Annotated in this window: 60 protein-coding genes (1 of these 60 running past the window's edge); 28 read left to right on the forward strand and 32 right to left on the reverse strand. The window is 70.7% G+C overall.

Annotated features, from left to right (window positions below; genetic code table 11):
- Window positions 1-338 carry the 3' portion of a mismatch-specific DNA-glycosylase gene (locus tag ABLE68_RS03515; protein ID WP_348869818.1) on the forward strand. It extends 232 nt beyond the left edge of the window, so 338 of the gene's 570 nt are visible here — the last part of the coding sequence; its start codon lies beyond the left edge, outside the window; its stop codon occupies window positions 336-338.
- Here ABLE68_RS03515 and glgC read toward each other — a convergent pair.
- The gene (gene glgC / locus ABLE68_RS03520) at window positions 335-1,576 is read right to left on the reverse strand and encodes a glucose-1-phosphate adenylyltransferase (RefSeq protein ID WP_348869819.1); all 1,242 of its coding nucleotides are present in this window, start codon (window positions 1,574-1,576) and stop codon (window positions 335-337) included. The genes ABLE68_RS03515 and glgC overlap by 4 nt on opposite strands.
- Window positions 1,577-1,613: 37 nt before the next feature.
- Here glgC and glgA point away from each other — a divergent pair, with 37 nt between their 5' ends.
- On the forward strand, window positions 1,614-2,801 hold the full coding sequence (gene glgA, locus ABLE68_RS03525) for a glycogen synthase (RefSeq protein WP_348869820.1): 1,188 nt from the start codon (window positions 1,614-1,616) through the stop codon (window positions 2,799-2,801).
- Between the two features lie 19 nt (window positions 2,802-2,820).
- Entirely contained in the window at window positions 2,821-3,486 is a 666-nt protein-coding gene (locus ABLE68_RS03530) for a hypothetical protein (RefSeq protein ID WP_348869821.1), read from the forward strand.
- On the opposite strand, the gene ABLE68_RS03535 is transcribed toward ABLE68_RS03530, so the two are convergent.
- The 7 genes from ABLE68_RS03535 to ABLE68_RS03565 are packed head-to-tail and all read right to left on the reverse strand — an operon-like array spanning window position 3,474 to window position 9,318.
- A complete protein-coding gene (locus tag ABLE68_RS03535) occupies window positions 3,474-3,851 on the reverse strand; it encodes a DUF427 domain-containing protein (RefSeq protein WP_348869822.1) in 378 nt (125 codons plus the stop codon). The two genes, ABLE68_RS03530 and ABLE68_RS03535, sit on opposite strands and share 13 nt — an antisense overlap.
- 25 nt (window positions 3,852-3,876) lie before the next feature.
- Window positions 3,877-4,746 carry a DUF1707 SHOCT-like domain-containing protein gene (locus tag ABLE68_RS03540; RefSeq protein ID WP_348869824.1) on the reverse strand — a complete coding sequence of 290 codons (870 nt, stop codon included), beginning with the start codon at window positions 4,744-4,746 and terminating at the stop codon, window positions 3,877-3,879.
- A gap of 19 nt (window positions 4,747-4,765) precedes the next feature.
- The gene (locus ABLE68_RS03545; protein ID WP_348869825.1) at window positions 4,766-6,148 is read right to left on the reverse strand and encodes a GntT/GntP/DsdX family permease; all 1,383 of its coding nucleotides are present in this window, start codon (window positions 6,146-6,148) and stop codon (window positions 4,766-4,768) included.
- Complete coding sequence (locus ABLE68_RS03550; protein WP_348869826.1) at window positions 6,148-6,654, reverse strand: gluconokinase; 507 nt, start codon at window positions 6,652-6,654, stop codon at window positions 6,148-6,150. Before ABLE68_RS03550 ends, ABLE68_RS03545 begins: the two co-directional genes overlap by 1 nt.
- A 9-nt stretch (window positions 6,655-6,663) precedes the next feature.
- Complete coding sequence (locus tag ABLE68_RS03555) at window positions 6,664-7,725, reverse strand: NADH:flavin oxidoreductase/NADH oxidase (RefSeq protein WP_348869827.1); 1,062 nt, start codon at window positions 7,723-7,725, stop codon at window positions 6,664-6,666.
- On the reverse strand, window positions 7,722-8,246 hold the full coding sequence (locus tag ABLE68_RS03560) for an alpha/beta hydrolase (protein ID WP_348869828.1): 525 nt from the start codon (window positions 8,244-8,246) through the stop codon (window positions 7,722-7,724). The genes ABLE68_RS03555 and ABLE68_RS03560 overlap by 4 nt, the downstream gene beginning before the upstream one ends.
- Window positions 8,182-9,318 carry a hypothetical protein gene (locus ABLE68_RS03565; RefSeq protein WP_348869829.1) on the reverse strand — a complete coding sequence of 379 codons (1,137 nt, stop codon included), beginning with the start codon at window positions 9,316-9,318 and terminating at the stop codon, window positions 8,182-8,184. The genes ABLE68_RS03560 and ABLE68_RS03565 overlap by 65 nt, the downstream gene beginning before the upstream one ends.
- A gap of 95 nt (window positions 9,319-9,413) precedes the next feature.
- Here ABLE68_RS03565 and ABLE68_RS03570 point away from each other — a divergent pair, with 95 nt between their 5' ends.
- The 6 genes from ABLE68_RS03570 (at window position 9,414) to ABLE68_RS03595 (ending at window position 14,089) form a co-directional block, all read left to right on the forward strand.
- On the forward strand, window positions 9,414-10,583 hold the full coding sequence (locus ABLE68_RS03570; protein ID WP_348869830.1) for an acyl-CoA dehydrogenase family protein: 1,170 nt from the start codon (window positions 9,414-9,416) through the stop codon (window positions 10,581-10,583).
- Between the two features lie 9 nt (window positions 10,584-10,592).
- Window positions 10,593-11,747 (forward strand): acyl-CoA dehydrogenase family protein, encoded by a 1,155-nt coding sequence (locus ABLE68_RS03575; protein ID WP_348869832.1) that lies wholly within the window; start codon window positions 10,593-10,595, stop codon window positions 11,745-11,747.
- Between the two features lie 65 nt (window positions 11,748-11,812).
- Window positions 11,813-12,118, forward strand: a complete 306-nt coding sequence (locus ABLE68_RS03580; protein WP_348869833.1) for a WXG100 family type VII secretion target — start codon at window positions 11,813-11,815, stop codon at window positions 12,116-12,118.
- Window positions 12,118-12,408, forward strand: a complete 291-nt coding sequence (locus tag ABLE68_RS03585; RefSeq protein WP_348869834.1) for a WXG100 family type VII secretion target — start codon at window positions 12,118-12,120, stop codon at window positions 12,406-12,408. Before ABLE68_RS03580 ends, ABLE68_RS03585 begins: the two co-directional genes overlap by 1 nt.
- Entirely contained in the window at window positions 12,405-13,778 is a 1,374-nt protein-coding gene (locus ABLE68_RS03590; RefSeq protein WP_348869835.1) for an RNase A-like domain-containing protein, read from the forward strand. Before ABLE68_RS03585 ends, ABLE68_RS03590 begins: the two co-directional genes overlap by 4 nt.
- 11 nt (window positions 13,779-13,789) lie before the next feature.
- Window positions 13,790-14,089 carry a contact-dependent growth inhibition system immunity protein gene (locus ABLE68_RS03595; RefSeq protein WP_348869836.1) on the forward strand — a complete coding sequence of 100 codons (300 nt, stop codon included), beginning with the start codon at window positions 13,790-13,792 and terminating at the stop codon, window positions 14,087-14,089.
- 34 nt (window positions 14,090-14,123) lie between these two features.
- On the opposite strand, the gene ABLE68_RS03600 is transcribed toward ABLE68_RS03595, so the two are convergent.
- From ABLE68_RS03600 to ABLE68_RS03610, 3 genes are all read right to left on the reverse strand, one after another.
- On the reverse strand, window positions 14,124-15,530 hold the full coding sequence (locus ABLE68_RS03600) for a glycoside hydrolase family 30 protein (protein ID WP_348869838.1): 1,407 nt from the start codon (window positions 15,528-15,530) through the stop codon (window positions 14,124-14,126).
- Between the two features lie 120 nt (window positions 15,531-15,650).
- The gene (locus ABLE68_RS03605) at window positions 15,651-15,791 is read right to left on the reverse strand and encodes a hypothetical protein (protein ID WP_348869839.1); all 141 of its coding nucleotides are present in this window, start codon (window positions 15,789-15,791) and stop codon (window positions 15,651-15,653) included.
- Window positions 15,792-15,885: 94 nt separating this feature from the next.
- A complete protein-coding gene (locus ABLE68_RS03610) occupies window positions 15,886-16,050 on the reverse strand; it encodes a hypothetical protein (protein ID WP_348869840.1) in 165 nt (54 codons plus the stop codon).
- On the opposite strand from ABLE68_RS03610, the gene ABLE68_RS03615 reads away from it, so the two are divergent.
- Window positions 16,049-16,681, forward strand: coding sequence for a hypothetical protein (locus ABLE68_RS03615; protein WP_348869841.1), 633 nt, complete (start codon window positions 16,049-16,051; stop codon window positions 16,679-16,681). The genes ABLE68_RS03610 and ABLE68_RS03615 overlap by 2 nt on opposite strands.
- Here the strand turns inward: ABLE68_RS03615 and ABLE68_RS03620 are convergent.
- Window positions 16,644-17,159, reverse strand: a complete 516-nt coding sequence (locus ABLE68_RS03620) for a DUF4234 domain-containing protein (protein ID WP_348869843.1) — start codon at window positions 17,157-17,159, stop codon at window positions 16,644-16,646. The genes ABLE68_RS03615 and ABLE68_RS03620 overlap by 38 nt on opposite strands.
- Before the next feature lie 104 nt (window positions 17,160-17,263).
- Window positions 17,264-17,695, reverse strand: a complete 432-nt coding sequence (locus tag ABLE68_RS03625) for a hypothetical protein (protein WP_348869844.1) — start codon at window positions 17,693-17,695, stop codon at window positions 17,264-17,266.
- Window positions 17,696-17,726: 31 nt separating this feature from the next.
- Between ABLE68_RS03625 and ABLE68_RS03630 the strand changes: the two genes are divergently transcribed.
- A complete protein-coding gene (locus ABLE68_RS03630) occupies window positions 17,727-18,164 on the forward strand; it encodes an SHOCT domain-containing protein (protein WP_348869845.1) in 438 nt (145 codons plus the stop codon).
- A gap of 93 nt (window positions 18,165-18,257) precedes the next feature.
- On the forward strand, window positions 18,258-18,416 hold the full coding sequence (locus ABLE68_RS03635) for a hypothetical protein (RefSeq protein ID WP_348869846.1): 159 nt from the start codon (window positions 18,258-18,260) through the stop codon (window positions 18,414-18,416).
- Window position 18,417: 1 nt separating this feature from the next.
- Here the strand turns inward: ABLE68_RS03635 and ABLE68_RS03640 are convergent, their stop codons facing one another.
- The gene (locus ABLE68_RS03640) at window positions 18,418-19,407 is read right to left on the reverse strand and encodes an aldo/keto reductase (RefSeq protein WP_348869847.1); all 990 of its coding nucleotides are present in this window, start codon (window positions 19,405-19,407) and stop codon (window positions 18,418-18,420) included.
- A 35-nt stretch (window positions 19,408-19,442) separates the two neighbouring features.
- Here ABLE68_RS03640 and ABLE68_RS03645 point away from each other — a divergent pair, with 35 nt between their 5' ends.
- Window positions 19,443-19,775, forward strand: coding sequence for a TfoX/Sxy family protein (locus ABLE68_RS03645; RefSeq protein ID WP_348869848.1), 333 nt, complete (start codon window positions 19,443-19,445; stop codon window positions 19,773-19,775).
- 18 nt (window positions 19,776-19,793) lie between these two features.
- Here the strand turns inward: ABLE68_RS03645 and ABLE68_RS03650 are convergent, their stop codons facing one another.
- From ABLE68_RS03650 to rlmC, 3 genes are all read right to left on the reverse strand, one after another.
- Window positions 19,794-20,339: a hypothetical protein gene (locus ABLE68_RS03650; RefSeq protein WP_348869850.1), complete on the reverse strand. Its 546-nt coding sequence runs from the start codon at window positions 20,337-20,339 to the stop codon at window positions 19,794-19,796.
- A gap of 70 nt (window positions 20,340-20,409) precedes the next feature.
- The gene (locus ABLE68_RS03655) at window positions 20,410-20,757 is read right to left on the reverse strand and encodes a TraR/DksA family transcriptional regulator (RefSeq protein WP_348869851.1); all 348 of its coding nucleotides are present in this window, start codon (window positions 20,755-20,757) and stop codon (window positions 20,410-20,412) included.
- Complete coding sequence (rlmC, locus tag ABLE68_RS03660) at window positions 20,754-21,866, reverse strand: 23S rRNA (uracil(747)-C(5))-methyltransferase RlmC (protein WP_348869852.1); 1,113 nt, start codon at window positions 21,864-21,866, stop codon at window positions 20,754-20,756. The genes ABLE68_RS03655 and rlmC overlap by 4 nt, the downstream gene beginning before the upstream one ends.
- Before the next feature lie 139 nt (window positions 21,867-22,005).
- Here rlmC and ABLE68_RS03665 point away from each other — a divergent pair, with 139 nt between their 5' ends.
- Window positions 22,006-23,466 carry an MFS transporter gene (locus tag ABLE68_RS03665; protein ID WP_348869853.1) on the forward strand — a complete coding sequence of 487 codons (1,461 nt, stop codon included), beginning with the start codon at window positions 22,006-22,008 and terminating at the stop codon, window positions 23,464-23,466.
- On the opposite strand, the gene ABLE68_RS03670 is transcribed toward ABLE68_RS03665, so the two are convergent.
- Window positions 23,450-25,231: a fibronectin type III domain-containing protein gene (locus ABLE68_RS03670; protein WP_348869855.1), complete on the reverse strand. Its 1,782-nt coding sequence runs from the start codon at window positions 25,229-25,231 to the stop codon at window positions 23,450-23,452. The genes ABLE68_RS03665 and ABLE68_RS03670 overlap by 17 nt on opposite strands.
- 85 nt (window positions 25,232-25,316) lie before the next feature.
- Between ABLE68_RS03670 and ABLE68_RS03675 the strand changes: the two genes are divergently transcribed.
- Window positions 25,317-26,432 carry an acyltransferase family protein gene (locus tag ABLE68_RS03675; protein ID WP_348869856.1) on the forward strand — a complete coding sequence of 372 codons (1,116 nt, stop codon included), beginning with the start codon at window positions 25,317-25,319 and terminating at the stop codon, window positions 26,430-26,432.
- Here ABLE68_RS03675 and ABLE68_RS03680 read toward each other — a convergent pair.
- From ABLE68_RS03680 to ABLE68_RS03705, 6 genes are read right to left on the reverse strand one after another with little or no spacing between them, the layout of a single operon-like run.
- On the reverse strand, window positions 26,392-27,549 hold the full coding sequence (locus tag ABLE68_RS03680) for a CDP-glycerol glycerophosphotransferase family protein (RefSeq protein ID WP_348869858.1): 1,158 nt from the start codon (window positions 27,547-27,549) through the stop codon (window positions 26,392-26,394). The two genes, ABLE68_RS03675 and ABLE68_RS03680, sit on opposite strands and share 41 nt — an antisense overlap.
- A complete protein-coding gene (locus ABLE68_RS03685; protein ID WP_348869859.1) occupies window positions 27,546-28,850 on the reverse strand; it encodes a lipopolysaccharide biosynthesis protein in 1,305 nt (434 codons plus the stop codon). The genes ABLE68_RS03680 and ABLE68_RS03685 overlap by 4 nt, the downstream gene beginning before the upstream one ends.
- Window positions 28,847-31,255, reverse strand: coding sequence for a DUF2206 domain-containing protein (locus ABLE68_RS03690; RefSeq protein WP_348869861.1), 2,409 nt, complete (start codon window positions 31,253-31,255; stop codon window positions 28,847-28,849). Before ABLE68_RS03690 ends, ABLE68_RS03685 begins: the two co-directional genes overlap by 4 nt.
- Complete coding sequence (locus ABLE68_RS03695; RefSeq protein WP_348869862.1) at window positions 31,252-32,088, reverse strand: lysophospholipid acyltransferase family protein; 837 nt, start codon at window positions 32,086-32,088, stop codon at window positions 31,252-31,254. Before ABLE68_RS03695 ends, ABLE68_RS03690 begins: the two co-directional genes overlap by 4 nt.
- A complete protein-coding gene (locus ABLE68_RS03700; RefSeq protein WP_348869863.1) occupies window positions 32,085-33,152 on the reverse strand; it encodes a glycosyltransferase family 4 protein in 1,068 nt (355 codons plus the stop codon). The genes ABLE68_RS03695 and ABLE68_RS03700 overlap by 4 nt, the downstream gene beginning before the upstream one ends.
- Window positions 33,149-33,592, reverse strand: a complete 444-nt coding sequence (locus ABLE68_RS03705; protein ID WP_348869865.1) for a hypothetical protein — start codon at window positions 33,590-33,592, stop codon at window positions 33,149-33,151. Before ABLE68_RS03705 ends, ABLE68_RS03700 begins: the two co-directional genes overlap by 4 nt.
- Window positions 33,593-33,670: 78 nt before the next feature.
- On the opposite strand from ABLE68_RS03705, the gene ABLE68_RS03710 reads away from it, so the two are divergent.
- Both ABLE68_RS03710 and ABLE68_RS03715 read left to right on the forward strand, forming a co-directional pair.
- Window positions 33,671-34,711: a glycosyltransferase family 4 protein gene (locus tag ABLE68_RS03710; RefSeq protein ID WP_348869866.1), complete on the forward strand. Its 1,041-nt coding sequence runs from the start codon at window positions 33,671-33,673 to the stop codon at window positions 34,709-34,711.
- Between the two features lie 64 nt (window positions 34,712-34,775).
- A complete protein-coding gene (locus ABLE68_RS03715; RefSeq protein WP_348869867.1) occupies window positions 34,776-35,786 on the forward strand; it encodes a glycosyltransferase family 2 protein in 1,011 nt (336 codons plus the stop codon).
- Here ABLE68_RS03715 and ABLE68_RS03720 read toward each other — a convergent pair.
- Window positions 35,761-36,927 carry a fatty acid desaturase family protein gene (locus tag ABLE68_RS03720; RefSeq protein WP_348869868.1) on the reverse strand — a complete coding sequence of 389 codons (1,167 nt, stop codon included), beginning with the start codon at window positions 36,925-36,927 and terminating at the stop codon, window positions 35,761-35,763. The two genes, ABLE68_RS03715 and ABLE68_RS03720, sit on opposite strands and share 26 nt — an antisense overlap.
- Window positions 36,928-37,070: 143 nt before the next feature.
- Here ABLE68_RS03720 and ABLE68_RS03725 point away from each other — a divergent pair, with 143 nt between their 5' ends.
- The 7 genes from ABLE68_RS03725 to ABLE68_RS03755 are packed head-to-tail and all read left to right on the forward strand — an operon-like array spanning window position 37,071 to window position 42,835.
- Window positions 37,071-38,375, forward strand: coding sequence for a phospholipase D-like domain-containing protein (locus ABLE68_RS03725; protein ID WP_348873226.1), 1,305 nt, complete (start codon window positions 37,071-37,073; stop codon window positions 38,373-38,375).
- A gap of 30 nt (window positions 38,376-38,405) precedes the next feature.
- A complete protein-coding gene (locus ABLE68_RS03730; RefSeq protein ID WP_348869869.1) occupies window positions 38,406-38,831 on the forward strand; it encodes a DoxX family protein in 426 nt (141 codons plus the stop codon).
- A 35-nt stretch (window positions 38,832-38,866) separates the two neighbouring features.
- Window positions 38,867-39,736, forward strand: a complete 870-nt coding sequence (locus ABLE68_RS03735) for a DUF1295 domain-containing protein (RefSeq protein WP_348869870.1) — start codon at window positions 38,867-38,869, stop codon at window positions 39,734-39,736.
- Entirely contained in the window at window positions 39,733-40,839 is a 1,107-nt protein-coding gene (locus ABLE68_RS03740; protein WP_348869871.1) for an NAD(P)/FAD-dependent oxidoreductase, read from the forward strand. Before ABLE68_RS03735 ends, ABLE68_RS03740 begins: the two co-directional genes overlap by 4 nt.
- A gap of 19 nt (window positions 40,840-40,858) precedes the next feature.
- The gene (locus ABLE68_RS03745) at window positions 40,859-41,323 is read left to right on the forward strand and encodes an SRPBCC family protein (protein ID WP_348869872.1); all 465 of its coding nucleotides are present in this window, start codon (window positions 40,859-40,861) and stop codon (window positions 41,321-41,323) included.
- A 6-nt stretch (window positions 41,324-41,329) separates the two neighbouring features.
- On the forward strand, window positions 41,330-42,373 hold the full coding sequence (locus tag ABLE68_RS03750; RefSeq protein ID WP_348869873.1) for a zinc-dependent alcohol dehydrogenase family protein: 1,044 nt from the start codon (window positions 41,330-41,332) through the stop codon (window positions 42,371-42,373).
- Window positions 42,374-42,415: 42 nt separating this feature from the next.
- A complete protein-coding gene (locus ABLE68_RS03755; protein WP_348869874.1) occupies window positions 42,416-42,835 on the forward strand; it encodes a ScoMcrA-related endonuclease in 420 nt (139 codons plus the stop codon).
- A 1-nt stretch (window position 42,836) separates the two neighbouring features.
- Here ABLE68_RS03755 and ABLE68_RS03760 read toward each other — a convergent pair whose 3' ends face one another.
- The gene (locus ABLE68_RS03760; protein WP_348869876.1) at window positions 42,837-44,036 is read right to left on the reverse strand and encodes a cysteine desulfurase-like protein; all 1,200 of its coding nucleotides are present in this window, start codon (window positions 44,034-44,036) and stop codon (window positions 42,837-42,839) included.
- 69 nt (window positions 44,037-44,105) lie between these two features.
- Here ABLE68_RS03760 and ABLE68_RS03765 point away from each other — a divergent pair, with 69 nt between their 5' ends.
- Complete coding sequence (locus tag ABLE68_RS03765) at window positions 44,106-45,008, forward strand: HNH endonuclease (RefSeq protein WP_348869877.1); 903 nt, start codon at window positions 44,106-44,108, stop codon at window positions 45,006-45,008.
- A 36-nt stretch (window positions 45,009-45,044) separates the two neighbouring features.
- Here the strand turns inward: ABLE68_RS03765 and ABLE68_RS03770 are convergent, their stop codons facing one another.
- The 3 genes from ABLE68_RS03770 to nrdR form a co-directional block, all read right to left on the reverse strand.
- Entirely contained in the window at window positions 45,045-45,821 is a 777-nt protein-coding gene (locus ABLE68_RS03770) for an NERD domain-containing protein (protein ID WP_348869878.1), read from the reverse strand.
- A 234-nt stretch (window positions 45,822-46,055) separates the two neighbouring features.
- Window positions 46,056-48,923 carry a vitamin B12-dependent ribonucleotide reductase gene (locus tag ABLE68_RS03775; RefSeq protein ID WP_348869879.1) on the reverse strand — a complete coding sequence of 956 codons (2,868 nt, stop codon included), beginning with the start codon at window positions 48,921-48,923 and terminating at the stop codon, window positions 46,056-46,058.
- Between the two features lie 142 nt (window positions 48,924-49,065).
- Complete coding sequence (nrdR, locus tag ABLE68_RS03780) at window positions 49,066-49,554, reverse strand: transcriptional regulator NrdR (protein WP_348869880.1); 489 nt, start codon at window positions 49,552-49,554, stop codon at window positions 49,066-49,068.
- A gap of 414 nt (window positions 49,555-49,968) precedes the next feature.
- Here nrdR and ABLE68_RS03785 point away from each other — a divergent pair, with 414 nt between their 5' ends.
- On the forward strand, window positions 49,969-50,763 hold the full coding sequence (locus ABLE68_RS03785) for a SigB/SigF/SigG family RNA polymerase sigma factor (RefSeq protein WP_348869882.1): 795 nt from the start codon (window positions 49,969-49,971) through the stop codon (window positions 50,761-50,763).
- 39 nt (window positions 50,764-50,802) lie between these two features.
- Window positions 50,803-51,753, forward strand: coding sequence for an SDR family NAD(P)-dependent oxidoreductase (locus ABLE68_RS03790; RefSeq protein WP_348869883.1), 951 nt, complete (start codon window positions 50,803-50,805; stop codon window positions 51,751-51,753).
- Here ABLE68_RS03790 and ABLE68_RS03795 read toward each other — a convergent pair.
- A complete protein-coding gene (locus ABLE68_RS03795; protein ID WP_348869884.1) occupies window positions 51,750-52,712 on the reverse strand; it encodes an ATP-binding protein in 963 nt (320 codons plus the stop codon). The two genes, ABLE68_RS03790 and ABLE68_RS03795, sit on opposite strands and share 4 nt — an antisense overlap.
- A 57-nt stretch (window positions 52,713-52,769) precedes the next feature.
- On the opposite strand from ABLE68_RS03795, the gene ABLE68_RS03800 reads away from it, so the two are divergent.
- The gene (locus ABLE68_RS03800) at window positions 52,770-53,132 is read left to right on the forward strand and encodes a hypothetical protein (RefSeq protein WP_348869885.1); all 363 of its coding nucleotides are present in this window, start codon (window positions 52,770-52,772) and stop codon (window positions 53,130-53,132) included.
- Here ABLE68_RS03800 and ABLE68_RS03805 read toward each other — a convergent pair.
- A complete protein-coding gene (locus tag ABLE68_RS03805; protein ID WP_348869886.1) occupies window positions 53,129-53,530 on the reverse strand; it encodes a DUF3052 domain-containing protein in 402 nt (133 codons plus the stop codon). The two genes, ABLE68_RS03800 and ABLE68_RS03805, sit on opposite strands and share 4 nt — an antisense overlap.
- Before the next feature lie 298 nt (window positions 53,531-53,828).
- Window positions 53,829-54,179 carry a LysM peptidoglycan-binding domain-containing protein gene (locus ABLE68_RS03810; RefSeq protein ID WP_348869887.1) on the reverse strand — a complete coding sequence of 117 codons (351 nt, stop codon included), beginning with the start codon at window positions 54,177-54,179 and terminating at the stop codon, window positions 53,829-53,831.
- Between the last annotated feature and the right edge of the window lie 165 nt (window positions 54,180-54,344).

Genomic DNA, 54,344 nt, shown 5'->3' on the forward strand with positions numbered 1-54,344 from the left:
GCGACTACTTCCGCGAGCGCGGCATCGGCATCACCAACCTGGTGCGGCGCGCGTCCGCGCGCGCCGACGAGCTGACGCCCGACGAGCTCCGGGCCGGTGGGGCGGACCTCGTCGCACTCGTCGAGCGGACGCAGCCGCGGGTCGTCGCGGTCGTCGGCATCTCGGCGTACCGCGTGGCCTTCCGCGACCCGAAGGCCACGGTCGGGCGCCAGCCCGAGCCGATGGCCGGGGCCGAGCTCTGGGTCGCCCCCAACCCCAGCGGGCTCAACGCGCACGACACCGTGGCGACGCTGGCCGTGGCGTACGCCGACGCCGCCCGCGCGGCCGGTGTGATCTAGAAGATCTGGTCCTTGCCGAGGACCGTGAGGCCGTCCTCGACGAGGAACCCCCGCGCGCGGTCGGCGTCGAGATCGACGCCGACCTGTGCGCCGGGCGGGATCACGACGTTCTTGTCCAGGATCGCGTTGTGCACGACCGCACCGTCGCCGATGCGGACGCCGTTCATCAGCACGGACCCGACGACCTCGGCGCCGGCACCGACGCGGACCGCCGGTGACAGCACGGAGCTCTGCACCCGGCCGCCGGTGACGACGACCCCCGGCGAGAGCACGGCCTCGTCGACGAACGGCTTCTGGCCGGCCGCGCCCTTCACGAGCTTGGCCGGCGGCTGCGGACCGTAGGAGGTGTAGATCGGCCAGTCGAAGTTGTAGAGGTTGAAGACCGGGAGCGGCGAGACGACGTCCATGTGGGCGGCGTAGTAGGACGCCATGGTCCCGACGTCGCGCCAGTAGCCGCGGTCGCGGTCGGTCGAGCCGGCGACGTCGTTGTCCTTGTAGTCGTAGACGCCGGCCTGCTGGCGGCGTACGAACGACGGGACGATGTCGCCGCCCATGTCGTGCTTGGAGCCGATCTCGGTGGCGTCGCGGCTGACCGCCTCGACGAGGGCGTCGGCGTCGAAGACGTAGTTGCCCATCGAGGCGAGGACCTCGCCGGGGCTGTCGGGCAGGCCCACCGGGTCGGTCGGCTTCTCGAGGAAGTCGCGGATCTTGGAGGGCTCGTCGGGGTGCACGTCGATCACGCCGAACTGGTCGGCCAGCTCGATCGGCTGCCGGATCGCGGCCACGGTGCACGCCGCGCCGCTGGCGACGTGGGCCTTCACCATCTGGTGGAAGTCCATCCGGTAGACGTGGTCGGCGCCGACGACGATGACGATGTCGGGCTTCTCGTCCTTGATCAGGTTGAGGGACTGGTAGATGGCGTCGGCGCTGCCGAGGTACCAGTTCTTGCCGACCCGCTGCTGCGCCGGCACCGGGGTGACGTAGTTGCCGAGCATCGTCGACATCCGCCAGGTCTGGGTGACGTGGCGGTCGAGGCTGTGCGACTTGTACTGCGTCAGCACGACGACCTGGAGGTAGCCGCTGTTGACGACGTTGGAGAGCGCGAAGTCGATCAGGCGGTAGATCCCGGCGAACGGCACGGCCGGCTTGGCCCGGTCGGCCGTCAGCGGCATCAGCCGCTTCCCCTCACCTCCAGCGAGCACGATCGCCAGGACCTTCTTGCGGGAGCCGATAGCCATGTGTTCAACCTAGTAGGCGAGGGATAGGTTCGGCATCGTGCGAGTCGACGTGCTGTCCCGTGAATATCCGCCCGAGGTCTACGGCGGCGCGGGGGTGCACGTCGCCGAGCTGGTGCGCGCACTCCGCGCGCGGTCCGACGTCGACGCCCACGTGCACGCGTTCGGCGCGCTGCGCGACGAGGCCCTGACGTCGTCGTACGCCGATCTCGCGGAGCTCTCCGGCGCCAACGCCGCGCTGCGCACGCTCGGTGTGGACCTGGCGATCGCGGACGGCTGCGCCGGGACCGACCTGGTCCACTCGCATACCTGGTACGCCAACTTCGCGGGCCACCTCGCCTCGCTGCTGTACGGCGTCCCGCACGTCGTCAGCGCCCACTCGCTCGAGCCGCTGCGGCCGTGGAAGGCCGAGCAGCTCGGCGGCGGCTACGCCATCTCGTCGTACGTCGAGAAGACGTCGTACGAGGCCGCGGCCGCCGTGATCGCGGTGTCGGCCGCGATGCGCGACGACGTGCTCGCGTCGTACCCCTCGATCGACCCGGCGAACGTGCACGTCGTCCACAACGGCATCGACACCGCCGACTGGGCGCCCCGTGTCGATCCGGCGCGGGTGCGTGAGCTGGGCGTGGACCCGGACCGGCCGTCGGTGATCTTCGTCGGTCGGATCACCCGGCAGAAGGGGCTTCCGCTCTTCCTGCGCGCGTGCGCCGAGCTGCCGCCGGAGGTGCAGATCGTGCTGTGCGCGGGCGCGCCGGACACGCCGGAGATCATGGCCGAGGTCGAGGGGCTGGTCGCGTCGCTGTCGGCCACGCGGTCCGGCGTGGTGTGGATCGCCGAGATGCTCCCCCGGCCCGACGTCGTCGCGCTGCTCACCGCCGCGACCGTCTTCGCCTGCCCGTCGATCTACGAGCCGCTCGGCATCGTCAACCTGGAGGCGATGGCGTGCGAGACCGCGGTCGTCGCCACCGCCACCGGTGGCATCCCCGAGGTCGTCGTACCCGGCTCGACGGGTCTGCTGGTCCCGATCGCGCAGGCCACGGACGGCACGGGCACCCCCCTGGATCCCGATCAGTACGTCGCCGACTTCGCCGCTGCGCTGACGTCGGTGGTGACCGATCCTTCTCGGGCGGCCGAGATGGGTCGGGCCGGGCGAGCGCGGGCGATCGAGTCGTTCTCGTGGGACGCGATCGCCGAGCGGACTGTCGAGGTCTACCGCGCGGTGCTCTGATTCCCGCTACCGTCACCGCGTGAACAAGAACATGTTCCTGTTGTGGGGCGACGACCTGGCCACCCAGCTCCACGAGCAGAGCCTCCTGGACGCGCTCGCAACGGCCGGCGTACGACGCCTCCAGGTCAATGTCGACGACGAACCGGTGGCGGGGGCGATGCGGATCCCGCACTTCGACCGGCCGATCGGCGCGATCGTGAGCACCTGGGACGCCGACGCGGCGCAGGTCGCCGAGGTGCTCGGGACCGTGGCGGACACCGTCCACGGCTACGACATCGAGGAACGTCGCCGGCTCGACCCGCCGGAGGCGTGGGACGGCAGCCGCGCGGACGCGCTGGCCAACATCGCCGTGCTCCGGCGACCGGCGGAGCTGCCCCGTGAGGAGTGGCTGCGGATCTGGCAGGTCGACCACACGCCGATCGCGGTCCGCACCCAGGCGACCTTCGGCTACGTGCAGAACATCGTCATCGGGAAGGCGACCGACGGCGCCCCCGACGTCGACGCGCTCGTCGAGGAGCTCTTCCCGAGCGCGGGCATCACCGACATGCACGCGTTCTACGGCAGCCGCGGTGACGACGCCGAGCTCAACCGACGGCTCACCGAGCTGATGACGAGCGTCGCCCGCTTCGGCGCCGACCGCGACCTCGACCTCGTCCCGAGCAGCCGCTACCTCTACGCGCTGTAGACCTGCACGTCGACGACGTTCGGGTAGAACGCGACGTGGCCGGCGATCTGACCGACCGCGTCGTACGGCGCCACGTAGCTCCACACCGCGTTGTCGTGGCTGCGCCCGTCGACCACCAGGCTGTAGTAGCTCGCGTCGCCCTTGTAGGGGCAGTACGTCGCGTGGTCGGTCGGCTCGAGCAGCGCCGGGTCGACGTCGGCGAGCGGGACGTACTGCACCGCCGGATAGCTCGCTTCCTGCAGGGTCAGCGCCGCGGTCGTGTCGGCCACGACCCGGCCGTCGAGCTGGACCACGACCCGACCCTCGGTCGGCGTGATCGTGATCGGGTGCCCCGCGTCCGGCACCAGGACAGGCTTGTCGCTCATACGGGTGCCAACCGCCGCGGAGCGGTCAGTGTTCCGTCGAGTCGTAGGTGATCGTCCCGTTGCGCCGCGCGCCGAGGTAGACGGTCTCGTCGTAGTCGTTGGAGGCGTACGCCCAGATCATCGACCGGTCCTCGCGCGGCGCGCCCACCACGGCGTACCAGGTCGTCGGGTCCTCGACCTCGCCGCGCACCTGCTTCACCAGCCGGACGACGACGGCCGGGTCGACCGAGCGCAGCGCGAAGCGCTCGTCGGACGACGTGCCCGTCATCCCGTCCTCCTCCTCCAGGTCGCCGTTCCAGTACCACGACGACTCCCGGTGGCTGGTGGCGTCGACGGGCAGGTCGAGCACGGCGTACGTCGGGTAGAGCACGGCCGAGAACGCCTGGTCGCTGCCGTTCGCGCTCTCGATCGCGGCGACCAGGTCGGCGTACCCCTGCTCGCTCAGCACGTTGACGTCGTCGCCCTCCGGCTCGACGCCGGGAGCGTAGGTCTGCCCGGACGGTCCGCCGCCCACGTCGACGCTGTCGCCGACCGCGCTGACGACCACGGCGATCCCGGCACCGATGCCGGCGATGGTCAGCGCGACGACGACCAACGGGACCACGAGCATGGCGCGGGACGGCTTGCCCGTCCGAGCGGCCGCGACGGGCACGTCCGGCATCGCGGACGGAGCCGAGTACGGCGGAGCGGGCGGAGCCGGAGCCGCTGGTGCGGAATCGGCCTGCAGGTCGTGGGTGAGCATGGTGATCTCACCCAGGGTCTGCGCGCGCAGCAGCTCCTCGACGCGCTTGTCGCGGTCCGCCTCGACGATCTGACCGTCGGCCCAGGCCGCCTCGACCACCTCGATCGCGGCGTCCCGGTCCTTGTCGCGGGCCCGCTGGTCCGGGGTGCTCACGACAGCAACGTAGTGGGAGCTATATGAAGATGCCCAGGACGAGCACGACGACCAGACCGGTGACCGAGAGGACGGTCTCCATCAGCGACCAGGTCTTGATGGTCTGTCCGACGCTCATCCCGAAGTACTCCTTCACCAGCCAGAAGCCGGCGTCGTTGACGTGGGAGAAGAAGAGCGAGCCGGCGCCCACCGCGAGCACGACCAGCGACACCTCGCCCTGGGAGAGGTCCGCGACGAGCGAGACCATCAGCGAGCTGGCGGTGATGGTGGCGATCGTGGCCGAGCCGGTGGCGAGACGGATGAGCACGGCGAGCACCCAGGCGAGCAGCAGCACCGAGATGTTGGCGTCCTGCGCCCACTCGGCGAGCCGGGTGCCGATGCCCGTGTCGACGAGCACCTGCTTGAAGCCGCCACCGGCCGAGACGATGACCAGGATGCCCGCGATCGGCGGGAGAGCGGCGGTGACGGTGTCGGAGATCGCCTGCAGACCCATCCCGGAGCCGCGGCCGAAGGTGACCATGGCGACCAGCACCGAGACCAGCAGCGCGACGAACGGGTTGCCGATCACGTCGAACACCTGCTGGACGGTGCGCTCCGGGTCGTCGACGACGATGTCGGCGACGGCCTTGCTGAGCATCAGCACCACCGGGAGCAGCACGGTCGCGAGGGTGACGGCGAAGGACGGACGCGTCGAGACGTCGCGCTCCTCGGCCTCCCAGGTGTCGGGCGGGTCGAGGACGACCCACCTGCCGGCGATGCTCCCGAAGAGCGGGCCGGCCACGATGATCGTCGGGATCGCCACGACCAGGCCGAGGGCCAGCGTGACGCCCAGGTTGGCGCCCAGGTAGCCGATCGCGGTGACCGGGCCCGGGTGCGGGGGCACGAAGCCGTGCATCGCCGACAGGCCCGCGAGTGCGGGGATGCCGACCGTGATGAGCGAGACCTGGGCGCGCTTCGAGACCAGGTAGATGACCGGCATCAGCAGCACCAGGCCGATCTCGAAGAACATCGGCAGGCCGATGATCGCGCCGACGAGCGCCATCGCCCACGGCAGCATCCGGCCGGACGCCTTGCCGACGATGGTGTCGACGATCTGGTCGGCACCGCCCGAGTCGGCGAGCAGCTTGGCGAACATCGCGCCGAGCGCGATCAACGAGCCGACGCCGGCGGCCGTCGTGCCGAACCCGGTGGTGAAGGAGGTCAGCACGTCGTTGACGTTCTCGCCGGCGACGATGCCGACCGTCAGGCCGCCGAGGATCAGGGCGAGGAACGGGTGCAGCTTGAGCACCGTGATCAGCACGACGATCAGCGCGATGCCGATCAGCGCTGCCGCGATGAGCTGGCCACCGCCGGCGACCGGCTCGACCAGGTCAGAGGTGTCCATGGGCAGGACGGCGTGCATCAGCTCTCCTCGAATTCGCGGTGCATGAGGTCCACGTACCCCTGGACGATCTGGTCGACACTCTGGTCGACCTCGATGACGACGCCGTCCTCGTCGGGCTCGAGCGGCTCGAGCGTCGCGAACTGCGACGTCATGAGCGACGGCGGCATGAAGTGGCCGGGCCGCGCCGCCTGGCGCGCGGCGATCACGTCGCGGCTGCCCTCGAGGAACAGGAACCGCACGTGCGCAGCGTGGTGGCGGATCTGGTCGCGGTACTTCCGCTTCAGCGCCGAGCAGCTCATCACGCCACCGTCCTCGTGGACCGCGAGCCACTCACCCACGATCGCGAGCCACGGGAAGCGGTCCTCGTCGTTGAGCGGCTCGCCCCGGCTCATCTTGGCGATGTTGGCGGACGGGTGCAGGTCGTCGGCGTCCTCGAACGGGACCCTCAGCCGTTGTGCCAGCGCGGCACCCACGGTCGACTTGCCCGAGCCCGAGACACCCATGACCACCAGTGGCGTTGGCATCCCGTCACGTTAGCGTGCCGCCCGGCGGTACTGCGCCGGCCAGTCGACCTCGTCGCCGAGCTCGTACGCCGCGCGCAGCGGCCAGTGCGGGTCACGCAGCAGCTCGCGCGCCAGCAGCACGACGTCGGCCGAGCCCTCGGCGAGGATCTCCTCCGCCTGCTTGGGCTCGGTGATCATGCCGACAGCTCCCGTGGGGATCGCGGCCTCGGCGCGGACCTGTCGCGCGAACGGCACCTGGTAGCCGGGGCCGACCTCGATCCGGACGGGGGCGTTGCCACCGCTGGAGGTGTCGACGAGGTCGACGCCCTCGTCCTTGAGCAGCAGGGCGAGCCGCACCGACTCCTCGACCGACCATCCGCCGTCGACCCAGTCGGTCGCGGAGATCCGGACCAGGACGGGCATGCCGGCGGCGACGCGCGAGCGCACCTCGCGCACGACGTCGAGCACCAGACGCACGCGGTTGTCGAAGGAGCCGCCGTACTCGTCCTCGCGCTGGTTGGACAGCGGGGAGAGGAACTCGTGGAGCAGGTAGCCGTGGGCCGCGTGCACCTCGATCACGTCGAAGCCGGCGGCGACCGCGCGCTCGGCCGCGTCACCGAAGGCCGTGACCACGCGGGCGATGCCGGCGGCGTCGAGCGGCGCGGGGTCGCGCAGGCCCGGGTACGGCGTGGCGCTCGGCCCCACCGGCATCCAGCCGCCGTCGGCGTCGGCCACGCCACTCTTCTGCTCGGTGAAGCCGGAGTACGTCGAGGCCTTGCGGCCCGCGTGCGCGAGCTGGATGCCTGCCGTGGCGCCCTGGTCGTGCACGAAGTCCACGATCCGCGCCCACGCGGCCCGCTGCTCGTCGTTCCAGATCCCGGTGTCCTCGGGGCTGATCCGGCCCTCGGGCACGACCGCGGTCGCCTCGCTGATGACCAGGCCCGCGCCACCTCGGGCGAAGGAGCCGAGGTGCACGAGGTGCCAGTCGTTCGGGACGCCGTCCACGGCGGAGTACTGGCACATCGGCGCCACCCACACCCGGTTGCGCACCGTGACGTCGCGGAGGGTGATCGGGGTGAAGAGCTGGCTCACGGGGTGGTCGTGCCTCTCAGTAGCGTTTCGACGACGAACCCCGACGCCGCCTTCTCGAACGCGCGGCCGTGGCGCAGCATCGCGTGCTTGCCACCGGGGACCTCGCGGAACTCAACCTCCGCGCGGCGCGCAAGATTCCGCGCCACGGCCCGGGCCCGCTCGGGCGACGCGATCCGGTCGTCGGTGCCGTGCACGATCAGCACCCGCCGCCCGGACAGGTCGGCGACGTCGTCCGGGTAGACCCACGGGTTGAGCGCCACCACGCTGCGTACGCCGTCCTGGCCACCTGCGAGCAGCGCGGCCCGACCACCGAGCGAGTGACCGACGAGGGCGGTCGGCAGCTCGCCGTACCGTCCGCGGAGCTCGGTCAGCGCCCAGTCGACGTCGTCGAGCGGGGTGTGGGTGGTGTCCCAGCCGCGGTGGGTGTTGAGCAGCCGGACGACGGCGAGGCCGGCGTCAGCGCGCGCGATGCGCCGGGCGATCGGCACCATCCGCAGCACGGACAGCTGGGTGGGACTCACGGCCGGACGACCCGGCCTGGTGGCCCCGCCGTGCAGCACGATCACCAGCCCCTGCGGCGTGGCGGGTGTCTGGGCGTCGATCAGCCTGGGTGCGGGCATGTCCGTCAGTCTGTCCCAGCACCTCAACTGTGAAGGGCGCGGACTCGCTCCCGGCGGCGAGCGGCCGGTCGACGAACCGCCAGCGGTAGGTGGTCGTCTCCTCGGGCGTCACGGTCAGCTCGGCGTCCGGTCCCTCGGCGCCGCCGACGATCGTCCAGCCACCACCCGCCCCCTGCGACTCGAGCACCAGCCGGGAGTCGGTGAGCGGTGCGCCGGAGCCGTCGACGACCGAGCCGTGGAGCGTGACGGCGGTGCCGGCGTCGACCGGGTCCGTCGGCCCGCTGACCGAGGTGGCCGTGGTCAGGCCCTCGAGGTCGTACGTCGTGACGTCGCCGGGGCTGCCGATCCGCCAGGCGTCGGTGTGGAACGCGCGACCGTCGCAGCCGAAGCCGATCGTGAAGAAGCCCGGTCCGTCGCCGCCGTGCAGCGCCACGAACGCGGGGATCCTCGCCGCGCCGACCGACGAGCCGACCTGCTGCTGGCCGATCATGTCGAACTTGGTCCAGGTGAACCGCAGCCCGGCGACGTCGACCGCGTGCCAGCCACCGGCCGGTGCGGACAGGACGGCCCGGCCGAACCACACGAGCCCGGTGCCGCTGTCGGCCGGCTCCTGGTAACCGGCGTACGCCACGCCGGAGGCGCCGTCCGGAGCCTCGACGGACATGCCGGCGACCGTGGTCGTCGCCATCGAGTCGACGTAGTGCAGCGACCCGACCGCGTCGCCACCCTCGAGGTCGAAGCCGACCGAGCGCTCACCGGCCGGCGCCTGGTCGGGGCCGAGCCCGATCGCGGGCTGCGGGACCTCGGCGGTGCGCAGGTAGGGGTTGTCACAGCCGACGAAGGAGAGCTGGGCGGCCCGGCCGCTCGGAAAGACGAGCCCCGGCACGACCACGGTGCTGTCGGCGAGTGCGGGCGCCAGTGGGAGCACCGCGGCGAGAGCAGCGGCGACGAGAGCCCCTGCGACCCGACGCACTCCCCCACGATACGTCCGCTCCGCGAGGGGTGCCCCCGGTTCCTCCCTACCAGCCGGTAGCGTCATGATGAGGTCCGGCCCATCAGGAGGTACACATGCAGCTGGCGCTGTCGGCAGAGGACGCCGAGTTCCGCGACGAGATGCGGGAGTTCTTCACCACGAAGGTCCCCCAGGAGATCCGCGACGCAGTCCGCGATCACCGCGAGCTCACCAAGGACCAGATCGTCCAGAGTCAGCAGATCCTCAACGCTGCCGGGCTCGCCGTGCCGAACTGGCCGGTCGAGTGGGGCGGCCAGGACTGGACCCCGCTGCGCCGCCACATCTGGCACGAGGAGATGCAGAGCGCGTGCGTCCCGACGCCCCTGGCGTTCAACGCCTCGATGATCGGACCGGTCATCGCGCAGTTCGCGACCCAGGAGATGAAGGAGAAGTTCCTCCCGAAGACCGCCAACCTCGACATCTGGTGGTCGCAGGGCTTCTCCGAGCCCGACGCCGGCTCCGACCTCGCCTCGCTGCGGACCACCGCGGTGCGCGACGGCGACGAGTACGTCGTCAACGGCCAGAAGACCTGGACCACCCTGGGTCAGTACGGCGACTGGATCTTCACCCTCGTGCGCACCAACACCGAGGTGAAGAAGCAGGCCGGCATCTCGATGCTGCTGATCGACATGACCAGCGAGGGCGTCGACGTACGCCCCATCGAGCTGATCGACGGCGGCCACGAGGTCAACGAGGTCTGGTTCGACAACGTGCGCGTCCCGGTCGCCAACCTGGTCGGCGAGGAGAACCGCGCGTGGGACTACGCCAAGTTCCTGCTCGGCAACGAGCGGGTCGGCGTCGCTCCGGTCGGCGCGACCAAGCGCTCGCTGGCGCAGGCCAAGCAGTTCGCCGGCTCGATCTCGGTCGGCGACGGCACCCTGCTCGACGACCCGCTGGTCTCGACCCGGATCGCGGAGCTCGAGAACGAGCTGCTCGCGCTCGAGCTCACCGCGCTGCGCGTGGTCGCCAACTCCGCCGACGGAAAGCCGCATCCGGCGTCGTCGGTGCTCAAGCTCAAGGGCACCGAGCTGCAGCAGGCGGTGACCGAGCTGGTCGTCGACATCGCCGGTCCGGCCTCGGCCGCGAGCGGCGCCCTCGGGACCGACCTGCCCTACTGGGCGACGCACTCCGTGCCGCTCTACCTGAACTTCCGCAAGGCCTCGATCTACGGCGGCTCCAACGAGGTGCAGCGCCAGATCATCGCCCGCACGATCCTGGGACTCTGAGGAGCTGACATGGACTTCACCTACGACGAGGAGCAGCAGGCGCTGCGCGAGGCCGTCCGTGGCCTGGTGGGCAAGGCCTACTCCGACTACGAGAACCGCCGCCGCACGGTGGCCGAGGACCCCGGCTTCAGCGAGAAGGTCTGGACCCAGCTCGCCGAGATGGGCATCCTCGGGCTGCCGTTCGCCGAGGAGTACGGCGGGATGGGTGCCGGCGCGATCGAGGTCGGCATCGTCGCGCAGGAGCTCGGCCGGGTGGTCGCTCCCGAGCCGTTCCTGACATCGGTGGTGCTGGCCGGTGGCCTGGTCGCCGCAGCCGGCTCCGAGGAGCAGAAGACCGAGCTGCTCGGCGCCCTCTCCGGCGGCGAGAGCGTCCTCGCCTTCGCGCACGCCGAGCCGGGCTCGCGCTGGCAGCCGACCGCGTCGGCCGTCTCGGCGACCGGATCAGGCGACGAGTGGACGCTGAGCGGCGTCAAGGAGCCCGTCCCGAACGGCGCGCGCGCCGACGTGCTCATCGTCAGTGCGGCGCTGCCCGACGGCGGCACCGGCCTCTTCGTGGTCGCCGCTGACGCGTCCGGTCTGACGCGCGACGGCTACGCCACGCACGACGGCGGGCGCGCTGCGAAGGTCGCCTTCTCCGACACCCCGGCCGTGCCGCTCGGCTCTGCCGATTCTGGGCCAGAGGACCGCGCGGGCATCATCGCCCGGGTCCTCGACATCGCCCGGATCACCGCCGCCAACGAGGCGATCGGGCTGATGGAGGTGGCGCTGGAGAACACCTCGGCCTACCTCAAGAGCCGCAAGCAGTTCGGCGTCACGCTCAACACCTTCCAGGCGCTGACCTTCCGCTCGGCCGACATGTACGTGTCGCTCGAGCTGGCCCGCAGCCTCGCGGTGTGGGCGACGATGGTCCTCGCCGACGGCTCCGGCGAGGAGGCCGCTGACGCCGCCTCGCGGGCCTCCTTCGGCGTGAGCCGGGCCGGTCGTCACATCGGCCAGGAGGCGATCCAGCTGCACGGCGGCATCGGCATGACCGCGGAGTACAGCATCGGCGCCTACACCAGCCGGCTGACCGCGCTCGACCACCTCTTCGGCGACGGCAACCACCACCTCGGGCTGCTGGCCGCGGGCATCGGTGGCTACGACGAGGTCGACCCGCTGCCGTAACCGGGTTATCCACAGACCGCAGACAGGCGGTGTGGGCGGAGGCGATCGCCGGGAATCCTCCCGACATGATCACCCTCGACCACACCGCCTTCTGCGTTGCCGTCGCGGACGTACGCCGGGCCGCCGACCAGCTGTGGGCTGATCGCACCCGGGTCGCCCGGGAGGTCGACGCCCTCCTCGACGGCAGCTGGACCGGGCCCGCCGCCTCGGCGTACGCCGAGGGCTGGGCGGACTGGAAGGCCGCCGCCGACACCGTCCTCCACGGGCTCGCCACGATGGGCGAGCTCCTCGACGCCGCCCACGAGCGGCTCTCGGAGTCCGACTCGTCCTCGGGCAGCTCGATCGGCCGGTTGTCCGCGAGGTTGGGCTGATGTTCGCGGTCGATCTCGACGACCTCGCGCGCTCGATCGACGAGATGGCCCGATGCGGCGGCGACCTCGACGCGCTGCTCGCCGAGATCACCGCCCGGGTCGCCGTGCTCCACGACACCTGGTCCGGGGCCGCGTCGTCCGCCCAGGCGGCTGCCCAGGCCGAGTGGGAGACGGGCTTCCGCGAGATGCGCGCGGCGCTGGCCGCGATGCGGGCCGCGGCCGACACCGCCCACGGCAACTACTCGGCGGCAGCCGCGACCAACGTGCGGATGTGGGAGCAGGTCCGATGAGGGTCCTGGTCGACGAGCAGGGCTACGCCGGCGCCGTCGACGCCTTCGTGGGTGCCAACCTCCTCGTCGCTCGCGCCGGTGAACGGCTCCGTGGCTCGTTGGCCTCATACGCCGGCATGGCGGGCGACGACTCGACGGCGACCGAGTTCGCGGCGTCGTACGACGAAGCGGCGGCCTCCTGCGTCGGCGCAGTGGCCGACCTGGTCGGTGCGCTCGGCGCGCTGGCGCACCTGACCCAGGCGTCGCTGGCCAACCACCGGACCGCCGACGCCCGCTCGGGCGGCTACTCCGTCTCCGGACCACCCACCCGCGCCGACCACTGCGTCGGCCTGGCCCTGACGTCTCCGCCGTCGTCGCTCGGCGCCGCCTCGCCCGGACCGCCCGGCGCCGCAGGCTGGATGCTCGACCACCTCGCCGACATCGTGTGGCCGAACGCCGACACCGACCGGGTCCGGGTCGCCGCCACGACCTGGCGCACGGCCGCGACCTCCGTGCAGCTCGTCACCGCCCACTGCACCACCGCCGTCGCCGCCCTCGACACCGAGGTCTCCCCCGAGATCCCGCTCGCCATCGCCGTCGCGCAAGACCTGAGCTCCCGCGTCGACGACCTCGCCGACCAGCTCGTGGCGCTGGCCGTCGCCTGCGAGACCTACGCCGACCAGGTCGACGCCAAGCGCGACGACATGCTCGGCCTGCTCCGCGACCTCGCCGTCGAGTTCGGCGCCGGCGCCGCCCTCGGCATCGGCCTCTCCTTCCTCTCCGCCGGCCTCGCCGGTCCCGCCGCCGGTGCCGCCGGCAGCGCCCGCCTCGCGGCCGCCGCTCGCGAGCTGAAGGGCATCGTCGATGCGCTCCGGCTCGCCACGGGTGCCACTGCCCTCGAGATGCGGCCGATCACCGTCTCCGCGACCGAGATCGGGTTGCGTGCTCAGCGGGTCAACGGCGCGCGGGTGATGTTGATGGAGGGCGAGGGTGCGGCGAGCGGGTCTGGCCGAGCAATCTCGAGGCTCGCTGCAAGTGAGGGATCAGGGCGCGGACACACGCTCGAACGGCACGCCGAGAAGTCGATCGACTACCTGAGAGCTCGAGCAGCACGTCACCGGACTGCGCAGCACGCGTCGTCGTTCACAACGCGGTCAGAGGCGGGGCGTCTGGTCGACAACACAATCCAGAGGAACGCATCTGAGATCAACGCCTGGTTGCGGGACCGCACCTCCCAACTGCGAATCGACGACGTCCTCGACGAGGTCACCGGGATCTCAGTGAGCCGAACAGGAGAGGTCGCACACGTCCATGGGTTGCGCGTCATCCTTGTCAGAGACTCTGGGATGCCAGATGGTTATTGGATCAAGACCGCGTTTCCTCAGCCATGACGGAGGTGTTCATGAACAAGACCCCCACCCTGTGGAGCTTCGTCGGCATCTACTTCAACCAGGACTGGCCCGAGGACTACGGCACCGAGGATGCGTCCGTCGACGCATTCCTGGCCGACGCGCCCAGCGAGCGTGCCGCGTTGGTGAATGAGATCGAATGGGTGCTGGAGCACTTCTCATCCGAGCAGGAGCTCGCCGACTACGTTGACGAGCAAGGCGGCGAGTACCTTCCGCCAGCGGAGGACGGTGGCTACCGAGGCTGGCTCACCCGGATCGCCGACCGCGTCAGCGCCACCACCGGCCAGCGGTGACCTATCCACCTTTCCGAGCCCCACGAAAGGTGGATCACGCACCGCCGGTCGGCAGCGGCGCCCGATAGCTGAACATCTCCCCCGGCCGCACCTCGTACGTCCGCCCGGCCCGAGACCCCACGGCAAGACGCACCGTCTGCGTCACCGACGACCGGCTCTGGCCGAAGACCCCGAACGTGCCGTCGGGGTTGCGGAAGGCCGCGACGCTCAGCCACGGCGGGCCGGTGACGGAGACGACGTGCGCGCCCGGCGACGCGGCGCGGGACAGGTGGGCGAGGGTGTAGAACTCCGGCTCGCGGATCGCACCGGTCGGGGTCACGGTCAGCACGCCGCGACACTGCCCGCAGCCACCCCGGGTCGCGGGGTCGACCGGGCCGTGCGACGGGTCCAGCGCGAGGTTCCACATCATCAGCCCGGACGAGCCGGCGTTGATCGAGTCGGCCACCAGGTTCTTCGCGTCCCAGCCGAACGTGCCGACGGCCCCGTCGGTCGTGCCGGTGCACTCCGTGACCATGCGGGGTACGCCGAGGCCGGCCATCTGCCCGGGCTGGCCGGCGTAGCAGTGAAACGCTGCCCCGTCGAAGCCGGCCGACCCGGCGAGCACGGCGTCCACGCGGTCGCGGTCGTACCAGTTGTGGTCGACGGCCCACAGCCGCGTGCCGAGGGCGTCGAGGCGCGGGCCGACGGCCGTCCCGAGCGCCGACATCTGCGCGTCGGTCATCGTCATCGACGGGTAGTCGGAGCTGTGGCCGGGCTCGTTGCCGAGCGAGGTCGCCCAGAGGGGCAGCCCGTGCCTCGAGAGCCAGCGCGCCTGCGCGACGAGCAGGTCGGCGTACGACGTCTCGTCGCCGGGGACGAGCGCCCCGCCCCGGACCGAGCTGCCGGACTTCAACGACGCCGGCGCGGACCACGCGGCTCCGACGACCCGGAGCGACGGCCGGAGCGGGAGCACGCCGGACTTCACGAGCGCGATCGCCCGGCGGGCCTCGGGAGTCGGCGTGGCGGACACGCTGTCCCAGGACCAGGTCCACGGGGTCCGGGAGAAGTCGGTCGCGGACAGCGGGAGCCGGAGCATGTTGAGGTGGGCGCCCTTCGCCGCGGCCGGGTCGTAGAGCGCCTTCAGCAGGCCCGGACGGTCCTCGAGGAGCTCCACGGACGAGTCGGTCATCGCCGCGCCGGTCCCCCACCAGACCTGGTGGACCTGCGTCGGGTCGACGCGTACGTCGGCGGTGCCGCCGGGAGCGGCCGCAGCGGCGGTGGCCTCGACCTGCAGCGACCGGCTCGACTCGGTCGGCGAGGTGACCCAGAAGGTCGGCTTCGGTCGGGGTGGGGGCGTGGGAGCCGTCGTCGGCGCCGGCATCGCGCCACAGCCGACCAGCGCACCGGCCAGGAGCGTGGCGAGTGCGACCGAGAGGGATCGTGCGAGGGGGAAGGGCTTCACGACCTCTCCACCGTGGTCACACCCGACGCGCCGACACAACCCATGAGTGACGAGTTCCACGAAATGACGAAACGGCCGGCAACCTGTCCGAGGGACGTGGTTGCCGGCCGTCTGGGGGCCTCACCGCAGGTGCGAGAGTCGAAGGATCTCGAACTCCACCTGTCGCTGTTGCCGTCGGCGGATCGTCTGGAGGCGCTCCTGCTTGTCCTGCGTGGAGAGCGAGCGCCAGGCGTTGCGACGTTCGAGCATCGTGGTCTTCATGGTTGGTTCCCTTTCGGATGGAGCCCACCTCCCTGGTGGGCAGGCCCATCGTGCGCGCCCGCGCTTGGAGGCGACTGGGAACCGACTGGGGGCCCTACTTCTCGGACTCCGCGACCCGCTCGCGCAAGCGGTCGCGGACCTCTTCCGGCGTGAGCTGCGCACGCTGACGCTGGTCGCGCGCGATGATGGCGCCCGAGGCGGCGACGCCGGCCAGCCCGGCGAGCCCGAGCACCTTCCACAGCTTCACGAGGACCTCCATGACCTTGACGCTCGACCAAGCGGTCGACCTGACCCGCACCGGCGACCTCTGGCTCTTCCGCGGCCGCTCGGCTGCCGACCACGCTATCCGGGTCCTCACCAACGCACCGGTCAACCACGTCGGCATGGCGGTGGTCCTCGACGACCTGCCGCCGCTGATGTGGCACGCCGAGCTCGGCAAGGGCCTGCGCGACGTGTGGACCAACAGCCACCACCGGGGCGTCCAGCTCCACGACCTGCGCGAGGCCGTCGAGCAGTGGACCGGTCGCTACGAGCAGCAGGCGTGGCTGCGTCAGCTCGACGGAACGGTCACGCGCGAGATGGAGGACGCCGTCCTGCGGACGATCGGGCGGCTCGACGGCACGCCGTTCCCGGCGACGGCCAAGCTGGTCGGTCGCTGGGCGCGCGGGCGGGTCCACCGCGCGGCGTCGGCCGAGCTGACCTACTGCGCCGAGGTCGTGGCCGCGACGTACACGGAGATGGGCCTGCTGGACGGCAGTCGGCCCACGAACTTCTACGACCCGGGCAAGTTCTGGTCCGGCGACGACCTCGATCTCCTCGCCGGCGCTCGGCTCGGCGAGGAGATCGCGGTGATCAGCCCTGGGCGCCCTGCGAGCGCCAGTACTCGTTGAGCGCGCCGTTGGTCTTCACGAACCACACGATCGCGCCGACGAGGAAGAGCCAGCTGAGCAGGAGGTACCACAGACCGGTGGTGGCGCTGACCGGCTTCTGCTTGCCCTGCCGCTCGTAGAGGCCACCGACCTCGTTCGGGGTGATGAACGGCATCACGATGCCGACGACCAGGGCGAGCAGCAGGGCGAGGCCGCCGCCGATCCCCTGGCCGCTGTGCGCCTTCATCTCCGAGTGCACCTTGTAGTACCAGTAGATGCTGTAGATGCCGAGCGTGACGATGGTCAGCAGCACGCACATGCCCGTGCCACGGATCTTGCCGACCGGACCAGCCGCGGTCGGGTAGGCGTACGCAGCGGGCGCTCCGCCGTAGGCCGGCGCAGGCGCCGGCACCGCGGAGGCGTCGGGCGCCGGGGCGGCGTACGGCGGCGGAACCGCCTCGGCCCCGGGGGCCGGTACAGGGTCGTTCGTGTCTGTCATAGCGGGTCCTCACGTCGGTGTGGGCAAACGTCTTGAGGCTAGGACCGCGGCGCCCCGATAGGGCTCTCTTGGGTAAAACCTGGAGGGTGTCTGGACCAGTTGGCTCAGGCGCGCTCGGCGAGCGCCCAGACCCCGGGGGCACCCTTGGTCATCACGCCCTGCGTGATGAGCGCCTGGCGGGCCTTGCGGGCCGCGAGACGCCAGCGCAGCTCACCCTCGGGCGTCTTCTCCCGGTCGGCGTCCTTGAGCCGCTCCTCCATCCGCGCCTCGAGCTCGACGTAGAGCTCGTCCTGCTCGAGCACACCCCCCGCCTCGTGCAGCACGGCGAGGATCTCGGCCTGGAACGCCTCGGGAGGCGTCCACTTGCGCGGCACCGAACGGGCCGGCTTGGCGGGAGCGGCAGCGCGCGGCGTCGTGCGGCGTACGACGGGGGTCGCCCGGGGTGCGGGCGTGGCGACCACCGGCGGCGGAGGCTGTCCGTGGATGCAGGTGGACTTCGGCAGGTCACACAGTTCGCAATAGTCCTCGGCGCTCATCGGTGCCAGCCTAGTCGCTAGGGTCCAAGGCATGACTGACGACCGGGCCTGGTCCTCGACCTCGGGGATGCTCGACGGGAGGCTGGTCCTCGTCGAGCTCACCGACGACGGGCTGCACCTCCGGGTCGACGGCGACCCGGGCGACGGCGAGCGGATCCCGCTCAGCCGGATCACGGGCGTCGACGCCCAGGTCGGGGCGTGGACGGGCTACGTCAGCATCGAGATCGACGGCGCGGACCGCACCTTCTCGCGGGTCCCCAAGCGCGAGGCGAAGGCCCTCGTGGAGGCGCTGCGCGCCCAGCTGCGACACCGCCCCGAGCCCGCACCCGAGCCGGCTCCCGAGTCCGGGACCCCGCCCACCGGCTCGGCGCTCGAGGAGCTCGAACGCCTGGGCCGCCTGCGCCACAACGGCGTGCTGACCGAGGCGGAGTTCGAGTCCGCCAAGGCGACCCTCCTCAAGCGGCTCTGAGGTAGTCCTCCGCGCGAATAAGGCGTTCTCCTCAGGCGTCGCCCTGCCTCAGGCGCGCACTGTCGGGTCATCACACCGACCCAGGAGGACACCATGATCGCCACGCTCGGCATCACCGACCCGACCACCGCCCTGCTGCTCACCCACCTCGACGTGACCGCCGACGGCCGGGTCCGCAGCGGCCGCGCCGACCTGCGCCGCCGGCAGCGTCGTCACCTGCGCGCCGCGAAGCTCCGCAAGCTGCTCGCCTAGATCACCAGCGGTCGTGGATCGCGGCCCGGAAGTAGGTGTCGTAGATCCGCTCCACCCCGGCGAGCAGCTCCGGCGACAGCGCGTCGGCATCGCCGGCGGCCGCGTTGGCCCGCGCCTGCTCCGCGTTGCGGGCGCCCGGGATCACCGTGGTCACGCCCGGCCGCTGCCAGACCCACGCGAGTGCGACCTCGGCCGGGCTCAGCCCGGTCGGGCCGACCTCGCGCACCAGCTCGCCGAACTCCCGCGCAGCCCGCACCCCCGCCTCGTAGTCCACGCCCGAGAACGTCTCGCCCACGTCGAACGCGCTGCCGTCGCGGTTGTAGGTGCGGTGGTCGTCGGCCGCGAAGGTCGTCTTCTCGTCGTACCTCCCCGACAGCAGCCCCGATGCCAGCGGCACCCGCGCGATGATCGCGACGCCCGCCGCCTCGGCGGCCGGGAGCACCGCGTCGAGCGGCTTGAGCCGGAAGGCGTTGAGGATGATCTGGATCGACGCGACGTGCGGCCGCGCGATCGCGGACAGTGCCTGCTCGCACGTCTCGACGCTCACGCCGTACGCCGCGATCGTGCCGTCGTCGACCAGCGCGTCCAGGGCGTCGTACGTCGCGTCCGCGTCGATCACGTCGCTGGGCGGGCAGTGCAGCTGCACCAGGTCGAGCGTGTCGACGCCGAGGTTGCGCCGCGACCGGTCGGTCCAGGCGCGGAAGTTGTCCGGGCTGTAGTTCTCGGCGACCTGGTCCATCCGGCGGCCCATCTTGGTCGCCACCGTGATCCCCGGGTTGTCCTTCAGGAAGCGGCCGATCACCTGCTCGCTGCGCCCGTCGCCGTAGACGTCCGCGGTGTCGAAGAAGGTCACCCCCGCATCGACCGACGCCTGCAGCACCGCTCGCGCGTCGTCCTCCGAGACGTCACCCCAGTCGGCACCCAGCTGCCAGGTCCCGAGTCCGACGACCGACACGTCACGTGCGGTCCTTCCGAGGGTTCGTTGCTCCATGGCGGCGAGTCTGGCACGCGGCCATACTCGACCTCATGGCGTACGACGTGGAGCTGGCCGACCGCCTCCGTGATCTGGTCGAGGGCGAGCCTGGCCTGAGCGAGAAGAAGATGTTCGGCGGCCTGGCCTTCCTGGTCCACGGCAACATGGCCGTCGCCGCCTCGAGCAAGGGCGGCCTGCTGCTCCGCGTCGACCCGGACCGCACCGACGAGCTGCTCGAGCACCCCCACGCCGAGCCGTTCGAGATGCAGGGGCGCGGCGCGAAGGGCTGGCTGCGCATCGACCCGGCCGGCCTCGCCTCCGACGACGACCTGCAGCGCTGGACCGAGGTCGGGCTGGCCTACGCGAGCTCGCTGCCGCCCAAGTAGACGGCAGGCCCGCTCGACTCAGACCGTGCTGTGCGCCAGCACGGCGTGGGTGAACTGGCGAGCTCGGGGGGCGTCGTCCGCCGTGCGGTCCGGACGACCCTGCACGAAGGAGCGCACGGACACGGAGAACTTCGTCGCCGGCTCGAGGCAGTCGGGGTCGAACCGCACGATCGCGCGCTCCCCCCGCATCCGCAGCGAGGCACAACCACGGTCACTGATGTCCTTGCCGTGCCGGGTCCAGCTGCGAGACCGGTGGACGGTGTACTCCGAGAAGGCGTAGCCGGTGACGAAGAGATCCGGTGCCGGATCATCGTCGGTGTTGATCCAGACGCTGATCCCGTCGCCGACCCGGACCCGGCGGTCGTGCTCGACGACGACCGTGGCCCGCTTGTGACCGGCGGGCGCCGAGGTGAGCGTGACCGTCTCGATGTCGTACGCCGAGCGCGGCTCGTGAGCGTCCTGCACGACCCGCGTGGTCGGCGGAGCGGCGGCTGCGGGCAGTCCCCCCAGCGTGGCTCCGGCCACGCTGGTGAGGACGAGTGCGGTGATGGTCGATCGGCGCATAGGGGCACCCTTCCGAGAGGAGACCGTCGATTGTGCTTGCCCGGCGACGTTCTCGCGACCCCCTTCTCGGTCAGCCCGGTGGCAGGGCAGAGCCAGCGCAGGCCACGTGGGTGAGCGCCGTCGGCCGGGCCTCGAGCCGCTCGTCCGGGATCCGCTCGCCGCAGACCGTGCACACGCCGTAGGTGCCTGCCGCGACGCGATCGAGGGCGGCGTCGACGTCGGCGAGGTGCTGCTCGGCCTGGCGCACCAGGGCGCCCACCTGCTCGCGCTCGAACGCGATCGTCGTGCCCTCCGGGTCGTGCTCGTCGTCGGCGTTGGTGTCGCGCGACGCGTCGACGAACCCGCGGTAGTCGCCCCGCAGGGTGGCCAGCCGCTGCGTCGTACGCCGCCGCTCGTCCTCGAGCCGCTGCCGGATCACACCCGCTCCAGCAGGGTGAGCACCTCGTAGTGGCCGGTGTTCGGGAACATGTCGAGCAGCTGGCCCCGCACCGGGCGCAACGACGGCATCGCAGCGAGGTCGCGGGCCAGCGACTGCGCGTTGCAGCTGGAGTAGAGGACGTGGCCGACACCGGACGACGCGAGCCAGCCGCTCAGCTCCGGGCCGATGCCGCGCCGCGGAGGGTTCACGATCACCAGGTCCGGCGCGGTCGAGGCGCCCAGGGCGTACGCCGTCGCGTCGCCCGCCTCGAACCGCACCCCGCTCAGCCTGGCCTCGTCCCGGCTCTGCTCCGCGCTGGCGATCGCCTCCCGGCTGATCTCGATGCCGACGACGCTCGGGGCCGCGACGCTCAGCGCGAAGCCACCCACCCCGCAGTAGAGGTCCCAGACCGACGCCGGCCCGACCTCGCCGACCCAGGTCCGCCCGAGCCGGTAGAGCTCGGCCGCCATCGCGGTGTTGGTCTGGAAGAAGCTCTGCGGCCGCAGGTGCAGGTCGATCCCGTCGACCCGCATCCGCAGCGTCTCCTGCTCGGTCAGCGCGATCTCACGGTCGCCCTCGAGGACCGCCTTGTGCTCGGGCTGCAGGTTGACCGACGCGACGACCAGGGCGGGCAGCTCGGCCAGCAGCGCCGGGAGGTGCTTGCGGATCCGGGCGACCGGCTCCTGCGAGCGCAGCACGAAGCGCACCATCAGCTCGCCGTCGGGCGACTCCGTCACGAGGAGGTACTTCAGCTCGCCCCGCCGACCCGGGACGTCGTACGGCGTGAGCGCGGCCGTCGACACGAAGCGGGCGAGCACGGGCAGCGCTGCCTGGATGCCCGGCGTGTGCAGCGGGCAGTCGCGCAGATCGACCCCCGCCCCGGTCGGGTTGAGGATCCCCAGCGTCGGGTCGTCGGCAGTCCCGCTGACGACCATCTTGGCCTTGTTGCGGAAGCCCATCGCGGCGCTCGGGACCGGCGGCAGCCAGGCGACCCCGGGCAGGAGGTGCTCGACGTGGCGCTGCTTGGCGACCAGCTGGACGTCGTACGGGAGGCCCAGCTCGCTGCACGATCGGCAGCGACCGGCGTCGAAGTGGTGGCAGGTCGGCATGGCCGGTCAAGGCTACGGCGTGCCGGGGCGTGGCCCGGATCACGCGACGAATCAGTGGTTGACGGAATCAACCGACCGGGCGCGGGGTTGCGGCTAAGCCGGACCTTTGCCCAGAACAGCATGACTCTCGAGGAGCCTGATGACCGCCGCCACCGAGCGCCGTACCGACTACCGCGTCACCTTCGTGGTGCTCTGCCTGGGCGTCGCGTCCTTCTCGCTCCTGCAGTCGATGGTCAACCCGGTCCTCCCGACCATCGAGGCCGCCCTCGACACCGACCAGGCGACCGTCACCTGGGTGCTGACGGCCTACCTGCTCTCCGCCTCCGTCTTCACGCCGATCATCGGTCGCATCGGCGACAAGGTCGGCAAGGAGCGGATGCTCGTCGTCGCGATGGCCGCCCTCGCGGTCGGCTCGCTGCTGGCCGCCCTGGCCCCGACCATCGGTGTCCTGATCGCCGCTCGCGCCATCCAGGGTGTCGGCGGCGGCGTGCTGCCGCTGACCTTCGGGATCATCCGCGACGAGTTCCCCCGCGACAAGGTCGCCGGAGCCGTCGGTACGTCGGCCGCGCTGCTCGCCGTCGGCGGCGGCGTCGGCCTGGTCATCGCCGGCCCGCTGGTCGATGCGCTGAGCTACCACTGGCTCTTCTGGATCCCGATGATCATGACGGTCATCGCCGCCGTCGCGGCCGCGGTCTACGTGCCCGAGTCGCCCGAGCGCACCCCCGGCAAGATCAACGTCGGTACGGCGCTGCTGCTGTCCGCCTGGCTGGTCGCGCTGCTGCTCGCCGTGAGCCAGGGCCACGTCTGGGGCTGGAGCTCCAGCAAGGTCATCGGCCTGCTGATCGCCGCCGCGATCCTGCTGCCCGTCTGGATCATCGCCGAGGCGCGCAGCGACCAGCCGCTGATCGACATGAACATGATGCGCATCCCGACCGTCTGGACCGTCAACCTGGTCGCGCTGCTGTTCGGCATCGGCATGTACTCGATGTTCGCCTTCCTCCCCCAGTTCCTGCAGACCCCCGAGTTCACCGGCTACGGCTTCGGCGCCTCGGTCACCGAGTCCGGGCTGCTGCTGCTGCCGCAGACGGTCGCGACGTTCGTCGCCGGCGTCTTCTCGGGCCGGCTCGCCGCCCGCTTCGGGTCCAAGGTGCTGCTCATCCTGGGCGCCTGGCTCACCGCGCTCGGTACCCTCGGCCTGGTCGTCGCCCACGGCTCGCTCGGCATGGTGGTCCTCGAGACGACGATCCTCGGCTTCGGGTTCGGCTTCGCGTTCGCCGCGATGTCCAACCTGGTCGTCGCGGCCGTCCCGCAGACCCAGACCGGCGTCGCCAGCGGCATGAACGCCAACATCCGCACCATCGGTGGCGCGATCGGCAGCGCCGTGATCGCGACCGTGGTGACGAGCAACATGCGCGCCGACGGACTCCCCCACGAGGCGGGCTACACCCACGGCTTCACGGTGCTGACGATCAGCGCGGTCGCCGCCGCTGTCGTCGCGATCTTCGTGCCGGTGGTCCGGGCCGCGACCCACGTCGTCCCCGGCCCCCAGGCCGAGGCCGAGGCAGAGGCCGACGAGGAAGCCCTCAGCCCTTCGGCCTGACGGCCCTCGTGTACGCCGTCGGGCCCCACCCGACGGCGTTGCGCGCCTGGATGCCGACCCGGATCTTCTTGCCGGCCCGCAGGTGCTTGATCGTGGCCCGGTTGGCGCCCGCGCCGACCGTCACCGTGCGCCCGAGGTAGACGAGCCGGTAGGCCGTGACCGCGCTGCCCTGCGGCAGCGAGTCCCGCCAGCCGACGGTCACCCGCGCGCGGCCCGCCTTGATCGTCGGGGCTCCGGGGCGGGTCGGCACGGTCGCCGGCACGACATCGGGAGACGAGACCGCCACCGACGAGCCGTCGTCGGTGAGCGTCCGCACGGTGTAGGAGTAGGTGGCGCCGTTGACCAGGCCCGTGTCGGTGAACGACCGGGCCTCGGCCGGCACCCGCTGCGGCACGCCCCCGCTGCGCAGGACCTCGAAGCCGGTCACGGCCGCGGACGTCTGGGGCAGGTCCCAGGTGACCGTGGCGCTGCCGTTGCCGCGGCGTACGCGGACGTCGGCGGGAGCCGGCGGCGGCACCGGACGCACCGGGTCGATGGCGATCGCCGTGACCTCGCCGTCGAGCTTGAGCGGCAGCGACGTCCCGGTCGTCGTCCCGCCCACCGGGTCGCCGCTGTCGGAGGGCCGGTAGACCTTGAGCTGAGCCGGATCGGCCAGCCGCAGCGTGACGTCCTTCGGCGTGACCGCCACGGGCTGCTGCGTGGTGGGGTCGTAGATCGACACGTCGCGCCACATCAGCAGCACGAACGAGCCGTCGCGCTTCTGGGTGAGCACGTAGCGGCCGTCGCTGGGGAAGCCGTCGGCCGCGACCGCGAGGCTCCCCGGGGTGATCTCCGGACCCGGGTCGGCCATCAGCGCGAGCAGCCGCTGCATCGAGGTGTACGCCGGCTTCGGCGTCAGGTCGTGGTGGAGCAGCCCGAAGTTCGCCTCGGGGTTGGTGAGGCCCGGGTCGGTGAACTCGTCGATCAGCTCGTAGCTGTAGACCCGCTTCTCGCCGCGGCGGACGTGCTCGAGCAGCAGCCGCGGCAGGTAGACGCCGGCCACGTCCTCGGGGACGGCGCGGTGGCCGTTGTCCGAGTTCAGCGCGTTGTGGTAGCCCGCCTCGGTCGTGATCAGCGGCTTCGTCGGGATCATCCCCCGCAGCGCCTGGGTGATCCGGGTGATCTCGTTGGAGGGCAGGAACCCGCCGGGATACATGTGGGCGTTGGCGAGGTCGGAGTAGGCCGAGAGGTCGGGGACGCTCGCGTAGTTCTGCCGGAAAGCCAGCGAGGGTGCCAGCAGCGGCAGCCCGCTGGTCGCGGAGCTGGCTCGCGCCGCCGCGTAGAGCTGCTTCTGCCAGTCGGTCATCTCGGCGACCCAGTTGTCGCCCCCGAAGAGGTCCCACTCGTTGACGCCCTCGATGCTCTCGACCGCACCGGCCGGCAGCTGGTCGGCCACCGTCCTCACGTAGTCGGCCGGGGTGGCGCCGCTGTCCGGTCGGCCCATGATCAGGTCGAACCCGATGCCCTGGTCGGCGACGGTTCTGATCGCGGCGTACTGCCGTGGGCTGTTGAGGAAGAGGTCGTCGCGCACGTGCCGGACCCCGAGGTCGCTGAGCTTGGCGGCGACCGCGTCGGCGTCGGCGTACGGCGTGTCCAGGAAGTTGAGGTGGATGCCGACGCCGTAGCTGTCGACGACCGAGTCGGACGAGATCGCCGGGAGCGGCGTGATGTCCGGTGCGGCGGCGTTCGACGGGGCAGGGACCAGCACCCCGCCGAGTCCCGCCACGAGGGCACACGTCAACAGGGCCAGACCACTCCGTCGTCGCCGCACAGAGGGCATAACCCCCTCCTCCTGGAATCGTTACGCGGACGTGCCTGGGACCGGTCGGTTCGACTACCTGGACGGCATCCGTGCCGTCGCGATCGGCGCCGTCCTGATGCTGCACTGGTTCAGCTGGTACACGCCCTTCTTCCACGGCGGGTCCGTCGGTGTCGACGTGTTCTTCGTGCTCAGTGGCTTCATCATCACCACGATGCTGTGGCGCACCCGCGTCGAGGGCTCGTCAGCGGCCGCCTGGGTCGAGTTCGTACGCCGCCGGGCGATCCGGCTCTACCCCGCCCTGATCGGGCTCGTGGTCGGTGGCGTCGTCCTCTACGCGCTCGTGCCGTGGGCACCGGTCGGGCCGGTCGAGGTCGCCGAGCGCGGCGTCATCGTGCTCACGCAGACCTCGGCTGTCTGGGCGGCCCAGCAGCACGGCAGCCTGTGGCTCCCCGGGCTCCAGCCCTTCGGCCAGACCTGGTCGTTGGCCGTCGAGTGGTCCTTCTACCTGCTCTGGCCGGTCGCGGTCCTGGCTGCCCGTCGCCGCGGCTGGAGCGCGGGGCGGCTCGCCGTCGCCAGCCTCGTGGTCGCAGCGGCGACGTACGCCGTCTCGCTCCCGCTGAGCACCAACTGGTTCTACTTCGGTCCGCTCGAGCGCTCCGGCGAGCTGCTCGTCGGCGCCGCCCTGGCCCTGTCGTTCGCTGCCGGCCGGCGGCCCACCCGCCCCGCTCGCCACGCGACCGCGGCAGCCGTGCTCGCCCTGGTCCTCCTCGCGGCGTACGTCGCGTTCGGACCGGACGGCAAGGAGGCGGGTTACCGCCTCGTCGGCGTCCCGATCGCCGTCGCCGCGACCGTGGTGCTGATCCACACCGGCTACGGGAACCCGGGCGGTGCGGTGACGCGGCTGCTCAGCCACCGCTGGCTCGCGAGCGTCGGCCGCTACAGCTACAGCCTCTACCTGTGGCACATCGTGCCGTTCCTGCTGCTCCAGGACGCTCCGGGGGGCGTGCCGAAGCCCGTCCTCGGGGTGGTCGCCGTGGCGGCGGCCATCACGCTCACCGTGCTCAGCTACCGCTTCCTCGAGCGGCCGTTCCTGCGGCCGCGGGGCGACGTCCTCAGCCCCGGAGTCAGCCCGAGCTCAGCACGCCCAGCTTCACGAGTTCCGTGACCAGGTCGTCGGCCGCGGTCGACGACCGGTGGAGGCCGATCCGGCGCGACACCGCCTGGCGGAAGGCGGAGCCCTCACGGCACCGGCCGTCGAGGTCGTCGAGGAACATCGCGAACGGCCGGTCCTGCGGGTCGACGACCTCGCCCGGCACCCAGTCGAGGATGTCGGCCGGGTAGAGCGCCCGGTCGTAGGAGCGCCGGTCGGGGACGACGAACGCGATCGGGCGGTCCAGCAGCAGGTAGTCGACCCAGACGCTGGAGTAGTCGGTGACCAGACCGGACGAGGCGCCGAGCAGCGAGTAGAGGCTCACGCCGGCGGACACCAGGTCGTCCTCGTCCACGGTCACGGCCGCCGACCACTGCCGGCGGTCGGCGTCCATCGGGTGCGGCTTCACCACCAGCTGCAGGCCGCGCGCCGCGAGTGCGTCGAGCAGCACGTCGAGGTCCTTGTGGCCGGAGTCGGTGGCCACGTGGTCGGCCCGCACCCGGACGGCGCCGACGGCGCGCGGCTTGCGGAAGGTCGGCATCCACAGCACGAAGTCGCCGGTGATGCCCAGGGCAGCGAGGCGGTCCGGCTCGACCGGGTGCCAGAACTGGTCGGTGCGCGGGTTGCCGGTCACCAGCACCCGGTCGGCCGGCACCCCCAGGGCCGACGCCTGGAACTGCGAGAAGAGCGGCGTGCTGCCCACCAGGTAGGTGCTCGCGATGGGCGCACCGACGTTGCGGTCGGGGCGGATGTCCTTGGGGCCGTCGCCGTGCCAGATGTTGACGATCGGCTTGCGGGCACAGGGCTTCGGGCTTCCGTAGAGACCATGCGTGAAGAGCACCGACTCCGCACGCAGGTAGGCCCACAGTCCCGCGAGACTCGCCTTCGGCAGCACGACCAGGCCCTGGTCGGCGAGCGCGCGCACCTGCTCGGGGAGGGGACCTCCGTCGCGCAGCCAGACCACACGGCCGGCGTACCGACGCACCAGCGCCCGCGCGACCTCGATGCCGTTGCCCTCGGTCTCGGGGCTCGCGGTCACGACGACAGACCGGGTCTGCGGCACGACGAGCGAGAGCACCCGGAGCGTGACGCGCAGGGTGCCGAGGACGACGTCCAGGACGAGATTTCTCATGGCGCGACGAGCTCCCTCTCGACGACCGCGGGCGCGTCGTCCGGGAACCTCAGGAACGTCGAGGTGACCACGAAGCCGAGCAGACCGCCGACCACGTGGCCGATGCCCCAGGCCGCGGCCACCCAGACCGTGCCGTACGGCGCGAGCACGACCGCCAGCACCAGCATCACGACCGTGCTGACGAGCTGCACCAGGATCATCGCGCTCAGGTGGCTGGCGAGCCGCAGGCGCATCGCGGACCAGTAGTTGAAGGCCGCGCCGACGGTCGCGAGCGCGAGGACGCGCAACGTGGCCGTGCCGCTGTCGACGTAGTGCGGGCCGAAGATCGCCAGGAAGTACGGCGCCGCGACCATCATCGCGAGGCAGCCGGCGACCGAGCAGACGAGCAGCGTCAGACCGCCCTTGCGGACCACCCGGTGGCGGTGGTGCTCGGCGCGCTCGGCCTCGGCGTACGCCGAGCTGGCGACCGCGAGGACCACCGCGTGCAGGAGGGTGACGACCTGGAAGCTGATGAAGTAGGCGCCGCCCTGGGCCGGGCCGAGCGCGTTGATCACGATCAGCGGGAAGACCAGCAGCGGCAGCACCGTGAGCACGTAGGTGACGTAGCCGGCGGCGGCGAAGCCCCGGCTCGCACGCAGCTCGGGCGACGGTGAGAGCGAGCGACGACCGGGCACGTGGCGCAGGATCACCACCACGCTCGCCACCGCGCAGACGAGGATCGCGCCGCCGACGCACGCGTAGAGACCGAGGGCATCGAGCACGCCGGCCCCCGCGAGCGCGAAGGGCAGGGCGCACTTCACGACGCCCATCAGGATCCCGTTGAGGCGCAGGTAGGACCAGACCCGGTTGATCGCCAGGAAGATCGCGTCGGAGAGCACGTTGAGCCCGGTCGCGGCGACCAGCACGCAGAAGACCACGACGGTGGCCGGCGAGTGCAGGACGTCCGCCAGGCGGGGCGAGGTCCACGGCAGGAGCACCGCGTAGACGAGCGCGAAGCCGACCCCGGCGGTGACAACCGCCAGCGACGCGGTGAGGACGTCGGCGGCCTTGCGGCTGCTGGTCGGCATCGTGCGCAGGATCGCGATGTTGAGGCCGAGCTGGGCGAAGAGGGCGAGCGAGTCACCGGCCGCGACCAGCGAGCCCGCGAGGCCGACGTCGCCGGGGTCGGCGAGGCGAGCGGCGATCACCCAGAAGACCGCGCCCCCGCCCGCCATGAGCAGGGTGGTGGCGAACATCAGTGCCGAGTTCATCAGCAGCGGGTCGCGGCGTACGGCGGCGACCTTGGTCGCGATGGTGCTCATCGGTAGACCCGGGCGTCGGGCGAGCTGTAGACGAGGTCCAGGTGCCTGTCGAGGTCCTGGAGCGGGTAGTCGTAGGTCAGCAGGTCGCCGGTGTAGAACACCGTCGAGACGCCCTCGTGGAGGATCTGGCTGTCGACGAAGACGTAGGCGTCCTTCGACAGCAGCGTGGGGTAGAGGCGGTCCGAGACCGGCGCGCGGTTGCCGCTGAGCGCGAGCATCCGCACGTTGACGTTGCGGTTGGCGATGATCCGCTCGTTGGACTTGTCGGCGTGGTCGATCGAGGCGAGCCAGTGCATCCCGTCGTCCTCGATGTCGGACGCGTAGAGCCGGTCGTAGTAGGTGCCGGCGTTGGCGAAGGCGATCCGCTCCTGCTGACCACCGAGCGCAGCCGGCAGCAGACCGGTCAGGGCGAGGAAGAGCCCCACCGGGATGACGGTCGCGAGCGCGATCGCGACCCGGGGACTCTTCAACCGCGTCGCGACCGGGCGCAACGCGACCCACATGCCCATCGCCATCACGGGCGCGATCACCAGCAGCGTCTGCTGGAAGGCGCGCAGCACGCCGTAGTCGACCGACAGGTTCGGGACCAGCACGATCAGCCCGAGCGCGGCCATCGCACCGCAGCTGAGGAACGCGAGCTCGCGCGGCATCCGGCCGCCGCGGCGGCGGATCATCCAGACCAGGCCGAGCAGCGCGAAGGCCTGCATCACCAGCGCGCACCCGAGCTTGAGGGCGTTGTTGACGTGCACCGGGTCGAGCCCGACGGAGTCGAAGGCGTCGCCGATCGCCGTCGGCGCGGCGGTCTCCTGGTCGTGGAGCGTGGGGCTCAGCTCGGCCCGGCCCGGATCGGGGACGACGCGCTGGTTCTCGGGGATCTTCGCGTCGCGGTAGGCGATCGTCTCCTTCACGAACAGGTCCATCCGCTCGCGCGGCGTGGTCTGGTCGCCGGAGAAGATCCAGTACGACGCGTCCGAGGAGCTCGGCCCGTCGACGCCCTGCCCGGTCAGCGCGTCGAGCGTCTCGGAGAAGACCTCGCGCGCGTGGCCGCCGGTGCCGGTGATGGGACCAGCCCACGCCAGGGTCGCGGCGACCAGCCCGACGACGACCAGCGGGTGCAGGAGCACCAGCGGGGTGTGCGGCCCGTCCGGAGCGGCCCGGTGGCGGACGCGGCGTACGAGACCGAGGAGCCCCATGCCGACCAGCGCGGCGACCATCGCCATCAGCAGCACGTAGGTCGTCGAGTAGTGGGACAGCACGACACCGAGCCCGAAGGTGACCACCACCAGCCGGGACCGGACCTTCGTGCGGTGCGGCTCCGTCGCCGCCAGCAGCATCAGCGCCAGGAAGAAGAACGCGATCTCCTGGCGGACGAGGTAGGGCATGTCGGTGAAGAACGTCGGGAACGCCATCGTGAAGATCGCGGCGACCAGGGCGAGCTGGCGCGACACGAAGCGGCGGGAGAAGAGGAAGGTCAGCACCGGAACGGTCGCGAAGACCAGCTGGAGCAGGACCTTGAAGACCAGCTCACCGGTCAGCCCGGTCGCCTGGACCAGCACGGTCGGCAGGATGGTGACGGACAGGCAGGCGTTGTAGGCGCTGGGCAACGCGCTCATGTCCCAGTTCTGCGCGTCGTTGGTCAGCCGGAAGGCGAGGAACTCCGCCTGGATGTCGTGGCCGGTGATGTTCCAGCCGCGCACCGACGTCGCGAGCAGGAGGCTGCCGGACACCAGGCCGAGGGTCAGCACGTCGCGGCCGAGCCTCGGCGTACGACCGAGGAGGATCGCCAGCAGAGCGCCGGCCGCGAGCAGCTCGGCGACCAGGGCGACCCCGCCGCCGGCGTCGTTGTTGAGGCGTACGGCGCCGAGGACCGCCAGCACCAGCGCGAGCGAGCCGAGGGCGGGCGCGAGCTCGATCCGTGCGTCGACCGCGCGTCGCCACGCCGTCCGCACGGCGCTCGGCCCGACCAGCGGGACCGACTGCCGCCACGCGAGCAGGGCGAGGTCGACCAGGAACCAGGTGACCGCGAGCGGCGCCGGTGCGAGCGGTCGGTCGATGCCGACCCACGGCAGCACGGTGTCGAGGACGAGGCCGCCCACGAGCAGGCCGAGCAGGCTGATGCCGAGGGCGTAGGAGAAGCGGGCCGGAGCGGTGTCCGCCACCATCGACGACCGGCGGTAGAGGACCAGCGTCGGGAGGGCCAGGAACGTGACCAGCGCGATCGCCGGTCGCACCACCGGCAGGTCGACGTCGAGGGCGACGACGGCCTGCGCCGCCGCGAGCACCAGGACCGCGACGAGCAGCGGGCGCGAGGCACGCGGCAGCCGCGGCAGCCGTCGGACCGGCTCACCCAGGTGGGCGGGCTGGTCGAGCGGCTCCTCGACCGAGGGCTGGAAGGCGAGCGTCATGCGACCTCCACCGAGACGCTCCCCCAGCGGGAGAGCGGGAGGTCGGTCGCCTCGGGCTCCTCGACCTGGCGTGCCTCGTGGATCACCAGGAGCGCCTCGAGGAGCTCCTTCGGCGACGAGAAGTCCTTCGGCTCGAACGGCCCGTGCAGCCGGGCGACGGGGCCTTCGGGGCCCTCCTCCGTGGTCATCACGACCACCGGCGAGTTGGTGTCGGTCGCGAGCCGAGCGGCGCCGAACGAGCCGAGGACGTCGCGGCCGGCGAACCGCATCGGCGTACGTCCCGGGACGTCGGACGCGATCGCGACCACCTCGCCGCTCTGCAGCAGCTCGGTCAGCCCCGCCGTGCCGATGGCCGCGTTGACGGCGGTGCCGCCACCGGCACAGGCGACGGCCATGTGCTGCTTGAGCCAGACCGGGGCGTCGGGCTCGAGCATGTAGGGGTAGACGACCATCCGGCACGCGATGCCGTGGCGGCCGAGCGAGGCGAACGCGCCGTCGTAGTAGCCGTGGTGGACGAAGTTGAGCATCACGCCGCGACCCTGGTCGCGCGCCTCGACGAGCCGCTCGATGCCCTCGACCCGGAGGTGGGTGATCAGCTCGGGGTGCCAGCGGAGCTCGCCGCGACGCACCTGGTAGCGCACGTAGTCGCGGGCCACCGCGTCGAGGTCGGCGTCGGGCCGGGTGTGCTCGAGCAGGAACTCCATCTGCGCCCGGGCGTCGGCGCGTACGGCGCTGCGCGACCACGCGATGCGGGCGCGTACGGCGACCAGCAGCGGGATCGCGAAGGTCGGGATCCGCCGGCGGAGAGCGGCGACGAGCTGTGCCAGGTTCATGAGGCCACCTCCGTGAGGACGCGAAGTGTGTCGTCGACGCGTTGGGACCAGTCCCAGCGGGCCGTCGGGACGATCGGGTCGAGCAGCGCGGCGGCGAGCGTCGCGGCGAGCGCGTCCGGGTCGCCCGGTCGCACGAGACGCCCGTCGTCACCCACCACGAACGGGATCCCTCCGACGTCGGACCCGACCACCGGGCAGCCGCAGGCCATCGCCTCGGCCAGGGTCATGCCGAACGACTCCGACTCGGTGAGTGACGGCAGGACCGTGACGCCCACGCGCTGGTAGTGGGCCGTCAGCCGGTCGTGGTCGACCCGGCCGTGCCACGTGACGAGGTCGGCGACCCCGAGGTCGGCGGCTCGCTTCTGCAGGGTCTCGACGTCGTCGCCGTCACCGATGATCTCGAGGCCCGCGTCGGGGACCAGCTCGCGCAGTCGCGGCAGTGCGTCGACCAGCACCTGCAGGCCCTTCCAGCGCGAGGTGCGCTCGACCCGTCCGACGTACAGCACCCGACGCTCGCGCGGGGCGCCGCTCGTCGGCGGCGTGAAGAGCTCGCCGTCGACGCCCGGAGGGATCAGGTCGGCGCGGCCGGTGGCGTGGGAGAGCGCGACGGGTGAGACCGCGACCAGCCTCGCGCAGCGGTCGAAGACGCGCGGCAGGACGTGGCGCTCGTAGGCGCGCAGCAGCGGGTCGACGCGGGAGTCGCCCTTGACCAGGGAGCCGGAGTGGTAGGTCAGCACCACCGGCACGCGCGAGGTGAGGGCGGCGAGGTCGGCCAGCCCGGGGACCGGCGCATGGGCGTTGACCACGTCGACGTCGAGCTCGACGAGGAGCCGGCGCAGCTGTCGCCACCACCGGGGGTTGACCGGGGTGTTGGAGAGGGTCAGCCAGGTGCGCAGCCGGATCACCGGGATCCCGTCGTACGTCGTGCGGCTGGCGGTGTCACCGGTGGAGATCACGACGACCTCGTGACCGGCGTCGACCAGGGTCCGGGCGACCCACGCGGCGTACTCCTCGACGCCGCCGGCGTCGGGCGGGAAGCGCGGGGTCACGATCGCCACCTTCATCGGTGGCCCCCGGCGCAGTGAGCGCTCAGCTCGTCCCCGCTCGCGGGGAGCAGGACGGAGACGTCGTAGGCGCCCTGGCGGTCGAGGGTCTTGTGCACGACGGCGGTCCTGCCCGGCTCGACCGACCTCGTGCCCTTGCGGGTCGCACCGTCGACCGTGACGACGTAGGCGATCCTGCGGGCGTCGTCGAGGTGGCTCGCGATCGCGAAGCGGACGTCGGCGGAGCCCTGGTGGCTGGTACAGACCAGCTGGGTGCCGTCGGCGGCGCGGGCGAAGTAGAGCTCGACGTAGGGCTCGGGCTGGTGGCTCGCCGAGAGCGCGACCTGGTCGCGGAAGCCCGGGACGACCAGCGCCGCGAGCGCGACGAGGGCGACCGCCAGCGCGGTCACGGGCAGCACACGCTGGAACCAGCGCGGGCGCGCTTCATCGGTCGATGCCACGGCGTTCCTCCCTCCCAGGACGACACCCCAGACAACGCAGGGGTGTAGCGCTGGTTACGCGACGGCATACTCCGAGCCGTGACCCGTCCAGACCGCGTGCTGCACGTCGCTCACCAGGTGCTGCCCCACATCGGAGGACTGGAAACGGTCGTCGACGCCGAGACCCGGGGACTGCGGGCCCGGGGCTGGCAGGTCACGACCGTGAGCAGCGCCGACGTCCCGGCGTGGAACGGGCTCGAGGAGCGCTTCGGCGTACCGTTCCCGATCTTCTCCCCACGCCTGGTGCCGGTCCTCGGCCGGGAGGTGCGCCGCGCCGACATCGTGCACATCCACGACGTGCTCTACATCTCCAGCTGGGTCGCCGCCCTGTGGTGCCTCGCCCTGCGCACGCCGTACGTCGTCCACCGCCACGTCGGCTTCGTGCACCACTCCTCCGCACTGGTGCGGCTGGTGCAGGGCGCCGTGCTCGCGACGTTCGGCCGGCTGGTCCTGCGCGGCGCCCGGGTGGTGCTGCCGATCGACGACCACATCGCCGCGGGCCTGCCCGACCCGGAGAAGGTCGAGGTGCTGGGCAACGGCGTCGACACCGAGGCCTTTCACCCACGCCCGCACGAACCGCGGGAGCGGCCGGTCGCGCTGTTCGTCGGTCGGTTCGTGCCCAAGAAGGGCTTCCACCTCGTGGCCGCGGCCGCGGGCGACGACTACGACATCGTCTTCGCCGGCGGCTACCGGCCGCCCGGCGTCGACGACCCACGACTCCACTTCCTCGGCTCGGTGCCGGCCGCCGAGATGCCCGAGGTGTACGCCGGTGCCGACGTGATGGTGATCGCGTCGGTCGGCGAGTGCCCGCTGACGGTGCTCGAGGCCATGGCCAGCGGCCTGCCGGTGCTGCTCAACGACGACCCCGCGCTCCACTCCGCGTGGACCGTCGGCCCAGGCGTGCGGTTCGTCGACATGGCGGGCGGCGAACTCCCCGCAGCGCTGCGGCAGCTGGTCGCCGACCAGGACGCGATGCGACGGATCGGCGAGGAGGGCCACCGGTTCGTGACGTCGGCGTTCTCCTGGGACGCCCACGTCGACCAGCTGGAGAAGACGTACCTCGCCGTACTAGACGTCTGAACGGGAGTGGAACAAGTTCCAAACTCATCCGTAACCCCGGCGGCAGGGGCGGCGTTTGCACGGCATGTCCCTGGCTACGCGCTACCGCATCGCGGCCATCGTCCCCTGCCACAACGAGGAGGTGGCGGTCGCGAAGGTCGTCACCGACCTGCAGGCGAGCATGCCCGGCATCACCGTCTACGTCTACGACAACGCCAGCACCGACCGGACCGTCGAGCGGGCTCGTGACGCCGGCGCGATCGTGTGCTCCGAGCCGATGAAGGGCAAGGGCAACGTCGTACGCCGCGCCTTCGCCGACATCGACGCCGACATCTACCTGATCATCGACGGCGACGACACCTACGACGCCGCGGCCGCACCGGCCATGGTCGAGCGGCTCGTCGCCGAGAACCTCGACCAGGTGGTCGGCGTCCGCCGCGAGGTCGACGGACTGGAGGAGTCGGCCTACCGCCCGGCCCACGAGCTCGGAAACAAGGCCCTCAACCGGATCGTCGCCAGCATCTTCGGCGACAGCATGGGCGACATGCTCAGCGGCTACCGCGTCTTCTCCCGCCGCTACGTGAAGAGCTTCCCGGCCGTCTCGCGCGAGTTCGAGATCGAGACCGAGCTGACCGTCCACTCGATGGCGCTGCGGATCCCGACCGCATCGATGGAGGTCGACTTCCGCGACCGCGCCGAGGGCAGCGAGTCCAAGCTGCGCACCTACCGCGACGGCTGGCGGATCCTCTCCGTGATCCTCACCCTCACCCGTCACGAGCGGCCCATCTACTTCTTCGGCCTGCTCGCCGGGCTGCTCGCCACCGTGGCGGGCCTGCTCGCGCTGCCGGTCGGCATCACCTACCTGCAGTCCGGCATGGTGCCGCGGCTGCCCACGCTCTTCGTGGCGTCGTTCCTCGTCGTCATCGCGACGCTGTGCCTGCTCGTCGGGCTGGTCCTCGACGGGATGCGCAAGTCACGCCACGAGGCCAGCCGCCTGTCCTACATGCGCTACCCCGCGGTCCGCGGCACCTACGTGCGCGACCCCGAGCACCTGCCGTCGGCCGCTCCGGTCATCCCGGTGCCGCGGTCGGCTTAGCCACCAGCTGGCGCAGCTGCGGCACCAGGTTCTTGCGGTTGGTCTCGGCCAGCCACCCGTTGGGCAGCGAGAGCCGCACGACCTTGTGCCACGCGCTCGCGACCTGCTTGACCAACGGACGCGAGTTGTAGGCGAGGTCGAACTTCGCGAAGACCTCACGCACCTTCGGGGCGATCTCGATGTAGCGGTTGCTCGGCAGGTCCGGGAAGATGTGGTGCTCGATCTGGTGCGAGAGGTTGCCCGCCATCAGGTGCAGGAAGCGGGAGCCGGAGATGTTGGCCGAGCCGAGCATCTGCCGCACGTACCACTCCCCCTTGGTCTCCTTCTCGTCCAGCACCGGCTGCTCGAAGGTCGACACCCCCTCGGGGAAGTGGCCGCACATGATGATCGAGTGGCTCCACAGGTTGCGGACCAGGTTGGCCGTCGCGTTGGCCGCCATCGTCGAGCGCCACGACGGACCGGACAGCGCCGGGTGGATCACGTAGTCCTTGACGGCGAGCTTGCGGATCTTGGTGAGGGTCTCCTTGACCTCCACCTTCTTCTCCGGCGACATCTGGCGCTTGTCGCGGAGGTGGTCGCCGAGGTCGAGGTCGAACATCGCGATGCCGTACTCGAAGATGCAGGCCGTCGCGAAGTTCCACACCGGCTGCACGAGGTGGCGCGGCGTCCACTCCTGGGACTCGTCGACGCGCATGATCCCGTAGCCGAGGTCGTTGTCCATGCCGACGATGTTGGTGTTCACGTGGTGGCGGTCGTTGTGGGCCCGCTGCCACTGACGCGCGGGCGACGCGTGGTCCCAGTCCCAGGTGCTCGAGTGGATCTTCGGGTCGCGCATCCAGTCCCACTGGCCGTGGAGGACGTTGTGGCCGATCTCCATGTTGTCGAGGATCTTGGCCATGGTGAGGCCCGCCGTACCCACCAGCCAGGCGCTCTTGCGCCGGCTGTTGAGGAGGACCGCACGGCTGCCGATCTCGAGGAGCCTGTGAGCCAGCACGAGGCGCCGGATGTACGCCGCGTCGCGGGCGCCACGGGTGTCGAGGACGTCCTGGCGGATGGCGTCGAGCTCCTGGCCGAGCAGCTCGACCTCGTCGGGAGTCAGCCCGTGGTGGGCGGGGAGGCTGAGCTCCAGCGTCGCGGTCATGCCCTTCAGTGTGCCCTGCCTCACCTCACTCGAGACGAATCGGCGCGGCCCGTCTGGTCGGCCGGACTCGGGCTGCAACCAGCAGGTTGTTATGGTCGGCGACGTTCGAGGCTCGAGACTCGAAGGGTGCTTGTGTGAAATCGATGTTCCTGGGTGCGGTGTGCGCGTTCGCGCTCATCGGATCGCTGCTGGCGGTCCCGACCGCCGCGCCGGCGGAGACCGCCGCGCAGAAGCCATGGCGACCGACCACCGGTGGGTTCTTCAACGACCCGTGGGGAACCACGGACCAGAAGTTCCACATCGAGCGGCAGATCGTCGGCGCGATCCGGCACGCCAAGAAGGGCTCCTACATCCGGATCGCCGTCTACTCCTTCGACCGGACCAACGTCGCGCAGGCGCTGATCGACGCCCACAAGCGCGGCGTCCGCGTGCAGGTGCTGCACAACGACCACCAGGTCACCAAGGCGATGATGATGCTCAAGCGCGCCCTGGGCACCAACCGCCAGAAGAAGAGCTGGGACTACACCTGCAAGACGGGGTGCCGGAGCAACCAGGGCGTCCTGCACGACAAGGTCTACCTCTTCGAGCACACCGGCGCCGCGCGCAACGTGGTCATGACCGGCTCGCACAACCTCACCAGGAACGCCACGGTCCACCAGTTCAACGACCTGCTGGTCAAGAACGACGTCCCCGAGCTCTACGGACAGTTCCTCAAGCTCTTCGGGCAGCTGAAGAAGGACAAGAGGGCTCACCCCCTCTACTGGCACAAGGAGGTCGGGACCTTCAAGCTCCTGGTCTACCCGCACCCGCGCACGACCTCGAAGAACGACCCGATCATGCAGGTGCTCGACCAGGTCCAGTGCCACGGCGCCACGGGCGGGACCGGCATCAACGGCCGCACGAAGATCCGGGTGTCGATGCACTCGTGGAACGGCGACCGCGGCACCTACATCGCGCGCAAGCTCCGGCACCTGTACGCCGCCGGCTGCAACGTGAAGGTGATGTGGGCGCTGGCGGGTTCGGGCATGAAGAAGGTCATCGGGATGAAGACCCCCCGTGGCGAGATCCGACGGCACGCCAACGGCTACGACATGGACTGCGACCCGCTCCACGAGGTCGACATGTACAGCCACCAGAAGTACATGACGATCTCCGGCCACTTCGGCGACGACCGCGCCGTGTCGCGGGTCTACACCGGCTCCAGCAACTGGACGCACTCGGGTGTCGTCGGCGACGAGATCGTCCTGCGGGCCAGCGGCAAGCACCTCGTCAACCAGTGGAACCGCAACTTCGAGCACATCTGGACCAAGCGGTCCCGGCCCGTCGGCGGCGGCTCGGGCGGCTTCCACCCGGCGAAGCCCCTGTGTCCCGGGTCGACGACACGGACGGCGCGGACGGCTCCGACCGGGCCGCTGTCGTTCTCCGGCGAGCACTGGGAAGACGACTGACCGCTCGGGGCTGGCCCTAGGGTCGGGGGCATGTCCCTCCTCGACGCGCCGCCCACCTCGCGCCCCCGATCGATCGCACGGATCCTGCTCGGCGGGATCCTCGTCTTCGCCGGTGTCAGCCACCTGACCTTCGCCCGCGACGAGTTCGTGGCGCAGGTCCCCGACTGGTTCCCCGTCGACGACGACCCCGTCGTCCTGGTCTCCGGCATCGTCGAGATCTCGCTCGGCGCCGCGTTGATCGGCTTCGCGCGCGGCCGCGTGCCGGTCGGCCTGGTCGTCGCGGCGTTCTTCGTCGCGATCTTCCCCGGCAACATCGCGCAGTACGCCGAGCACACCGACGCCTTCGGCCTCGACACCGACCAGAAGCGGTTCATCCGGCTCTTCTTCCAGCCCGTCCTGGTGCTCTGGGCACTCTGGGCGACCGGCGCGTGGCGGGACCGTCCCGGGCGGGATTGATCCCGAACTGGAACTTGTTCTAGTACCGTCCCGCCATGAGCAAGTGGGCGTCAGTGACGCGCGTCGGTGTCTGCTACGTCCTGGCGATCGCCGTCGGAGCGGCGTGGTTGTACGCCGGGCCCGACACGGCCCACCTGTGGCTGGACGGCCTGATCGCTGACACGCTCGCGACGCTGGTGATCTTCGCCTTCAGCCGGGCGCACCACAACTCCAGCTTCTACGACGCGTGGTGGAGCGTGCTGCCGCCGCTGCTGGCGATCTACTGGTGGAGCGAGAGCACGCCGGACACCAACGACGTCCGGTCCTGGCTGGTGATCGGCGTGATCCTGGTGTGGGCGATCCGCCTGACCGGCAACTGGGTCTACGCGTTCCCGGGCTTCCCGCACGAGGACTGGCGCTACCCGATGCTCAAGGAGGGCAAGGGCGCTGCGGAGCCTGTCGTCGACCTCTTCGGCATCCACCTGATCCCGACGTACCAGGTCTTCCTCGGCCTGGTCCCGGCGTACGTCGCGGTGACCCGCACCGGCCGCGACGTCGGCTGGCTCGACGTGGTCGCTGTCGTGGTCGGCCTCGGCGCGGTGGCGCTCGAGTTCTTCGCCGACCTCCAGATGTACCGCTTCGCACGCACCAAGCAGCCCGGACAGGCGATGGACCAGGGTCTCTGGGGCTGGTCGCGGCACCCCAACTACCTCGGCGAGATCCTCTTCTGGGTGTCCCTGGGCATCTTCGGCCTCGCCGCCTCGCCCTCCGACTGGTGGCTCGTCTTCCTCGGCGCGCTCGCGATGATCCTGCTCTTCGTGTCCGCGAGCATCCCGATGATGGAGAAGCGCAGCCTCGAGCGGCGCCCGACCTACCAGGACGTCATCGACCGGGTCCCGATGCTGCTCCCCCGGCCGCCGCGATGACGAAGGTCCTGATCGCCGGGCTCGGCGACAGCGGCCTCCTGACCGCCATCCACCTCGCCCGCAAGGTCGACGTCGTCGGTGTGTCGACCAAGCCGGCGCTCGTCAGCGGCCAGGAGCTCGGCACCCGGCTGGCTCGCCCCGACGCGTGGGCCCGCGACTACTACATCGGCTTCGACCGCTACCGCCGGCTCTCCCGCGCCCGCACCGTGCACGGCACCCTGACCGGGCTCGACCTCGCGGCCCGCACGGTCTCGGTCGAGCTGCCCGACGGGTCGACGAGCACCGAGGCGTACGACGTGCTCGTGATCTCGACCGGAGTCACCAACGGCTTCTGGCGGCGCCCCGATCTCCAGTCGACGGCCGAGGTCGACGCCGGCATCCAGGCGGCGCACGACCAGCTCGCCGCGGCGAGCTCGATCAACGTGGTCGGTGGTGGCGCGGCCGCGATCAACACCGCCGCCAACCTGGCGGGCACCTGGCCCGACAAGCAGGTCGACCTCTACTTCCCCGGAGAGCGCGCCCTCCCCCAGCACCACCGGCGCGTGTGGGAGAAGGTCGAAGGACGGCTCACCGAGCGCGGGGTGAAGCTGCACGACGGTCACCGCGCCGTCGTACCCCCCGACTTCGACTGCGACCGGATCACCTCCGAGCCGGTCGAGTGGTCGACCGGTCAACCCGCGTCTCCCGCCGACGCCACGGTCTGGGCGATCGGCCGGGTCCGGCCCAACACGAGCTGGCTGCCCGCCTCGATCCTCGACGACGACGGCTTCGTCCGGGTCTCGCCCGACCTCCGGGTCGTCGGCCACGACGACGTCTTCGCCATCGGCGACGTCGCCGCGACCGACCCGCTGCGCTCGACCGCCCGCAACCGCGCGGACAAGCTGCTCGCCGCCAACATCCGGGCCCACCTCGCCGGTCGCCCGCTGAAGGAGTTCAAGGCACCCAAGCGCCGGTGGGGGTCGGTCCTGGGCTTCCAGCCCAACGGCCTCGAGGTCTTCGCCCCCTCCGGCCAGGCCTTCCGCTTCCCGGGCTGGTCGATCCAGACGATCCTCCAGCCCCTGATCGTCCGCCGCGGGATCTACGGCGGCGTACGGCGCCGCTGACCACCACTAGGGTGCGCGCATGAGCTGGTGGATCGCCGAGTCCGAGCGCACGGTGACGGAGGTCGTGCCCGCACCACCGGACGCCGTCCGCGACTTCTACGTCGACCTCGACAGCCTCCAGGTCGTGCACCCGCTGATCGTCTCGGTGAAGGAGCTGTCCCGCGAGGACCTCGCGGACGGCGGCTACCGGCAGACCTACCGCGTCGTGGACCGGCTGAAGCTCGGGCCGGTGTCCTTCCGGACGGCGTACGTCGCGGCGTGGCAGGTGCCTCCACACGGCGACGTGCTGACCGAGGCCGACCAGTCCCCGAGCGTGAGCCTTCGCGGCACGGTCAGCTTCGATCCTGTCGACGCCGGAACCCGCCTCACCGAGCGGATCCGGATCTCCGCGCCACGTCCGCTCGCCGGCTTCACCACCCGTGAGGCGGTCAAGGCCCACACCGCCATGCTGGCGAGCATCCGTGCCCACTTCGAGAAGGCGTGAGCTGACGTGCAGGCAGTGCAGTACGACGCGTACGGCGCGACGCCGTACCTCCTCGAGGTCCCCGACCCCGTGTGTCCGGACGGCGGCGTCGTCGTCGAGGTGCGCGCGACCGGTGTCTGCCGCTCCGACTGGCACGCCTGGCAGGGGCACGACCCGGTGCCGCTGCCGCAGGTCCCCGGGCACGAGTTCGCCGGGGTGGTCGTCGCCGCCGGTCGCCAGGTGACCGGACACGTGGTCGGCGAGCGGGTCACTGCTCCGTTCGTCTGCGGTTGCGGCCGCTGCGCCTACTGCCTCGCAGGCGACGCCCAGGTCTGCCCCGACCAGTCGCAGCCGGGCTTCACCCGACCGGGATCGTTTGCCGAGCTGGTCGTCGTCCCGGCCGCCGACCTCAACGTCGTCACCCTGCCCGACGAGCTGGACTTCGTCAGCGCGGCTGCCCTGGGCTGCAGGTTCGCGACGTCGTACCGCGCGCTCACCGCCCACGCGCAGCTTCGCCCCGGCGACTGGGTCGCCGTGCACGGCTGCGGCGGCGCCGGCCTCTCCGCGGTCATGATCGCGGCCGCCCTCGGCGCTCGCATTGTCGCGGTGGACGTGTCCTCTGCAGCGCTGCAGCGCGCCGGGGAGCTCGGCGCCGAGATCCTGATCGAGGGCGGACCCGGTGCGGCCGAGCGGATCGTCGCCGCCACCGGCGGCGGAGCCCACGCGTCGATCGACGCCGTCGGGTCGACGGAGACCGCCGTCGCGTCCGTCTCCTGCTTGCGCCCCCGTGGCCGCCACGTCCAGATCGGCCTCCTGCTCGGGCCGCACGCCACGCCTCCGCTGCCGATGGGTCCGGTCGTCGCGAAGGAGCTGTCGATCCACGGCTCCCACGGGATGGCGGCCCGCGACTACCCGCCGATGCTCGACCTGGTCGCCTCCGGTGCCGTCCAGCCCCGCCTGCTGGTCGGGTCGGTCATCGGGCTTCACGAGGCCGGCGCGGCGCTCGCCCGGATGAGCCAGCCGGCCGCGGCGGCCGGTGTCACCGTCGTACGTCTCGGGCCCGACGACTGAGGCGAATGCGGCAAAGTGCGACCGCCGACCTACTGTGGACACATGGTCCTCTGGTCAGCAGTCACTCGTCCGCACGTGCTCGCTGCCATCCACGAGTACGACGAGCTCGGGCAGGACGCCTTCCTGGACCGCTACGGCTTCACCGCGTCGCGCGGCTACGTGCTCCGTCACGGCGAGCACAGCTACGACCCCAAGGCCATCGTCGCGGCTGCCGTCGGCCAGGCCACGGGCACGCCGGCCACCGCTGACGAGGTGTCGAGCACCAAGACGCGGGCCGCCAAGGTGCTGCGCGACCTCGAGTTCGACGTGCTCTCGCCGGAGAAGGCCGAGACCGCCACGGCCGTCGCGACCACGAGCATCCCCAACCAGCGCCGTACCAACGGGATCGAGCCGGTTGTCGCCGTCTGCCCGACCTGCTTCCTCGCGCTCTCGGCCAACGGCGTCTGCGACAACTGCGACTGACCTACGACGCGACCTCGGCGACACCGGCGACCAGCCGGTCGACGTCGTCCGCGCTCGTGTACGGCGCCAGCCCGGCCCGGATCGCTCCCGCGTCCCCGAGCCCGATCCAGCGGGACGCCTCCAGCGCGTAGAAGCTGTTCGCCGGGGCGTTCACCCCGACCGCGGCGAGGTGCTCGTAGACCTCCCGGTTGTCGTGACCGTCGACTGAGAAGAGGATCGTCGGCGTACGCCGCTTCGGTGATCCGTAGAGCCGCACGGCGTTGATCCGCTGCAGGCCGTCCAGCAGCCGCTCGAGCAGCTGCTCCTCGTAGTCCTCGACCGCCGCCATCGACTCCAGCACCCGCGTCCGCCGGTCGCTCGCCGCCGAGGCCAGGCCCGCGATGTAGTCGATCGCGGCCGTCGTCCCCGCCAGCAGCTCGTAGGGCAGCGTCCCCAGCTCGAACCGCTCCGGCACCCGGTCGGGCGAGGGCAGCAGCTTGTCCGGCTGCACGGTCTCCAGCAGGGAGGGCGCCGCCACCACGATCCCGTGGTGCGGCCCGAAGAACTTGTACGCCGAGCACTCGAAGAAGTCCGCCCCCAGCTCCGCCACGTCGACCGCCGCGTGCGGCGTCAGGTGCACCCCGTCGACGTACACCAGCGCCCCGACCTCGTGCGCCGCCTCCGAGATCGCCGGCAGGTCCGGCCGGGTCCCGAGCAGGTTCGACGCCCCCGTCACCGCCACGACCTTGGTCCGGTCCGTCAGCGCCGCTCGGATCTCATCGACCGACAGCTCGCCGGTCTCCTTGTCGAACCCGACCCACCGCACCTCGGCCCCCACGGCCGCCGCCGCATGCACCCACGGCCGGATGTTGGAGTCGTGGTCGAGCCGCGTCACCACCACGTTGTCCCCCGGCAGCCACTGCTTCGCCAGCGCCCGCGACATGTCGTATGTCGCCTGCGTCGCCGACCGCGCGAACACCACCCCACCCGCGTCACACCCGAGCAGGTCCGCCACCGCGGCCCGTGCCCCGACGACGACCTCCTCGGCCTTCCGCTCCGACGCCGTCACCGCTCCGCGGTTGGAGAGCCCGCCGGTCAGGGTCGCCGCGATCGCGTTCCCGACCTGGCGAGGCGTCTGGCTGCCGCCGGGCCCGTCGAAGTAGGCGGTGCCGTTCTGGAGAGCCGGGAAGTCACTGCGCACGCGGTCCACGTCGAAGGTCATGACGACATCATGGCTCGATCGCAGTCTCAACCCGCCCGCGCACAGCGCGCGAGCTGCTAGAAACTGCAGGTGACGACATCGGAGGCCGAGCGATCAGTCCGGGACGCGGCCATGAAGTGGCTGGACGCCCGCGCAAGCCAACAGGTCGACTACGCCTGGGTCTCCCAGTTCGAGTACGCCGGTGACCGCATTCCCCTGATGGATCTGCAACGGGGTATCAGAAAGCCTGCCGGTATGAGCGCGGCACTCGCCATCAGAACCACATTCACGCCGCCCAATCAGCTTCCGCCGTACAACGACACCATCGGCGCCGACGGATTGCAGCGCTACAAGTATCGCGGCACGGATCCGCAGCACCCCGAGAACGTCGCGCTCAGAAACGCCTTCGAGCAACGCCTACCGCTGATCTGGTTCGTCGGAGTCGCATCCGGCATCTACGAGCCGATCTATCCAGTGTGGGTCGTCGGCGACGATCCAAGCCAGCTCGAATTCGCCCTTGCTCTGGACGAAGGTCAGCGCTTCGTCACGCCGGGCTCCATCGTCGACTCGGAATCGCGCCGGTACGTCGAGCGCCTCACCAAGCAACGTCTGCATCAACGTGTCTTCCGCACCCAGGTCTTGCTCGCCTACGGAGGCCGGTGCGCCATCTGCAAGATCCGCCACGCAGAGTTGTTGGATGCCGCCCACATCATCGCGGACGGCAAACCTGATGGAGACCCGGTCGTGCCCAACGGCTTGAGCCTTTGCAAGATCCACCATGCAGCATTCGACAGTTCGATTCTTGGGATCAGGCCGGACCTAACGCTGCATGTACGACAGGACATTCTTGAGGAGGTCGACGGCTGGATGCTGAAGGGCGGTATCCAGGGCGTTCACGACACTTCACTTGCTGTCGTCCCCGAAGTACGAGCGGCTCGACCGAGCCCCGACCGACTCGAGAAGCGGTATTCGGAGTTCTTGGCAGTTGGTTGAGGCGGGCATAGCTGATGCGCCGCGCGCAGCATTGCCCTAACGAGTTGCGATCGACTGCCGCACGTCGGCCCGGAAGCCTTCCAACTTCCGAATGATGTCGGCGGCCGCTGCCTTATCGACACGATCGCCATCGAGGCTGCGTAGCCAGGCTACGAAGTTCCGTCCGCCAACGAACGCGATGCCATCAATACATGCCCCATCCGGCACGTCGTGTTGGAGGGCTCCCCAGAGCACCACGACCGGAGTCACGGTGACCGGATTGATCTTTGCGCGATGACGAGCTGCGCGTTCGGACGTGAGGATCGAGCGCGCGACTCCTTCGGCACGTGTCTTCACACGTGCTGCCGACTTAGACATCTCAACGACGTCGGTTGCCTGGCTGCGCCATTTGGAGTCGATGACCACCAGGCCACCGTGTCGAGTAACGGCGACGTGATCTAGGTCTCCGGCCGCCAGTCTGATGCTGTCGACCCAGCCCCAGATCAGGCGCTTGCGCTTCGCGCGCTGAAGCTCGCTCCGCGTGTTTTCCTCGCCCCAAGCGCCACGCACTTGGCGCAAGGCATCGCGCTCGTGGACCAGAAAACCGGTGTCAACAAGGTGGAGGAGCGCTGCCACCGTCGAGGCCTGCGCGGCACCTAGCAACCACCACTTCAGGGGCGTTCCCGGCACGACTAGAACGAAGGAAAGAGCCTCCAGCGCGACCACACACCCGGCGCCAACAGCAAGTCCCATCACGAGCAGCCGGTTTCGACTCAGCCAGGCAACTCGGAGCCTCCGCAGCTCGCCTCGGGAGTAGGGCTGGTACTTGGCCATTCGATCGACCTCGATCCGTTATCCGCACTTCGTCCCCATGCATCCAAGCGAAGGTCTGATAACGGCCACATCGGCCAATCGGACAGCCATCAGCCGACATCAATCGGGACTTCGGGACGTCATGCGGACGGTGCAAGTGGTTGCTCTATCCGTATGACGTCCCGAGCGTGATGGGCCAGAAATGCACCGAGGTCCCCCGGCGATCTCGCCAGAGGACCTCGGGTTTGCGCTAGATCAGCTGCAGCCGCTGGTGGAGCCGCAGCCCTCGCAGACGTAGCAGGAGCCGGCGGGGCGCATCTTGGTGCCGCAGGTGAAGCAGAGCGGGCTGTCGACGGCGGTGCCGGTGATCTGCTCGAGGAGCTCGGCCGAGGTGTGGGCGACCTTGGTCTCGGGGTTTCGAGACGGTTGCTGCGTAACCTCCTCAACCTCCGAGGTCTCGGCGTCGACGATCTCGATGACCGGGGCGTCGATCAGCTCGGCGGCGGAGCCGGTCTCCTCGACGGGCTCGTAGGAGCCGGTCTCGAGGTAGCGCTGGCGCTCGTCGGCCGAGTAGATGCCCAGGCCCTGGCGCTGCTCGAAGTCGAGGTAGTCGAGAGCCAGGCGACGGAAGATGTAGTCCATGATCGACTGGCTCATCCGGACGTCCGGGTCGTCGGTCAGACCGGCGGGCTCGAAGCGCAGGTTGGTGAACTTCGAGACGTAGGTCTCGAGCGGCACGCCGTACTGGAGGCCGATGCTGACCGCGATCGAGAAGGCGTCCATCACGCCGGCCAGGGTCGAGCCCTGCTTGCCGAGCTTGAGGAAGACCTCGCCCAGCTCGCCGTCGTCGTGGGCACCCGAGGTCATGTAGCCCTCGGCGCCACCGACCGTGAAGGACGTGGTGCGCGAGACGCGGGACTTCGGGAGCCGCTTGCGGGTCGGGGCGTAGACGACCTTCTCGATGACCTTGGTCTCGACGGCCTCGGCACCGTCCGCGTTGGACGACTTGCCCTTGTTGTCACCCTTGCCGTCGGAGAGCGGCTGGCCGACCTTGCAGTTGTCGCGGTAGACGGCCGTCGCCTTGAGGCCGAGCTTCCAGGACTGCAGGTAGATGTCCTCGATCTCCTCGACGGTCGCCGACTCCGGCAGGTTGACCGTCTTGCTGATCGCGCCGGAGAGGAACGGCTGGCAGGCCGCCATCATCCGGACGTGGCCCATCGGCTTGAGGGCGCGAGCACCCATCGCGGTGTCGAAGATCTCGTAGTGCTCGGTCTTGAGGCTCGGCGCGTCGATCACGTGGCCGTTCTCGGCGATGTAGGCGACGATCGCCTCGACCTGCTCGTCGACGTAGCCCAGCTTGCGCAGCGCCCGCGGGATCGTCTGGTTGACGATCTGCATCGAGCCGCCGCCGACGAGCTTCTTGAACTTGACCAGCGAGAAGTCCGGCTCGATGCCGGTCGTGTCGCAGTCCATCATGAAGCCGATGGTGCCGGTCGGCGCGAGCACCGAGGCCTGCGCGTTGCGGAAGCCGTTGGTCGCACCCAGCTCCTGGACGTCGGCCCAGGCGGCCGTCGCCAGCTTGTGGACCTGGCTGTCGGCGATGCCGAGCGTGCGGACCGTGTCGTTGGCGGCCTGGTGCTTGCGCATCACGCGCTTGTGGGCCTCGGCGTTGCGGGCGTAGCCGGCGTAGGGGCCGACCACGGCGGCGAGCTCGGCCGAGCGCTTGTAGGAGCGACCGGTCATCAGCGAGGTGATGGCACCGGCCATCGCCCGGCCACCGTCGGAGTCATAACCCAGACCCATCGCCATCAGCAGCGCGCCGAGGTTGGCGTAGCCGATGCCGAGCTGGCGGTAGTTGCGGGTCGTCTCGCCGATCGGCTCGGTCGGGAAGTCGGCGAAGCAGATCGAGATGTCCATCGCCGTGATGATCACGTCGACGGCCTTCGCGAAGAGCTCGCCGTCGAAGGTGTCGTCGTCCTTGAGGAACTTGAGCAGGTTGAGCGACGCCAGGTTGCACGAGGAGTTGTCGAGCGACATGTACTCGGAGCACGGGTTGGACGCGGTGATCCGGCCCGTCTCCGGGTTGGTGTGCCAGTCGTTGATCGTGTCGTCGTACTGCAGACCCGGGTCGGCGCAGGCCCACGCGGCCTCGCTGATCTTGTGGAAGAGCTCGCGGGCGTCGACGGTCTCGATGACCTCGCCGGTGTGGCGGGCCTTGAGGCCGAACGACGTGCCGTCCTCGACCGCACGCATGAACTCGTCGGTCACGCGGACCGAGTTGTTGGCGTTCTGGTACTGGACCGACGTGATGTCGGCGCCACCGAGGTCCATGTCGAAGCCCGCGTCGCGCAGGGCGCGGATCTTGTCCTCTTCCTTGGCCTTGGTCTCGACGAACTCGACGATGTCCGGGTGGTCGACGTCGAGGACGACCATCTTGGCCGCACGACGCGTGGCGCCGCCCGACTTGATGGTGCCGGCGGACGCGTCGGCGCCGCGCATGAAGGAGACGGGGCCCGACGCGGTGCCGCCGGAGGAGAGCAGCTCCTTGGAGGAGCGGATGCGGGAGAGGTTGAGGCCGGCGCCGGAGCCGCCCTTGAAGATGAAGCCCTCTTCCTTGTACCAGTTCAGGATCGAGTCCATCGAGTCGTCGACGGAGAGGATGAAGCAGGCCGAGACCTGCTGCGGCGACGGGGTGCCGACGTTGAACCAGACGGGGCTATTGAAGGAGAAGTACTGGTTGACGAGCAGCCAGGTGAGCTCGTGCTCGAAGACCTCGGCGTCGCCGGACGTCGCGAAGTAGCCGTGGTCGATGCCGGCCTTCGTGTAGGTCTTCACGATGCGGTCGATGAGCTGCTTGAGGCTCCACTCGCGGGCGTCGGTGCCGACCGCGCCGCGGAAGTACTTCGTGGTGACGATGGTCGAGGCGTTGACCGACCAGGTGTCGGGGTACTCCACACCGCGCTGCTCGAAGACCGTGTCACCGGTCTTCCAGTTGGTCTGCACCACGTCGCGGCGCTCCCACGTCAGCTGGTCGTAGGGGTGCACCCCCTCCGTGCTGAAGATCCGCTCGATCGTCAGCCCGGCGCCTGCCTTGGCAGCCTTGCCGCTCACCGTCTCCGTCATCCCTCTGGGTCCCGTCTCTTCGAGGTTCGTTGTTTCGATCATTGCTGCTGCCACCGACAGTCGGCGGCTACGTCTTTGGAGAAATTGGGGTGGTGCGCCCGGCGCGTGCAGCTTCCCCACTACACACGCCGGGCGGTCTGGGTCAGCCCGTCGGAACGGGCTGGGGGGTGTCGACCTGGGCGAGGGCTCGCTCGGCGCGGAGCGCGGCGATCTCGTCCTCGAAGTCGTCGGCGGACTCGAAAGCGCGGTAGACGCTCGCGAACCGGAGGTAGGCGACCTCGTCGAGCTCGCGCAGCGGGCCGAGGATCGCCAGGCCCACCTCGTGAGCGGGGATCTCGGCAGCACCCTCGAGACGCAGCGCGTCCTCGACGGCCTGGCCGAGGCAGGCGAGCTGGTCCTCGGTGACCGGACGGCCCTTGCAGGCCTTCCGGACTCCGCTGATCGCCTTCTCCCGCGTGAAGGGCTCGGTCGCCCCCGAGCGCTTGAGCACGGTCAGCTGCATCAGCTCCACGGTCGTGAACCGCTTCGTGCAGGCCGAGCAGGTACGCCGGCGGCGGATCGACCCGCCGTCGTCGGCGACCCTCGAGTCGAGGACCCGGGTGTCGGTGTTCCGGCAGTAAGGACAGTGCATCGCGGAACCCCCTTCCGGGCTCGGCTCAGACACCCCCGCAGGGGTGCCAGAGGCTGTGGATATCGCCGGCTTCTCTGTGTACAACAAGCCGTCACCTGTGGGTCTTCCGCATCTCTCTGTGGAACTAGATGTGGATAACTACACCGGTGTAAGTACTAGATGTAGTGGTAACCGTACGCCCGGCGCGAGGGGTGGCGCAAGCCGTCCGGGGAACTTCCTCGGCTGGTGCGTGACGCCCCGGTAAAGCCGCAGGTCAGAGGCCCAGCGGCCGCCGAAAATCGGTGTCGGGCCGGGGCGTGTCGCGGACGATGTTCCACCCCGATGGGTGGTTTGTCGGAGGGTCGGCGAGGGGGAGTAACTAGGTGGCGGGTCCCCCGGCCCGACAGATAATCAAATACGGCACGAAGAGGTCGCATGATGAACGACGTACTCACCGCTCCCGCCGCTCCGCAGGAAACCCGGTCCGACACCACCGCCCGGCTCTTCGCCGAGCGCGCCCAGGCCCCCGACCACCTGCGCCCGGGGATCGACGACGAGCTGGTCCGCCTCAACATGAAGATGGCGGTCGACGCCACCCGCCGCTTCCGGGGCCGCGGCATCGCCACCGACGACCTCGAGCAGGTCGCCTACCTCGGGTTGGTCAAGGCGGTCCGGGGCTTCGACCCCGAGCGCGGCCACGACTTCTTGAGCTTTGCGATCCCGACCATCCGCGGCGAGGTACGCCGCCACTTCCGCGACCTCGGCTGGACCGTGCGACCGCCGCGGTCGATCCAGGAGACCCAGAGCAAGATGATCGCCTGCGAGGGCGAGCTCTACCAGCGCTTCGGCCGGGCCCCGCGCCCCTCCGAGATCGCCGAGCACCTCGGTCTGGAGCGCGAGGCCATCGACGAGGCCCTCGGCGCCAGCGGCTGCTTCACCCCGGTCTCCCTCGACGCGCCCACCCACGACGAGGACGTGACGCTGACGCAGCGCCTCGGCTACAGCGACCCGGGCTTCGACATCGCCGAGGCCCGCGCCGCCCTGCAGCCGCTGCTCGCCCGGCTCTCGCCGCGGGAGCAGAAGATCGTGGAGATGCGCTTCTTCCGCGGCTGCACGCAGGCCGAGATCGGCAAGGAGATCGGCGTGACCCAGATGCAGGTCTCCCGGCTCCTCGCCCGCCTGATCGCGCGGCTGCGCGAGCAGATGGAGATGCAGGTCGTCGCCGCCTGACTTGCTCTGGAGCGCACTCCAAGGCCTAGCGTCCTGGCCATGACGCAGGCACCGATCGGGTCCGGGTACGACGAGCACACGACTGCGGACGAGGTGCTCGCCGGGATCGACCTGAGCGGCAAGCTCGCGCTGGTGACGGGCGGCTACTCCGGCATCGGCATCGAGACCACCCGGGCGCTGGCGTCCGCGGGAGCTCAGGTCGTCGTCCCTGCTCGACGGCGGGAGACCGCCGAAGCGGCGGTCGCCGGGATCGACGGCGTCGAGGTCGATGAGCTGGACCTGGCGGACCAGGACAGCGTCCGCGCCTTCGCGGAGCGGTTCCTCGAGACCGGACGACACCTCGACGTCGTGATCGACAGCGCGGGGATCATGGCGATCCCCGAGACCCGCACACCAGCCGGCTGGGAGCTGCAGCTCGCCACCAACCACCTCGGGCACTTCGCCCTCGTCAACCGGCTCTGGCCCGCGCTGACCGGCGGCGCCCGCGTCGTCAGCGTCTCCTCGCGCGGGCACCACTACTCGGGGATGCGCTGGGACGACCCGTGGTTCGACGCCGGCGACTACGAGAAGTACGTCGCCTACGGGCAGTCGAAGACCGCCAACGTGCTGTTCGCCGTGCACCTCGACCGGCTGGGCCGCCAGCACGGCGTACGCGCCTTCGCGCTCCACCCGGGCCGGATCATCACCCCGCTGATGCGCTACCAGGACCAGCAGGAGTTCGTCGACGCCGGGATCATCGACGCCGACGGCAACCCGATCGACCCCACCCTGAAGTCGCCGGAGCAGGGCGCGGCCACGCAGGTGTGGGCGGCGACCAGCCCGCAGCTGGACGGGCTCGGCGGGCTCTACCTGGAGGACTGCGAGGTCGCGATCCCCGCGCCCGACGGCGAGCGGGTCGGCGTCAAGGACTGGGCGATCGACCCGGAGCAGGCGGCCCGGCTGTGGGCGTGGTCGGCCGAGCTGACCGGCGTGGACGCCTTCGGCTCCTAGCTGGCGGCCGGGCGGTCCTCGTCGAGCGCGAGGGTGAACCACGAGGTCGTACCGGTCACGTCGGCCTCGGAGCCCCAGCTGTCGGCGAGCGCGTCGACCAGCACCAGGCCGCGACCGAAGACCCGCAGCGGGTCGTCGTCGTCCGACGGGTGCGGAGCGACTGCCTGGTCCTGACCGGCCGATCCGCCGAGGTCGCTGACGACCACCGTCAGGGCCGCCTCGGCGAACGTGATCGTCAGCTCGCTGCTCGTGCCGGCGTGGATGACGGCGTTGGTGACGAGCTCGGAGAGGCACAGCTCGGCGGTCTCCGCGGAGTCGCCGTCGATCGACCACTCGTGGAGCACCTCGCGCAGGAAGCCCCGCCCGGCCTTGGCCGCCCGGGGGTCGCCCGCGAGACGCACCGACGCGCTGCGGGTGGCGCGGGTGGCGATCTCCGTGGGCGCGTGGTCGGAGAGCGCCCGGACCCGGTGGACCGCTGCGGCCACCCGGTCGGCGACGGCCGCGAGCCGACCGCGGTGGTCGTCGTCGAAGACCTGCGACTCGTCGTAGAAGACGATCAGGCCACCGATCGGCTCCGCGTCGCCCGACAGGGCGACGGACGCGAGGGCGAGGATGCCCCGCTCGCGCTGAGCGTCGACCAGGCCGGCGTACCGCCCGCCGAGGTCGTCGAGGTTGCCCAGCACCGACTCGCCGGAGCGCACCACGGTGGTCAGCGGGACGTCGTCGTAGGCGTCGATGTGGCACCACGCCGGGGCCTCGTCGTCCGATGCATCGGCGGACAGGAACCGCAGCCGCCGACCACCGCCCTCACTGAGCGCGAGGCCGACCCGGACGACGGCGGGCCGGGCCATCAGCTCGCGCAGCACGATCCGCGCCACCGAGTCGAGATCGGTCGCGTCGTCGAGCGCCTCGGACCCGGGTCCGTCGCGGAACTCCCCCACGACGTCAGCGTAGGACACGCACCACCCGTCCGGGTGAAGCGCACGGGGCCGCGGTCCATCGGCAACAATGGCGCCGTGACGGGTGCAACGGGTGGCAAGCGAGCAGGCAGCCGCCGTGCACCCCGCCCCCGCCGCACCTTCCAGCCGGTGCTGCTGCTGCTCGCCCTCGGCATCACCGCGTGCGTGGTCGCCTGGGGCTATCTCGTGTACGCCGCGATCGACTTCGGCTCCACCGCGCGCGGTGGCGATCCGACGGCCTGGTGGTTCCTCGCCCTCGCGTCGGTCGGCGCGGTGGCCTGCCTCTTCGTCGGCCTGATGCTGGTCGCCCGGCTGATGCGTCGGCTCGGGATCACCCGGGCGCCGGAGAAGCCTGCGGCAGGGGACGCGCCGGACGACGGCCCACCTCGTCCGGTCGGCGGCCGCCGGGCCGCGCGCTAGCGGTCGACCAGGCGGCGTACGAACTTCAGCCCCGACCAGGTGTCGTCGATGGCGGCGACCTTCACGTCGACCAACCCCGACCGCAGGCCCAGCTCACGCACCACCCCGTCGTCGAGGTCGCTGACGATCCCGAGCGCCTTCTGCGCGGCCTTCTTGGGCCAGCAGATCCAGACCATGCCGGCCGTGCTGGTCCGCTCGAGGAGCACCGGCAACCGCTCGACCAGCGTCGCCTGCTCGGTGTGGAAGGTCAGCGTGACGTCGACAGCGGCCGGGAGGCGGCGTACGACGCGCGCCTCGGTCTCGAGCCCGAAGTCGGCGGGCGCGCGGTCGAGGAACACCGTGTGGATGTCCTTGATCCCCAGCTTGCGCACCAACGGGGTGCCTGAGTAGCCCGCCATGACCTGAGAGTAGGTCTCGATACGCTCGCTGGCGCTCGCGAGAGAGACCAACGAACGCTTTCGGTGGTCGAGTGCCGCCGAGGAACGAGGCGGTGTATCGAGCGCTTTTGGTGGTCGAGTACCGCCGAGGAACGAGGCGGTGTATCGAGCGCTGTCGGTGGTCGAGTGCCGCCGAGGAACGAGGCGGTGTATCGAGACCCTGGAAATGCCGCAAGGGGCGGAGCCGCCTGGCTCCGCCCCCTGTCTTCCCCGGCTCATCAGCCGGGGTCGAAGCGGCTGATGAAGTCTGAGTGCTGCGCTAGCTGGCGGGGACGACCAACTTCTGGCCGGCGACGACCATCCCGGAGTCGAGGGCGTTGAGCCGCTCGATCCGATCGATCATCGCGCGGACGTCACCGTCGTCGGCGATGCCGGCCGCGATGTCCCAGAGGGTGTCGCCGGTCCCCACCATCACCACGCTGGTGGGCTCGGGGGTGCCGGGCTCGTCGGTGGCGACGGAGCCGGAGGCGATGACGAAGCCGATCGCCATCAGGGCGAGGAGCGCGAGCACCACCACGACGACGCGTCCGCGGCGGGTCAGCCGCACGCTGCTGGATCCGACGCGGCGGGTGGGCCGGTCGAAGATCTGGTCGATCGTCATGGTGCTCATCGGGACCTCCGGGGGAAGGGGCGGTCTGCCTCGGGTGGTGCAGCTCGGTGACACAGTTCTAGTGGTGGCCACCGACAGTGGTGCTGGACCTGTCTGGACCGGCGGTTCGATCAGGCGTTCGATCGAACATGTGTACGAAGTTAGATCAGGTGTTCGAACAATTCA

It is taken from the genome of Nocardioides pollutisoli, from assembly GCF_040045055.1.
GTDB lineage: Bacteria > Actinomycetota > Actinomycetes > Propionibacteriales > Nocardioidaceae > Nocardioides > Nocardioides tweenelious.

Bases quoted from the DNA above. Each gene is read 5' to 3' on its own strand.
- glgC (WP_348869819.1), bottom strand. From the start codon at position 1,576: ATGGCTATCGGCTCCCGCAAGAAGGTCCTGGCGATCGTGCTCGCTGGA.
- ABLE68_RS03535 (WP_348869822.1), bottom strand. From the start codon at position 3,851: ATGAGCGACAAGCCTGTCCTGGTGCCGGACGCGGGGCACCCGATCACG.
- ABLE68_RS03545 (WP_348869825.1), bottom strand. From the start codon at position 6,148: ATGCACGCCGTCCTGCCCATGGACACCTCTGACCTGGTCGAGCCGGTC.
- ABLE68_RS03550 (WP_348869826.1), bottom strand. From the start codon at position 6,654: ATGCCAACGCCACTGGTGGTCATGGGTGTCTCGGGCTCGGGCAAGTCG.
- ABLE68_RS03570 (WP_348869830.1), top strand. From the start codon at position 9,414: ATGCAGCTGGCGCTGTCGGCAGAGGACGCCGAGTTCCGCGACGAGATG.
- ABLE68_RS03575 (WP_348869832.1), top strand. From the start codon at position 10,593: ATGGACTTCACCTACGACGAGGAGCAGCAGGCGCTGCGCGAGGCCGTC.
- ABLE68_RS03580 (WP_348869833.1), top strand. From the start codon at position 11,813: ATGATCACCCTCGACCACACCGCCTTCTGCGTTGCCGTCGCGGACGTA.
- ABLE68_RS03585 (WP_348869834.1), top strand. From the start codon at position 12,118: ATGTTCGCGGTCGATCTCGACGACCTCGCGCGCTCGATCGACGAGATG.
- ABLE68_RS03590 (WP_348869835.1), top strand. From the start codon at position 12,405: ATGAGGGTCCTGGTCGACGAGCAGGGCTACGCCGGCGCCGTCGACGCC.
- ABLE68_RS03595 (WP_348869836.1), top strand. From the start codon at position 13,790: ATGAACAAGACCCCCACCCTGTGGAGCTTCGTCGGCATCTACTTCAAC.
- ABLE68_RS03605 (WP_348869839.1), bottom strand. From the start codon at position 15,791: ATGAAGACCACGATGCTCGAACGTCGCAACGCCTGGCGCTCGCTCTCC.
- ABLE68_RS03615 (WP_348869841.1), top strand. From the start codon at position 16,049: ATGACCTTGACGCTCGACCAAGCGGTCGACCTGACCCGCACCGGCGAC.
- ABLE68_RS03610 (WP_348869840.1), bottom strand. From the start codon at position 16,050: ATGGAGGTCCTCGTGAAGCTGTGGAAGGTGCTCGGGCTCGCCGGGCTG.
- ABLE68_RS03620 (WP_348869843.1), bottom strand. From the start codon at position 17,159: ATGACAGACACGAACGACCCTGTACCGGCCCCCGGGGCCGAGGCGGTT.
- ABLE68_RS03625 (WP_348869844.1), bottom strand. From the start codon at position 17,695: ATGAGCGCCGAGGACTATTGCGAACTGTGTGACCTGCCGAAGTCCACC.
- ABLE68_RS03630 (WP_348869845.1), top strand. From the start codon at position 17,727: ATGACTGACGACCGGGCCTGGTCCTCGACCTCGGGGATGCTCGACGGG.
- ABLE68_RS03635 (WP_348869846.1), top strand. From the start codon at position 18,258: ATGATCGCCACGCTCGGCATCACCGACCCGACCACCGCCCTGCTGCTC.
- ABLE68_RS03640 (WP_348869847.1), bottom strand. From the start codon at position 19,407: ATGGAGCAACGAACCCTCGGAAGGACCGCACGTGACGTGTCGGTCGTC.
- ABLE68_RS03645 (WP_348869848.1), top strand. From the start codon at position 19,443: ATGGCGTACGACGTGGAGCTGGCCGACCGCCTCCGTGATCTGGTCGAG.
- ABLE68_RS03650 (WP_348869850.1), bottom strand. From the start codon at position 20,339: ATGCGCCGATCGACCATCACCGCACTCGTCCTCACCAGCGTGGCCGGA.
- rlmC (WP_348869852.1), bottom strand. From the start codon at position 21,866: ATGCCGACCTGCCACCACTTCGACGCCGGTCGCTGCCGATCGTGCAGC.
- ABLE68_RS03665 (WP_348869853.1), top strand. From the start codon at position 22,006: ATGACCGCCGCCACCGAGCGCCGTACCGACTACCGCGTCACCTTCGTG.
- ABLE68_RS03680 (WP_348869858.1), bottom strand. From the start codon at position 27,549: ATGAGAAATCTCGTCCTGGACGTCGTCCTCGGCACCCTGCGCGTCACG.
- ABLE68_RS03685 (WP_348869859.1), bottom strand. From the start codon at position 28,850: ATGAGCACCATCGCGACCAAGGTCGCCGCCGTACGCCGCGACCCGCTG.
- ABLE68_RS03690 (WP_348869861.1), bottom strand. From the start codon at position 31,255: ATGACGCTCGCCTTCCAGCCCTCGGTCGAGGAGCCGCTCGACCAGCCC.
- ABLE68_RS03695 (WP_348869862.1), bottom strand. From the start codon at position 32,088: ATGAACCTGGCACAGCTCGTCGCCGCTCTCCGCCGGCGGATCCCGACC.
- ABLE68_RS03700 (WP_348869863.1), bottom strand. From the start codon at position 33,152: ATGAAGGTGGCGATCGTGACCCCGCGCTTCCCGCCCGACGCCGGCGGC.
- ABLE68_RS03715 (WP_348869867.1), top strand. From the start codon at position 34,776: ATGTCCCTGGCTACGCGCTACCGCATCGCGGCCATCGTCCCCTGCCAC.
- ABLE68_RS03720 (WP_348869868.1), bottom strand. From the start codon at position 36,927: ATGACCGCGACGCTGGAGCTCAGCCTCCCCGCCCACCACGGGCTGACT.
- ABLE68_RS03725 (WP_348873226.1), top strand. From the start codon at position 37,071: ATGTTCCTGGGTGCGGTGTGCGCGTTCGCGCTCATCGGATCGCTGCTG.
- ABLE68_RS03730 (WP_348869869.1), top strand. From the start codon at position 38,406: ATGTCCCTCCTCGACGCGCCGCCCACCTCGCGCCCCCGATCGATCGCA.
- ABLE68_RS03735 (WP_348869870.1), top strand. From the start codon at position 38,867: ATGAGCAAGTGGGCGTCAGTGACGCGCGTCGGTGTCTGCTACGTCCTG.
- ABLE68_RS03740 (WP_348869871.1), top strand. From the start codon at position 39,733: ATGACGAAGGTCCTGATCGCCGGGCTCGGCGACAGCGGCCTCCTGACC.
- ABLE68_RS03745 (WP_348869872.1), top strand. From the start codon at position 40,859: ATGAGCTGGTGGATCGCCGAGTCCGAGCGCACGGTGACGGAGGTCGTG.
- ABLE68_RS03755 (WP_348869874.1), top strand. From the start codon at position 42,416: ATGGTCCTCTGGTCAGCAGTCACTCGTCCGCACGTGCTCGCTGCCATC.
- ABLE68_RS03760 (WP_348869876.1), bottom strand. From the start codon at position 44,036: ATGACCTTCGACGTGGACCGCGTGCGCAGTGACTTCCCGGCTCTCCAG.
- ABLE68_RS03770 (WP_348869878.1), bottom strand. From the start codon at position 45,821: ATGGCCAAGTACCAGCCCTACTCCCGAGGCGAGCTGCGGAGGCTCCGA.
- ABLE68_RS03775 (WP_348869879.1), bottom strand. From the start codon at position 48,923: ATGACGGAGACGGTGAGCGGCAAGGCTGCCAAGGCAGGCGCCGGGCTG.
- nrdR (WP_348869880.1), bottom strand. From the start codon at position 49,554: ATGCACTGTCCTTACTGCCGGAACACCGACACCCGGGTCCTCGACTCG.
- ABLE68_RS03785 (WP_348869882.1), top strand. From the start codon at position 49,969: ATGATGAACGACGTACTCACCGCTCCCGCCGCTCCGCAGGAAACCCGG.
- ABLE68_RS03790 (WP_348869883.1), top strand. From the start codon at position 50,803: ATGACGCAGGCACCGATCGGGTCCGGGTACGACGAGCACACGACTGCG.
- ABLE68_RS03805 (WP_348869886.1), bottom strand. From the start codon at position 53,530: ATGGCGGGCTACTCAGGCACCCCGTTGGTGCGCAAGCTGGGGATCAAG.
- ABLE68_RS03810 (WP_348869887.1), bottom strand. From the start codon at position 54,179: ATGAGCACCATGACGATCGACCAGATCTTCGACCGGCCCACCCGCCGC.